Raw genomic sequence first — 55245 nt, 5'->3', positions numbered from 1 at the left:
CCCGGACAGCACCACCGTGATCTCCCCGCGAACGCCTTCCTCGGCCCACGAAGCCAGCTCCGAAAGACTCCCCCGCTTGACCTCTTCGTAGGTCTTCGTCAGCTCGCGACACACCGCGGCCCGGCGAGCGGCACCCAGCACCGAAACCGCGTCCGCCAGCAGCGACGCCAGCCGGTGCGGCGACTCGAAGAACACCGCCGTCCGCGGCTCGTCCCGAAGCGACGTGAGCCAGCGAGTCCGCTCGCCCGGCTTACGCGGCGCGAAACCCTCGAAACAAAACCGGTCGCACGGCAAACCGGACAAAGCGAGCGCCGTCGTCACCGCGGACGGGCCCGGCAGGCAGGTGACCGGGATATCCGCGGCGACGCACGCCGACACCAAGCGGAACCCCGGATCGGACACACTGGGCATACCGGCGTCCGTCACCAGCACCACCGACTCGCCCGCGCGTAACGATTCGAGCAACTTGGGCAGGCGGGCCGTCTCGACGTCTTCGTAGAAGCTCACCACCCGGCCGCGCGGGGTCACCTCCAGCGCCGACGCCAGCGAGCGGAACCTGCGGGTGTCTTCGGCCGCGATGACGTCGGCTTCCGCCAGCGCTTCGGCCAGGCGGGGCGAGGCGTCGCGGACGTCGCCGAGCGGGGTTGCGGCCAGGACCAGGCGACCGGGAAGCACCGAGGGACTCACCGGGCCAGCCTAGGCTGATCAGCGGATCCGGACGACGCACGCCCTGTCCCGCCCGTAGGATCGCCCCGTGACCGCCGTGCTGACCCGTCCCGACGACGAAAGCGTCCGGCCGGACCCGGTCGAGGCGCTCCGGCCGCCGACCGACCGCGAAGTGACCCTGCTCGGCCGCGGCATGCCGACCGACCGGCTGCGCGGCTGGGTCGTCACCCTCGTGCTGACCGTGATCGGCGGCATCGTCCGGCTGCAGAACCTCGGCGTGCCGACGGACAAGGGCAGCCCGGTCTTCGACGAGAAGCACTACGTGCCGCAGGCGTGGCAGATGCTGCGCAACGGCGGTTACGAGGACAACTACGGCTACGAGCTGGTCGTCCACCCGCCGCTGGCCAAGCAGCTGATCGCGATCGGCGAATGGCTGTTCGGCTACAACGGCTGGGGCTGGCGGATCATGCCCGCGCTGGCCGGCACCCTCATCGTCTTCCTGACCATCCGCGTCGCCCGCCGCCTGACCCGCTCGACGCTGCTCGGCGGCATCGCCGGCATCCTCGTGATCAGCGACGGCGTGCTGCACCTGCAGTCGCGGATGGGCATGCTCGACATCTTCATCGCGCTGTTCGTGCTCGCCGCGTTCGCCTGCCTGCTCGTCGACCGCGACCAGGTGCGCACCCGGCTCGCGACGGCGGTCCGCGAGGGCTGGGTCAACGAGTCCGTGTGGGGCCCCAAGCTGGGCTTCCGCTGGTGGCGGTTCGCGACCGGGCTGATGATCGGGCTCACCTTCGGCGTCAAGTGGTCGGCGCTGTACTACATCGTCGCGTTCGGGCTGCTGTGCGTGTTCTTCGACGTCGCGGCGCGCCGCGCGGCCGGCGTCGAGCGGCCCTGGCTGGGCACGATCCGCCGGGACGTGCTGCCCGCGCTGTGGGCGATCCTGCTCATCCCGTTCCTGATGTACCTGAGCGCGTACTGGGCGTGGTTCGCGAGCGAGACCGCGACCGACCGGCACTACACCGAGATCAAGGACATCGCGCCGGGCATCTGGTCGTGGGTGCCGGCGTCGCTGCGCTCGCTCGCCGACTACACGGGCAACGTCCTGCACTTCCACGAAACGCTGGTCACGCCCAAGGACAACCCGCACCCGTGGGAGTCGAAGCCGTGGACGTGGCCGATGGGGCTGCGCCCGATGCTCTACAGCTACGACGGCGACGTCACCGGCTGCGGCGAGTCCCGCTGCGTCAGCGCGACGATGCTGATCGGCACGCCGGCGATGTGGTGGCTGGCGATCCCGATGCTGGGCTGGTCGGTGTGGCGCTCGGTGTTCCGCGCGGACTGGCGCTACGCGGCGGTGCTGGTGGGCTACCTCGGCGGGTACGTCTTCTGGTTCACCAACATCGACCGCCAGATGTACTTCTTCTACGCGACGCCGTTGGCGGCGTTCCTGGTGCTCGGGTTGACGTTGTGCCTGGGCCAGATCCTGGGCAGCGCCCGGCGCGGGTTCGAAAGACGCGGGACCGGTCTGCTCGTGGTGTCGTTGTACGTGGGCCTGGTGGTGGCGAACTTCGCCTGGCTGTGGCCGATCCTGAACGGCGTCGCGATCACCACGGGCCAGTGGGACGCCGAACGCTGGCTGCCGTCCTGGCGGTAGCTCTGGCCGACCCCGCGCCGCGCCACCACCGGTCGTTCCTCGACGCGCTGGCGGAGTACCACCGCGAGGGTCTGCACACCGACCTGCGGCCGGAGCTGCTCGCCGAGCCGGCGGCGTTCGCGCGCTGGGTCGAGGAGATGCGCGAGGCCGGCCTCCGCGGGGAGGCACCCTTCGGACGCGACCGCGTTCCGCACCGAATCCTCTGGTGGGCCGACGGCGACGACTACCTCGGGCGGGTCCGGCTCAACCTGCGGCTCAACGACGAGCTGACCGAGTTCGGCGGCCATCTCGGCTACGACATCAGGCCGGCCGCACGAGGGCGCGGGCACGCCACCACGCTGCTGCGGGCGAGCCTGCTGGTCGCCCGCGAGGCCGGCCTCGACGACGTCCTGCTGACCTGCGCTCCCGAGAACCACGCGTCGCGGCGCGTGATCGAGCGCAACGGCGGCGTCCTCGCGGACACCAGCTCCGCCGGGCGGCTGCGGTACTGGTGCCGGCTCAGCCCGCGAAGTAGGCCCCCGGCGTGACCCCGACGGCTCGCCGGAACGCCGCGACGAACGCGCTCGCCGAGCTGTACCCCACCCGGTGGGCCACGGTCTCCATCGACGCTCCCTGGGCCAGCAGCGGCAGCGACGCCCGCAGCCGCACCTGCGTGCGCCACGTTCCGAACGGCATCCGGCACTCGCGGACGAAGATGCGCGCCAGTGTCCGTTCCGCCGCTCCGACGTCCCGCCCGAACTCCGCCAGGCTTCGCGGGTCCGCCGGGTTCGCCAGGACCGCCCGCTCGACGTCCCGCGCTCGCGGGTCGGCCGGGGACGGCACCACGATCGGGACCACGTCCAACGGCTCCAGCAGGTCGAACGCCACGGCCTCGGCGCGCAGCCGCGCCGCCGGGGCCACGCTGTCGCCGGTCAGGTACTCCAGGAGCTCGCGCAGCAACGGCCGGACCACGACCAGCCGCGGCGACGGCCACGACACCGGGGACAACGCGGGGTCGGCGTAGATGCCGCGCAGCGCCGCCCGGCCGAGCGCGCCCGTGCGGTGCTGGATGCCCGCGGGCATCCACAGCGCCCGCGTCGGCGGGAGGACCCAGCCCGCGTCGCCGGACTTGACCGCGACGACTCCGCTGGCCGACCAGACCAGCTGGTGCACCGGGTGCTCGTGCCACGGGAACCAGGTGCCGGCGGGCAGGTCGACCTCGCCGAGGAGCATGGCTTGGCTGTTTCGCGACATCATGTGTCAGGCTATCGGCTACCGGTCACCGACGGGGCGTCCTAGCGTCGGACGCATGCCGATGAACCTGATCCACCGCAAGATCTGCAGCTCGGAGAAGTGGGCGGCCACCGTCGAGGAACGCCTGGCGCCGTGGCTGAAGGACCGCGACCTGGGCGACGACGTGCTCGAGATCGGGCCCGGGTTCGGCGCCACCACGAAGGTGCTGCTCGACGCCGTCCCGAAGCTGACGGTGCTGGAGATCGACCCCGCGTCGACCGAGCTGCTGAGGGCGAAGTACGGCGACCGCGCCGAGGTCGTCGAGGGCAGCGGCGCGGAGATGCCCTTCGCCGACCGCCGGTTCTCGGCCGTCGTGTGCTTCACGATGCTGCACCACGTGCCGACCCGCGCACTGCAGGACGCGATCTTCGCGGAAGCCGCGCGGGTCCTGCGCCCGGGCGGCACGTACTGCGGCAGCGACGGCCAGCTCAACTTCCGTTTCCGGCTCCTGCACATCGGCGACACGATGAACGTCATCGACGCGACGACGTTCCCCGGCCGGCTCGAGAAGGCCGGGTTCGCGCAGGTCAGCGTGGACGTGCGGCCGAGGGAACTGCTGATCTTCTCGGCCGTGAAGCCGGGCTAGCGGCGCGGCAGCTGGCCCCCCGGCTGGCGCGGCACCACCCGCGTCACCGGGCCGTCGGCCGACTTCCCCGCCCTCGACAACCAACCCTCGACCTCACGCCGCACCGCGTTCAACGTCGGGCGGCGCCGGGGCTCCGGGTCCAGCGAAGCCGCCAGCAGGCGAGCGTGCGCGCTTCGCTGCGGCAGGCGGGACACCGGCTCGGCACGGGCCGCCGCCATCAACGCCGCCATCGGGGTCTCGCGGGTTCCGCGCGGGGGCTGGCCCGACAGCGCGTAGCTGATCGTCGCCGCCAGCTGCCACGCGTCCGACGCCGGGGACGCCGTCGCGCCCATCGCCTGCTCCGGGGCCACGAAGTCGGGCGTGCCGATCATCATGCCGGTCGCCGTCATCTTCGAGTCGCCCTGGCTGCGGGCGATGCCGAAGTCGATCAGGTGGGCCAGGCCGCTCCGGTCGAGGATGACGTTCGACGGCTTGATGTCGCGGTGCAGGACGCCCTTGTCGTGCGCCGCCGCCAACGCGCCGGCCATCGTCGCCCAGAGGCGGCCGGCCGCGACGTCGTCGAGCGGGCCCTGGCCGTCGACCAGCTCGGCCAGCGGACGGCCCTCGAGGTACTCCATCACCAGCGCGAGCCCGTCCGGCTCCTCGGCGAGGTCGTACACCTTGACGCAGTTCGGGTGGCTGACCACGGCCAGCGCCCGGGCCTCGCGCTGCATGCGCTCGGCGGTGTCGCGGTCCGGCGCGTGCGCGATCTTCAGCGCGACTGTGCGGTTGAGCTGGGTGTCGACGGCCTGCCAGACCGTGCCGAAGCCACCCGCGCCGAGCTGCTTGACGCGCCGGTAGCGGCTGCCGCCGGCGTTGCGCGAGCCGGGCGGCGGCGGGATCGGGCCCGGGGCCGCGGCGAGCGCGCCGGCCATCGGCGGGGGCTCGGGCGCGGCCGCCAGCGCCGTCTTCGGGTACGGCCGGTTGACCGGGGGTGGCGGAGGCGGCGGCGGGGTCGGGCGCGGCTGGACCTGCGACGGCGGCGGCCCCTGCGGCTCCTGGTCGCGGCGCGGCGGCACGTCCGGCCGGTTGATCACCGACCACGGCGGCGGGCCGACCATCGCGACCGGGATCAGGCCCAGCACGCTGAACGGCAGGAAACCCAGGAAGAAGTGCAGCGCGGTGTTGGCCTCCATGCCGACGCTGAACACGAGCATCGCGGCGAACGGGATCCAGAACAGCCGCGAAGGCCACTTCGGGCCGCGGCGGAAGGCCGTGCGGCCCTGCAGCATCACGAACAGCAGCGAACCGGCGCCGAGCACGACGAAGGCCACCAGGTAGACGAAGACCGGGAGGTCGTCGGGACCGGTGCTGCCGGCGGAAAAGACGTCGAAGACGGTCTGCCGCCCGCCCAGGTACTGCTTCTGGTTGTCCACCCAGCAGAAGCCGCTGGTCAACGTGGCCGTCTCCGCCTTGGACAGGCCGGACTTCTGGTTCGAGAACTCCGCCCGGAACACGCCGGACACGCCGTTGGACAGCAGCCACGGCAGGATGAGCGCGCTGACCAGCCCGATCGCCGCGAAGACGCCCAGCGTCGTCGCGTCGTAGCGGTTGCCGGTGCCTTTCCGGATGATCGCCACGGCCAGCGCGCCGATCGGCGGCAGCAGTGCGACGAGCGCGCCGGCCGCACTCGTGGCCCAGACCCAGTCGCCGGGGCAGAAGCCCGGGCCGAACAAGGAATGGGCTAGCGAGAGCAACGCGCTCGCGAGTCCGTTCACCGCCGGGCTCCCCTCACTGTCCGTATTCGCTTGGTACCGCCACACGGCGTTTTCCTGCGGTCCAGCTTAGGACGCAGCCGGCCGCCGTGAGGTTGCCGGGTCTTCAGCGTGCCCGGAATCCGGCGAGCCCGCCGCCCGCGCGTCATGATGGGGTCGGAGCGGACGTCCGACGCGAAGGAGCGGGAATGGGTGCGTACTCCGAGGCCTACCAGCGGAGCCTGACCGAGCCGGACGCGTTCTGGCTGGAAGCGGCCGGGAAAATCAGCTGGACGAAGGCGCCGGAACGGGCCCTGGACGACTCGAACCCACCCTTCTACCGGTGGTTCCCGGACGCCGAGCTGAACACCTCGTACAACGCGCTCGACCGGCACGTCGAGGCCGGCCGGGGCGGCCAGGCCGCACTGATCTGGGACTCTCCCGTGACCGGACGGCAACGCACCTACACCTACGAAGAGCTGCGGGACGCGGTCGCGCGGTTCGCCGGTGCGCTCAGCTCCCTGGGGGTCACGAAGGGTGACCGGGTCATCGTCTACCTGCCGATGGTGCCCGAAGCCGCGATCGCGATGCTGGCCTGCGCGCGGATCGGCGCGGTGCACTCGGTGGTCTTCGGCGGCTTCGCTCCGAAGGAGCTCGCGGCGCGGATCCAGGACGCGAAACCCAAGGTCATCCTGGCGGCATCCTGCGGCATCGAGCCGACGCGGGTGGTCGAGTACAAGCCGATCATCGACGGCGCCCTCGGCATGACCGAGCACCAGCCGGACCACGTCGTCGTGCTGCAGCGCGAGCAGGCCCCGGCCCGGCTGACCGGCCGTGACCTCGACTGGGACGAGCTGGCGGCCGGTGCGACCCCGGCGGACCCGGTGCCGGTCGCCGCCACCGACCCGCTCTACATCCTCTACACGTCCGGGACCACCGGGAAGCCGAAGGGCGTCGTGCGCGACACCGGCGGCCACGCGGTCGCGCTCGCCTACTCGATGGACGCGGTCTACGACGTCCACGCCGGCGACATCTGGTGGACGGCCTCCGACGTCGGCTGGGTCGTCGGGCACTCCTACATCGTGTACGCGCCGCTGCTGGCCGGCGCGACGACCGTGCTCTACGAAGGCAAGCCGGTCGGCACGCCGGACGCGGGCGCGTTCTGGCGGGTCATCGCCGAGCACGGCGTCCAGGCGCTGTTCACCGCGCCGACCGCGCTGCGGGCGATCAAGAAGGTCGACCCGGACGCCCGCGAGCTGGAGAAGTACGACCTCAAGGCGTTCAAGACGCTGTTCATGGCCGGCGAGCGGCTCGACCCGGAGACCTACCACTGGGCGCACGAGAAGCTCGGCACGCCGGTGATCGACCACTGGTGGCAGACCGAGACCGGCTGGCCGATCGCGGCCAACCCGCGTGGCCTGGAGCCCATGGAGGTCAAAGCCGGGTCCGCGACCAAGCCCGTCCCCGGCTGGGACGTCCGGATCCTCGACCAGGCCGGCGACGAGCTGCCGGCCGGCCGCGAAGGCGCCATCACGGTGAAGCTGCCGCTGCCGCCGGGCTCGCTGCCGACGCTGTGGGGCGACGACGAGCGTTACCACGAGGCCTACCTCTCCCGCTACGACGGCTACTACCTGACCGGCGACTCCGGCTACCTCGACGAAGACGGCTACCTGTTCGTCATGGGCCGCACCGACGACGTCATCAACGTCGCCGGGCACCGGCTTTCGACGGGTTCGATGGAGGCCGTGCTGGCCTCGCACCCGGCCGTCGCCGAGTGCGCCGTCATCGGCGTCGCCGACCAGCTCAAGGGCCAGCTGCCGCGCGGGTTCGTCGTGCTGAAGGCGGGTGCGGACATCCCCGAGGAACAGCTGCGCGACGAACTGGTGGCCATGGTCCGCCGGGACATCGGGCCGGTCGCCGCGTTCCGCGATGTGTCCATTGTGGACGCGCTGCCGAAGACGCGGTCCGGGAAGATCCTGCGCAAGACCATGCGCGCGATCGCCGACGGCCGCGACGAAGCCGTGCCCTCGACCATCGAGGACCCCGGCGTGCTCGACGCGATCCGGGCCGCCCTTCGTTAAGAGCTGTTCCAAATGCACCGGCTGGTCTGTACCTTTGGGAGGGAGTCCCCGACCGGAGGTGCCCTGATGCGCTTGTCCAGAGCCGTCTCGACCGCGGCGATCGTGAGTCTGACGGCAGTCGGCCTGCCCGCCGCCGCGGTGGCTGCCCCGGCCGCGCCGGAACGGAGCGTGACCGACGTCGTCCCCGCACCCGTCTCGGCGAAGGCCGATCCGCGGGGCGGCTTCAAGCTGACGCCGTTCACCGTCATCAGCGCCGACCGCGGCGCCGGCCAGGTCGCGGACTACCTGCGCGGCCTGCTGCGCCCGGCCACCGGGTACCCGCTGCCGGTCGTGCCGCGGCCGGGGGGCCTGCCCGCGATCTCGCTGCAGCTGGGCCACGACTCCCGGATCGGCACCGAGGGTTACGAACTCAAGGTCACCCACGACGGCGTCTCCTTGAAGGCCAACACCGCGGACGGGCTCTTCGACGGCGTCCAGTCGCTGCGGCAGCTGCTGCCGTCGGCGATCGACGCGAAGCGCGTCCAGCACCGGACGTGGACGGTCGCGGGCGGCACGATCCTCGACTACCCGCGCTTCGGCGAGCGCGGCGCGATGCTCGACGTCGCCCGGCACTTCTTCAAGCCGGACCAGGTCAAGCTGTACATCGACCAGATCGCCCAGTACAAGATCAACACCCTGCACCTGCACCTCGCCGACGACCAGGGCTGGCGCATCGAGATCAAGAGCTGGCCGAAGCTCGCGACGGTCGGCGGCAAGACGGCGGTCGACGGCGACCCGGGCGGCTACTACACGCAGGCGCAGTACAAGGACATCGTCGCGTACGCGGCGTCGCGGCACATCACGGTGATCCCGGAGATCGACATGCCGGGCCACACGAACGCCGCGCAGTCGACGTACGCGGAACTGAACTGCGACGGCAAGGCCGTCCCGGTCCGCACGGACACCGAGGTCGGCTACAGCTCGCTGTGCATCTCCTCGCCGACCACGTACAAGTTCGTCGACGACGTCGTGCGCGAGCTGGCGGCCATCACCCCGGGCCAGTACCTGCACATCGGCGGCGACGAGGCCCACGCGACGCCGCCCGCGGACTACCTGACGTTCCAGCGGAAGGTGCAGCCGATCGTCGCCAAGTACGGCAAGAAGGTCACCGGCTGGCACGAGATCGCCAAGTCGGACCTGCCGGTGTCGGCCGTCCCGCAGTACTGGGACTTCGGCGGCGACAACGAGTCCGTCGCGGCCGCCGCGGCCCGGGGCAACAAGATCCTGATGTCGCCGGCGAACTTCGCCTACCTGGACATGAAGTACACCGAGCAGACGCCGCTGGGCCAGGACTGGGCGGCGCTGGTCGAGGTCAAGGACGGGTACAACTGGGATCCCGCGTCGCTGGTGACCGGCGTCGGCGAGAAGTCGGTCGCGGGCGTCGAGGCGCCGCTGTGGACCGAGACGATCCGCACGAGCAACGACATCGAATACATGGCGTTCCCGCGGCTGCCCGGCATCGCGGAGATCGGCTGGTCCCCGAAGTCGACGCACAACTGGGACGCCTACCGCGCGCGGCTGGCCAAGCAGTCGCCGCGCTGGGTGACCCAGGGCATCGACTTCTACCGGAGCCCGCAGGTCGACTGGAAGTAAGCGGTCGTGAGTGAGAAACAGTGTTAGAACACTGTTTCTCACTCACGACAGTCTCGCACCGATGGCTCGTCTGGCCAGCGCGTACGCGTGGGTGCCGCCGTTGAGCACCGAGTCCGCGTTGGCCGCGCGGCCCAGCGCGTGCAGCTCGAACGCCAGCACTTCCGCGTCCGCGTCCACCTGGCCGAGCTCGACCGCTTCGACGGCCGTCTCGCGGATGAACTCGGCGAACGCGTTGCTCGCCGCCGCCACCGCGTCGTGCACCCGGCCCGGGCGCGCGTCGAACTCCGCGCCGGCGTTGAAGAAGAAGCATCCGCCCGGGAAGACGCGCTTTTCCGAGTAGTCCAGCCAGTTCTCGCAGACCGCACGCAGCCGCGGCAGGCCCGGCGGCACGTCCGAAGCGGGCGTCACGACGTGCGAGCGGAAGATCTCGAAGGCCGCCTCGACCGTCGCGAGCTGCAAGTCCTCCTTCGAGCCGAACAGCGCGAACACGCCGCTCTTGCTCAGCTCCAGCTCGGTGGCCAGCCGGCCGAGGGACAGCCCCTCCAGGCCGTCCACCGACGCGACGTCCACCGCCCGGCGCAGCACCAGGCGGCGGGTCGCGTCGCCGCGGGCGACCCGGCCGTCAACCGGCACGCCGCGCCCGCCAGCGGTCCACTGTGGACTGAATGCCCACGCTCCACTGCTCCGCCAGCCCCGGCGTGGCCAGCACGCGGTCGGCGAAGTCCAGCGCCGCCCCGACGCGCTCCGGCGGCAGCTGCCCGTAGTTCGCGAACGAGATGACGTACACCTCCGCGACGGTCGGCGCGTCCGCGCGCTCGACCAGCTCGACCGCGCCTGACGTCGGCACGACGCCGGGCCGCAGCACGCGCAGGTACCAGCCGCTGCGCAGGGAGTCGATCATCGCCGGGGTGATGTCCTTGCGGCCGGTCTTCATCGCGAGCTTGTAGCACGGCGACCGCGGCTGCGAGACCTGCACGAGCGCGTCACCCCAGGCCCAGACGTCGCCGATCCGCACGTCGTCCTCGGTGAGCCCGGACAGCGAGAGGTTCTCGCCGAAGTCGGCCGTCGCCACCTCGAAGCCGTCCTCGCGCCAGGCCGCGTAGTGCTCCGCCGGGTAGACGTAGACCGCCTTGTCGGGGCCGCCGTGCACGGTGAGGTCGGCCTGCCGGTCGCCGTCGAGGTTCAGCTCGGTCAGGTTCAGCTCCGGCGCCGTGACCCGCGCCTTCGTGATCCCGCTCAGCACCGGCGCCTCGCGCCGGTACCCCAGGACGCTCGGTTCCCCCACGTAAACGCTGTCGACGTTCATGCGGCCGAATATAGCACGACCGTTCGTATTGTTTACCGTCTCTAAGCTGGCGGCCATGGAACTGCTCGACCAGGCCCGCGCCCACGTCGACTCCGGCGCCTTCTTCACCGAACTCGCCCGGCTCGTCGCCTACCCCACGGTCAGCGACGCCCCCGAAGGCCAGGAAGCGATCCAGGCCTACCTCGACGAGGTCCTGACCCCGGCGTTGACCGGTCTCGGCTGCGACGTCTCCCAGCACCCCAACCCGGACCCGGTGGGCGGGCCGTTCCTGGTCGGCGTCCGCGTCGAGTCGCCCGAGCTGCCGACGCTGCTCTGCTACGGCCACGCCGACGTCGTCGGGGAAGCCGGCGAGTGGAGCGACGGCCGGGACCCGTGGACGCTGACCGCGGACGGCGACCGCTGGTACGGCCGCGGCACCGCCGACAACAAGGGCCAGCACCTGATCAACCTGACGGCGTTGCAGCTGCTCCTCGAAGCACGCGGCAAGCTCGGCTTCAACCTGAAGTTCCTCTTCGAGACCGGCGAGGAGATCGGCTCACCGGGTCTCGACGAGTTCGCGTCGCAGCAGAAGGATCTGCTCGAAGCCGACGTCCTCATCGCCTCCGACGGTCCGCGCCTCGACGCGGCCACGCCGACGCTGTTCCTCGGCGCGCGCGGCGGAATCCGGATCGACCTGGACGTCGACCTGCGCCCGGGCGGCGCCCACTCCGGCAACTGGGGCGGCATCCTGCGCAACCCGGCCACGACGCTGGCCGCGGCGATCGCGAGCCTCGTCGACGGCCACGGCCGCATCCAGGTGCCCGCGCTGCTGCCGCCGGAACTGCCGCAGTCCGTCCGCGAAGCACTGGCCGACGTCGTCGTCGACGCGCCGGACGAAGGCTGGGGCGATCAACGACTCGGCCCCGCCGAGCGGCTCTACGGCTGGAACACCCTGGAGGTGCTGGCGCTCGACGCCGGGAACGCCGACCGCCCGGTCAACGCCATCCCCGGCCGCGCCCGCGCGGTGCTGCAGCTGCGGTACGTCGCGGGCACCGACGTCGGCGACGTCACCGCGACGGTCCGGGAACACCTTGCCTCGCAAGGGTTCCCGATGATCAAGGTGGCCACCGAGGCGAGTTTTCGCGCCAGCCGCACGCCGGTCGACGACCCGTGGGTGGTCTGGGCGCGACAAGCCCTCGACGCCGTTGTCGAGAAGCCCGTCGCCCTCCTGCCCAGCTTCGGCGGCGGCCTGCCCAACCACGTCTTCACCGACGTCCTCGGGCTGGCGACACTGTGGCTGCCGCACTCCTACCCGGGCTGCCTGCAGCACGCGCCGGACGAGCACCTGCTCGCCCCGGTCGCCCGGGAAGGACTGGTGCTCGCCACGGCGTTGTTCGGTGCCTTCAGCTCAGCGCCGCCGACTCTTCGTCGGTGAGCAGCCGCGAGCGGATCAGGAAGCGCACGCCTTCGGGCGCCTCCAGGGAAAACCCGCTGCCGCGACCCGGCACGACGTCGATCGTCAGGTGCGTGTGCTTCCAGTACTCGAACTGCGGTCCGGACATCCAGACCGGCACGTCGGCGATGCCCTCGACCTCCAGCGAACCGAGTCGCACATCCGATGCGCCGGTCTTGAACTCCCCGTCCGGGTAACACATCGGGGCGCTGCCGTCGCAGCACCCGCCGGACTGGTGGAACATCACCGGCCCGTGGACCGACACCAACTGCCGCAGGAGATCCGCGGCCGCCGGCGTCAGGTCTACTCGCCGGGTCATCAGAAGAACCCGAGCGCCTGGTCCGAGTAGGAGACCAGCATGTTCTTCGTCTGCTGGTAGTGGTCCAGCATCATCTTGTGGTTCTCGCGGCCGATGCCGGACGCCTTGTAGCCGCCGAAGGCCGCGTGCGCCGGGTAGGCGTGGTAGTTGTTCACCCAGACGCGGCCCGCCTGGATGTCGCGGCCGGCGCGGTAGGCGGTGTTGCCGTCGCGGGACCAGACACCGGCGCCGAGGCCGTACAGCGTGTCGTTGGCGATCTTCATGGCGTCGTCGTAGTCGTCGAACTTCGCCACCGACAGCACCGGGCCGAAGATCTCCTCCTGGAAGATGCGCATCTTGTTGTCGCCCGCGAACACCGTCGGCTCGACGTAGTAGCCGCCGGACAGCTCGCCGCCGAGGTCGGTGCGCGCACCGCCGGTGAGGATCTCGGCGCCCTCCTGCTTGCCGATGTCGATGTAGGACAGGATCTTCTCGAGCTGGTCGTTGGAGGCCTGCGCGCCGATCATCGTGTCGGTGTCGAGCGGGTGGCCCTGCTTGATGCCGCGGACGCGCTCGATCGCGTCACCCAGGAACTTGTCGTAGATGCCGCTCTGGATCAGCGCCCGCGACGGGCACGTGCAGACCTCGCCGTTGTTCAGCGCGAAGAGCGCGAAGCCCTCCTGCGCCTTGTTGTAGAAGTCGTCGTTGCGCGCGGCCACGTCGTCGAAGAAGATGTTCGGGCTCTTGCCGCCCAGCTCGACGGTCACCGGGATGATGTTCTCGCTGGCGTACTGCAGGATCAGCCGTCCGGTGGTGGTCTCGCCGGTGAAGGCGACCTTGCGGACGCGGTTGCTCGACGCCAGCGGCTTGCCCGCCTCGACGCCGAAGCCGTTGACGATGTTGACCACGCCCGGCGGGATCAGGTCGCCGATGATCGAGAACAGCAGGTGGATCGACGCCGGCGTCTGCTCGGCCGGCTTGAGCACGATCGCGTTGCCCGCGGCCAGCGCCGGGGCTAGCTTCCAGACCGCCATCAGGATCGGGAAGTTCCACGGGATGATCTGCGCGACCACGCCGAGCGGCTCGTGGAAGTGGTAGGCGACGGTGTTCTCGTCGATCTGCGAGATGCCGCCCTCCTGGGCGCGCAGCGCGCCGGCGAAGTAGCGGAAGTGGTCGATGGCCAGCGGGATGTCGGCGGCGAGGGTCTCGCGGACCGCCTTGCCGTTCTCCCACGCCTCGGCGACCGCGATCGCCTCGAGGTTCTGCTCCATCCGGTCGGCGATCTTGAGCAGGATCCCGGCGCGTTCCTCGACCGACGTCCGGCCCCAGGCCGGCGCCGCGCCGTGGGCGGCGTCCAGCGCCTTCTCGACGTCTTCGGCGGTACCGCGCGCGATCTCGCAGAAGGTCTTCCCGGTGACGGGGGTCGGGTTTTCGAAGTACCGGCCGCTCGCGGGCGGTACGTACTCGCCGCCGATGTAGTGGTCGTAGCGCGACTCGTAGCTGACGACGCTGCCTTCGGTGTTCGGTGCGGCGTACTGGACCATCTTCCCTGCCTCGTTGCTCGGAGTGACGGTGTGCTGGTGGCGGCGAACGTAAGCGGGGCGACGTTGCACGCGCGTTGCACGGCCGCACGCCGGCTATCTACGCTGGTGAACGTGGCAGAGGCGCCCGAACCGGAGCTGCTGCGCGACCCCGAGTCGTACGCGCGGCTGCTGGAGCACGTCCGCGAGGCGGTGCTCCAGGGCGTTCCCGGGCCCCGGCCGCCACGCTCGGTCGTCTCCGACTCGTGGAACCGCTCGCTCGCGGCCCGCGTCGACCCGGACGAGGGCGAGGCCCCGTTCGTCTTCGACACCGAAGCCCTCGCTTCGCTGCGTGAAGCCCATCCGCTGGCACCGGTGCTGCCGGTGCTGCGGCAGATGCTGGTGAGCATCGCCGACGACGCCGAGCACGTGATGATCGTGACCGACGCCGACGGCCTGATCCTGTGGCGCGAGGGCGAGACGGCGCAACTCCTGCGCGGCGACCGCGTCGGCCTCACCGAAGGCACGCGCTGGAGCGAAGCGGCGATCGGCACGAACGCCATGGGGACGGCGCTCGCGACCGGCGAGCCGGTGCAGATCCACTCGGCCGAGCACCTGGTCCGGCGCTACCACACGTGGACGTGCGCGGCGGCGCCCGTGCGCGACCCCGAGACCGGCGTGCTGCTCGGCTCCATCGACGTCAGCGGGCCGCTGCGCACGGTCCACCCGGCGATGATCTCCCTGGTCACGGCCACGGCGCAGCTCGCCGAGGGCCAGCTGCGCGCCCACCTCGCGGTCCGCGACGAGCGCCTGCGGCGCGTCAACATGCCGCACCTGGAAGCCCTGCGCGGACGCCCCGGCGCCCTGCTCTCGGCGGGCGGCCGGGTGCTGGCCGCCCAGGCGTGCCTGCTGCCGTCCACAGTGGACGTCCGGCGCGGCGGCGGGACGGTCGCCCTCTCCGACGGCCGCCTCGCGACGGTGGAGCCCCTCGCCGAGGGCTACCTGCTCCGGCTTTCCTCCGGCGGTGCGGGGCAGCGCTCCCGCCTGCGCCTCGGCTACCTTTCCGACGGCGCGCATTCGACCACTGTGGACGGTCGCGAAGTACCGGTGACGTTGCGGCACGCGGAGATCCTGACCCTGCTGGCCCTGCACCCGAACGGCCTGTCCGCGGAACGGCTGGCGCTGCAGCTCTACGGCGAAACGGGCAACCCCGTGACGGTCCGCGCGGAGATCCACCGCCTGCGTTCCCAGCTGGGCGCGCAGGTGGTGCAGACGCGCCCGTACCGCCTGGCGGCCGACGTCGACGCCGACTTCGTGCGGGCGCGAACGTCGTTGCGCACCGGTTCCCCGGCCGACGTCCTGCGCGTCTTCCGCGGGCCGCTACTGCCGGAGTCGGAAGCGCCCGCGGTCCGCGAGGAGCGCGAGTCCCTCACGGCGCAGGTCCGCCAGGTGGCGTTGAACAGCGAAGACCCGGGCGTGCTGTGGTCGTTCTGGGAGACGGCGTGCGGGGTCGACGACCTCGCGGTGCTGGACGCCCTGCTGGAGACGCTCCCGGCGGCCGACCCGCGGCGGGCCGCCGTCTCGGCCCACCGCGCCCGGCTCGCCTGAGGCGTCAGGGCTCGAGGTCGGCCACGCCCCGGCCGGTCGCCATGTCGAACGGCACCGAAGCCTGGTCGTGGACGATCAGCCAGTCGTTCCCCCGCTTCCGCAGGACGAACGTGGCGCGGACCCACATGCCTTTCGTCGGCGTTCCGTCGCGCAGGGTGCCGCTGACCCGGCCGAAGCCGTGTCCGACGGCCAGGTCGGTGCTCACGATGAGCGTGAGGTCGCGCAGCTCGTAGTCCACCTCTTCGAAGAGGGTGAAGACCTTGGCCCAGTTCGTCAGCTTCGCGTCGATCCCGACGTGCTGCAGCGGCGGCTCGACGTCGTAGGACACGACGTCCTCGGCGTAGACCCGCCTGAGCGCGTCGAGGTCCTTGGCTCGCAGCCCTTCGACGATCGCGCCGATGTGCTGCCTGACTTCCGATTCGAGTGTCATGCCAGTACGACGGAGCGCCCCGCCGGATTGTGACGACCCGAAGTAGACAGCGTCTACAGAAGTTTGATAGACAGTGTCCACAGGGTGAACCACGGGTTACGGAGATCGGAATGAGCTACCACCGTTTCGTCGTCCTCGGCGACAGCTGCGCCGAAGGTCTCGACGACCCGTACCCGGACCAGCGCGCCTATCGGGGCTGGGCGGACTTCGTCGCCGCGCGCCTGGCGCAGGACGAGCCCAGCTTCCGGTACGCCAACCTGGCGGTCCGCGGACGGCGGCTCGACCAGATCGTCCCCGAGCAGGTCCCCGCCGCGACGCGCCTCGAACCCGACCTCATCGCGCTCTTCGGCGGCGGCAACGACGTCATGAGCCGCGGCTGGGACGCGCGGACCGTCGCCCGGCGGGTCGACGCCGCGATCCGCGCCTGCACCGAGATCTCGCCCACCGTCGTCACCTTCACCCTCAGCGACATCTCCCACCGGATGCCGCTCGGACGCCGGATGCGGCCGCGGATCGTCGCGCTCAACGAGGCCATCCGCGAAGCCGCCGTCAGCTACGGCGCGCAGCTCATCGACCTCTGGCCCGACCAGGCCGTCACCGACTCGCGGTACTTCGGCGCCGACCGGCTCCACCTCTCCACGCACGGCCACCGGCGGCTCGCCGCGTACGTCCTCGGCCTGCTCGGCGTCAGCCACGACCCCGCCTGGCTCGACCCGCTGCCCGGCGTCGCGGCGCCGGGGAGCTGGCGTGCCGACGCGCACTGGCTGCTGCGCGAGGTCCTGCCGGTCGCCGTGACGCGCACGCGCAACCGGATGATCGGCCGCCAGCCCGGCGACGGCTTCTTCCCGAAGCGCCCGGACCTGCTCCCCATGACCCGGGACGAGGCATGGGCACCCGGCAACGCCTGATCGACACCGCGTCCGAGCTGCTGGCCGGCGAAGGCGTCGACGCGGTGACGTTGCGCGGGATCGCCAAGGCGGCCGGCGTGTCGCACGGCGCCCCGCTGCGGCACTTCTCGGGCCGTGCCGAACTGCTGTCCGCCGTGGCGACGCGCGGGTACGCCGACCTGCTCGCCCGCCGGGAGACGCTGCCCGGGAACTCGCCGCGCGAGCGGCTGACGGCCGCCTGTCACAGCTACCTCGACTTCGCGCTGACCAACCCGGCGATGTTCGAGCTGATGTTCCGCCGAGACCTGGTCGACGCGGACGACCCGGCGCTCTCGGCGGCGGCGAGCGCGGTGTTCGACACCTTCGCCGTGCTGGTGGCGGCGGTGCCGACGCCGCTCGCGCGCTCGGGCGCCGACCTGCGGCTGGTCGCCGCCTCGCTGTGGGCCGCGCTGCACGGGCTCGCGCAGCTGTGGCTGTGGGGCGGGCTGGCCGGCGCGAGCTTCGCACCGTCGCCGGAGTCGGCGCTGGCCGTGACGCTCGACGCGTACCTGAACTGAGCGCCCGACATTGCCGCGGGCACGCCGCTACTGAGCGCCCGGCGAAGAGGGCGCACCAAAGCCCTCCCCCTTGCCTTGGGTTGGGACCCCCTCTCCACCGAGCCGGGCGAGGTTAGCGATGAGTGACCACGCAGCGGAAGCAACCGGCGACGCAGTGCTGGGTAAACCTTGGCGGTACTCCTCGGGGTCCGCCTACCGCGAAAGATCGACCAGGTAGCTTCGCAGCGTGCCGGGACTCCTTCGCGCGCGGCCGCGGCTCGCCGACGCCGTGCTCGCGGTCGTCGGCGCGGCCTACCAGCTCGTCGGCGCCACCGACCTCGGCGGGCACTTCGGCGACCACGCACGGCCCCTCGGCCTGCTCCTCGCCGCCGTGAGCGCGCTGCCGCTCGCGGCGCGCCGCCGGTTCCCGATCTCGGCCCTGGTCGCCTGCGTCGTCCTGATGGGACTGTTCTACGGCCTCGGTTTCCGGTCGCAGCTCGGCCAGCTCAGCGTGGTCGTGGCCGCGTACACGGTGTGGGCGCACTGCCGGTTCCGGGACGCGCTGGCCGTGACGCTGCTCGGCCTGGCCGCCTACGAGACGTCGATGCTGTCCGGCAGCCCGGTTTCCCCGGTCGGCGACTCGCTCCTGGCGCTGCTGCTCGCCGCCGGGGTCGCGGCGATCGGGCGCACCGCCTACGTGCGCAGCCACCGCTTGCGCGACGCCGAGCACGAGGCCGAGGAGGCCGTCGCCGAGGAGCGCGTCCGGATCGCGCACGAGCTGCACGACGTCGTCTCGCACCACCTTTCGGTGATCTCGGTGCAGGCCAACCTCGCGCGGTACGTCTTCGAATCGTCGCCGGACACCGCGCGCACGGCGCTGGACACGATCACCGGCACGACCACCGAAGCGCTCGACGAGCTGCGACGCCTCCTCAGCGTCCTTCGCCCGCCGCAGCACGCGCCGGCGGAGTACCGGCCGCAGCCCGGGCTCGCCGACCTGGACGCACTCGCCGCGCGGGTCCGCGAGGCCGGGATCCCGGTCGAGGTGAGCGTCACCGGCGAGCCGCGGACGTTGCCGCCGGGCCAGCAGCTGTGCGCGTACCGCGTCGCGCAGGAAGCGCTGACGAACGTGCTCAAGCACGCGGGTTCGGCCGCTTCGCTGGTCATCGAATACGGGACTTCGCAGCTGGTGCTCAGCGTGACGGACGCGGGCGGGCGCGAGGTGACGCCGAACCCGGCCGGGCACGGGCTGGTCGGCATGCGCGAGCGCGCCCGGATGTACGGTGGCGTGATCGAGATCGGTCCCCGGGAGCCGGCCGGGTTCGCCGTCGTGCTGACCCTGCCGTACCCGAGCCGCCCGTCGCCCGAACCGCAGGAGCCCGAGTGACCAGCGTGCTGGTGGTCGACGACCAGGACCTCGTCCGCGCCGGGTTCGCCGCGTTGCTCGCCGCGGTGCCGGGCATCGACGTCATCGGCGAAGCGCGCGACGGGCTCGAGGCCGTCTCGAAGGCGGCGGCACTGAGGCCGGACGTCGTCCTGATGGACATCCGGCTGCCCGAGCTGGACGGCGTGCGGGCGACCGAGCGGATCCTCGCGGCGCCGCCGCCGCGCCCCAGCGTGCTCATGCTGACGGTGTTCGACCTCGACGAGTACGTCTACGCGGCGTTGCGCGCGGGCGCGTCCGGCTTCCTGCTCAAGGACAGCCCGCCGGAGACGCTGGTCGCGGGCATCCACGCGGCCGCCCGCGGCGACATGCTGTCCGGCCCGGCCATCACCCGCCGGCTGGTGGAGGCGTTCACCGCCGCCCGGCCCGCCGCCGCGCCGGAACTGCCGGGGCTGACCGACCGCGAGCGCGAGGTGCTCAAGTTCGTCGGCACGGGCGCGACGAACGGCGACATCGCGGCCGAGCTGCGCGTCAGCGAGGCGACGGTGAAGACGCACCTCAACCGGCTGATGGCCAAGCTGGGCATTTCGAGCCGGGCGCAGGCGGTGGTCGTGGCGTACGAAACCGGGCTCGTGTCGCCGGGCGACACGCGCACCCGGTGCACGCGTCCGAACACCTGATCGAATACCCTCCCTCCATGACCGAGTCAGACCCGCAGCTCGAGCGCATCCGCAAGCTGCTGGCCAAGGCCGAGGACCCGGCGGTCACCGAGGCGGAGGCCGAGGCTTACAACACGAAGGCCGCCGAGCTGGTCGCGCGCTACGGGATCGACCAGGCGATGCTCGCCGCGTCCGGCGCGAACTCCGACGAGATCGGGACGCTGAAGATCCCGATGAACGACCCGTACAGCCGCGACAAGGCGAGCCTGCTGACCTCGGTCGCCTACCCGCTGCGCTGCCGGACGCTGCTGCACCGCTTCGGCCAGAAGGTCGACAGCGTCACCGTGTTCGGCTTCAAGTCCGACCTCGGCCGGGTCGAGCTGCTGTTCACCAGCCTGCTGCTGCAGGCGAGCACGCAGCTGACCCGCGTCCGGCCGGACGGTTTCTTCCCCGGCGAGTCGCTCGCCGCCTACCGGCGCACGTGGCTGCACGGGTTCGCCCGCGCGGTGCACGAACGGCTGACCCACGCCGAGCAGGAGGCGGTCCGCACGGCGGCGCCCGGCGAGCGGTCGGCCGAGCTGGTGGTCCGCGACCGCGCGCAGCTGGTGCAGCACGCGTTCGACTCCGAGTACGGCGGCTTGCGCTCCGCCGCACCCCGCCGGCTGTCCGGCAGCGGGTACCTCGACGGCCACGACGCCGGCACGCGGGCGAACCTCGACCCGTCGGCGTTGACCCGCCGCCAGAAGGCCCTGCGCTGACGTTCCCGGCTCTTCAGCGATCACCCTGATACCCCTTCGGCCGACCACCTGCTAACTTTTGTTGGCATGTGGACCACGGGCGACGACCTGCTGCGGCAGCTGGGCGCCCTCGGCAACCCGCACCGGCTGCGGATCGTCGCCGCCCTGCGCGCCGAACGCACCTACGTCAGCAAGCTCGCGCGCGAGCTGCGGATCAGCCGCGCGCTGCTGCAGGTCCACCTGCGCAAGCTCGAAGCCGCGGGCCTGGTCGAGGCGAGCTTCGAGGTCGGCGAAGACGGCAAGACGCTGCGGTTCTACGAGCTCACCCCGTTTTCCGTCGTGCTGACGCCGGAGACGATCGCGGCCGCCGTGCCGACGCTGACCACACCGGATTCCGTCCAGCGGGACGGCGAGGAGGGACGAACATGACTGTGCCGATCGTTGCCAATCCGACCACAGCGACGGCCGAATGGCTTCGCGGCAACGGTTACGTGCCGAGTGAGGGTCGGCCTACTTTTGGCCAGATCGGCAACTGGCACCAGTGGCAAGAGATCATCGGCGTGACCGGGGTCTTCGTCCTGATCACCGTCGTGCTGTCGATCGCGATCGTGCAGCTCGCCTCGACCTGGCGCGCCAAGGCCGCGCTCGCCCGCGAGCACGAATACCGTTCACTGGCCGAAAAAGCCGTGCGGTCCCAAGAGGAAACCGAACGGCAGCTCCGCGACGTCCAGGGCCGCCTGCGGTCCATCGAACACGTGCTCAAGGAGGTCGACTGACCTGAGGCCCTGGACCGCCGAGCGGCAACTCGGCGGCCCAGGAGGAAGAAGCACCCACTCGCCCGAGGGCGAGCTCTCATCGGACCACTCCTTCACGGAAGGACTTTAGTTCATGCTGCCTACAGGCACGCCTGTGGTCGAACGCGTCACGAACTGGTCGTTGCGCCACCGCACCGCCGCGATCCTCGGCTGGTTGGCGCTCGTCGCTTTCGCCTGGGCCGTCGGCACGTTCGTGCCCGGCACCGACGCGCGCTCGGCCCCCGCCGGCGACGCCGGGACCGGCCAAGCGGTCCTCGACCGCCAGTCCACCCGCGAACCGTTCTGGGAAAACGTCCTGGTACCAAGGGAATCCCCGGCGGTCGCCGACCTGGTGACGACGTTGAGGACGTCCGGCGCGGTCGCCGACATCCGCTCCCCGCTCGACGACCCGGCCCAGGTCTCCGCCGACGGCCGCTCCGGCCTGGTCACGTTCCGTCTGCTCGGCACGGGTGCGCAAGTCCGCGCGAGTCTCACGACGGCGACCGCCGCCGCCGACGCGGTGGCGGCCCGGCACCCGGACGCGCGCCTCGCCCAGGCCGGCGACCTCAGCGTGTCCGGCGCGGTCGACCAGAGCATCAAGGAAGACATCAAGCGGTCCGAAACCCGCTCGCTCCCGATCACCGTCCTGATCCTGCTCGTCGTGTTCGGCTCACTGGTCGCGGCCGCGGTCCCGGTACTGCTCGCGGGGACGACGGTGTTCGCCGCCTTCGGCTGTCTGTCCCTTGTGGACAACTGGGTTCCGGTCAACAGCGCCACTTCCGCGATGACGCTGCTCATCGGCATGGCGGTCGGCGTCGACTACTCGCTGTTCTTCCTGCGCCGGGCACGCGAAGAGCGCGCTCACGGCGTGGACGAGTCGATCCGGATCGCCGCGCGGACGTCGGGGCACGTGATCGTCGTGTCGGGGCTGACCGTCGTGCTGTGCGTGACCGGCCTGCTGTTCACCGGGCTCGACAACCTCCGCGGCCTGACCGTGAGCACGGTCCTCGTCGTCGGGCTGGCCGTCTTGGCGGCGGTGACGGTGCTGCCGGCGACGCTTTCGGCGCTCGGGCGCCACGTCGACCGCGGCCGGATCCCGTGGCTCGGCACCCGGAGCACGCGCTCGCGGTTCTGGGCGGCGGTCGCCGGGGTGGTCACCCGGCGGCCCGCGCTGTGGAGCGGGGTCACCGCCGCGTTGCTGATCGTGCTCGCGGTGCCCGCGTCCGGCATCCGGCTGCAGGACCCCGCGCCGACCGAGAGCCTGCCGCGCGGCATCCCGGTGATCGACGCCGCCGCGCGCGTCCAGGAAGCGTTTCCCGGCGTGACGATGCCCGCGCACGTCGTCCTCTGGAACGAGCGCGGCGGGCCGGTCGACACCCCCGAGGTCCGGCGAGCCATCGGCGAACTCACCGCGGGCACCCCGCGACCGGCCGTCGTCGTCCCGGTGGACCAGGCCCTCGTCGTCCGGATTCCGCTGGGCGGCAACGGAAACGACGCGGCGGCGAGCCGCACGCTCACGACGTTGCGGGAAACCCTGCTGCCCCGGACGATCGGCCGGCTCGACGGCATCGGGTACGCGGTGGCGGGCCGCACGGCGGAAGCGCACGACTTCACCGCGCAGGTGCTCGCGCGAGCGCCGTACGTCTTCGGGTTCATCCTGCTGCTCGCGTTCGTGCTGCTGCTCGTCGTGTTCCGGTCGGTCGCCGTGCCCGCGGTGTCGATCCTGCTCAACCTGCTCTCGGTCGGCGCCGCCTACGGCGTGCTCACGCTCGTGTTCCAAGACGGCTTTCTCGCACCACTACTGGGTTTCACGCCCTACGGCGGCGTGCTGGGCTGGCTGCCGATGTTCCTGTTCGTGCTGCTGTTCGGGCTGAGCACGGACTACCACGTGTTCATCCTCAGCCGGATCCGCGAACGACGGCTCGCGGGCGGTTCGGCGCGGGAAGCGATCGTCGAAGGCACCGCGCGCAGCTCCGGCGTCGTGACGAGCGCCGCGCTGATCATGACCGGGGTGTTCAGCATCTTCCTGAGCCTCGCGGCGATCGAGTACAAGATGCTCGGGCTCGGCATGGCGTTCGCGATCCTGCTCGACGCGACACTCGTGCGCGGCGTGCTGCTGCCCGCGGCGCTGGCGCTGTTCGGCGACCGGCTGTGGCGGCCCCATGCTGTAGCAAGTCTTAAAGGTCGGTCCAGAACTCTTCACTTGTCCTGACAGATCATGTTCGGCACGGTGGAGGACGTGACTGGATGGGTGCGCATCGCGGTGCTGGCTCTGCTGTGGGGATCGGGTTTCCTCTGGATCAAGCTGGCCCTGACCGGGCTGAGCCCGGTCCACCTCACGCTCGTCCGCTGCGCACTCGGGGCGCTGACGCTGCTGGCCATGGCCTTCGCGACCCGCCAGCGCCTGCCGCGCGACCGGCGGACGTGGGGACGGCTGGTCGTCGCCGCGTTCTTCTGCAACGCGCTGCCGTTCGCCCTCTTCGGGATCGGGGAACGCACGGTGGACTCCGGCGTGGCGGGCGTCATGAACGCGACGACACCGTTGTGGTCACTGCTGATCGGCGTCGTGCTCGGCACGGACCGCCGCCTCGGGCCGGCCCGGTTGCTCGGGCTGGCCCTGGGGTTCGCGGGCGTGCTGGTGATCTTCGCACCGTGGCAGCAGGCAGGCCTGCTGAGCGGCGGCGCGCTCGCCCTGCTCGGCGCGGGCCTGAGCTACGCGATCGCGTTCGCCTACATGGCCCGAAAACTGCCCCCCGACGGCGCACCGCTGGCGCTGTCGGCCGCCCAGCTGATGACGGCGACGGCGTTGACCGCGCTGGCCCTGCCGGTGTCCGGCGCGGCCCCGCACCTCAACCTGACCGCCGTCGTGGCGGTGACGATCCTCGGCGTCTTCGGGACGGGCATCACGTTCTACCTGAATTACCGGATCCTGACCGACGAAGGCCCCACGGCGGCCGCGACGGTCGGCTACCTGCTCCCGGTGGTGTCGGTGGCGCTCGGCGCGCTCGTCCTGGGGGAACCGCTGACGCCCCGCGTCGTGGGCGGGATGGTGATCGTGCTGGCCGCGGTCGGCTTGACCCGGTGGCCCGCTCAAGCGAAAGCAGCCGCCAGCTCCCCCGGCGGCCTGGCGGCCCCGAAGTAATCACCCGTGCCCAATTCCGCCCCCGCCTGGCCCCACCAGCTGGCCTGGTCCTCGGTGTGGATCCCGTCGACCACGAGCGTCGCGCCGACCTCCCGGACCAGCGGCACCAGCGCGCCCAGGAACGTCGACTCCGAACGCGCCTGCCACTCCGCGAGCCGGCGGTCCACGCGGACGATGTCGACCGGCAGGTCCTCCACCGCCCGCAGGTCGTCCGGCCCGAGCCCGAAGTCGTCGAGCATGACACGGACCCCGAGACCGGCCAGCGCCGTGACGTTCTCGGGGACGCCGGACACCGGCAGCGCGCGCACCGGGACGCCGAGCAGCAGCTGGTCCGGCGGCAAGCCGGTGTCCGCGAGCAGGCGGGTCACGCGCGTCCCCAGAGCGTCGTCGGCCACCTGGTGCCCGGTGAGCCCGGCGACCACCGGCAGCCGGGAATCCGCGCGCTGCCGCCACCACTCGCCCTGCCGGCCCGCCGCGCGCAGCAGCCAGTCCCCGAGCGGCAGCGCCAGCCCGGTCGACTCGGCCAGCTCCGCGCACCGCTCGTGCGCCAGCGGCCGCCCGTCCGGCCGCTCCCAGTGCAGGCGGGCCTCGAACCCGGCGACCGCGCCGTCGGCCAGCCGCGCCATCGGCCGGTAGCGGACGCCGAGCTCGCCGTTTTCCCAGGCGCCCGCCATGCCGACGGCCAGCGCCTGCGTCCGGCGGTCCTCGGCGTCGGCGTCCCGGTCGAACATCTTCCACTGGCCGCTGCGCCCCTCCTTGGCACGCCGCAGCGTCTGGTCGGCCGCGCGCAGCACCTCCGCGGGGTCGATGCCCTTGGCCGGCCGGTGGACCACGCCCGCGCTGGCCGACAGCGCGAGCCCGTGGCCGCCGCAGAAGAACGGCTCGGCGAGCTCGTCGTTGATCGCGCGCACGATGGCGTCGATGTCCGGCGTCGTCGCCGAATTCTCGACGAGGATGCCGAACTCGTCGGCGTGGAACCGGGCGACCATGGCCCGCTCGCGGGCCAAGACGGCCTTCAGCCGCTGGGCGAAGTGCACCAGCACCTGCTCGCCGACGCGGCGGCCGAGGCTGTTGCAGACCATGCCGAACGCGTCGAGGTCGACGTGGAAGAGGGTGACGCCGTACTCCGGGTCGGCGCGCCGCAGCGCCGCCTCCAGGTGGGTGCCGAAGTACTGGCGGTTCGGCAGGCCGGTCAGCACGTCGTGCAGCGCCTGACGGCTGAGTTCGCCTTGCAGCAACATGAGTTCGGTGCCGTCCTCGACCACGACGACGAAGTGGCCGGGCCGGCCGTCGGCGTCACGCAGCAGCGACGCGGTGAGCGAGATGCGGGCGACGTCGCCGTCCTTGCGCAGCAGCCGCTGGGACTGCCGGACCCGCTCCTTGGCGCCGTCGGCCAGCTCCGCCATCGCCTCGCGGAGGACCTCGGCGGTCTCCGGGTGGACGTGGTCCTCCAGCCGCGTCCCGGCCAGCTCGCCCGCCGGGTGCCCGAGCATCTCGGCCAGCGCGGCGTTCGCCCGCACGATCCGGCCGTCGAGGGCGACCAGCGCGACGCCGCTCGCGGACGACGTCACGACTTGGTCGAAGCGCGCTTCACTCTGCTTGAGGTTCCACTGCGCGTCGCGGACCGCCTTGAGCAGCGAGAGGTGCATGATCTCCTGCTGCTCGAGGACGCTGCGCTCGTACGCGAGCAGGAAGCCGCAGGAGAGCGCGCCCAGCGTCAGCACGATCCGCTCGGTGAAGCGGTCCGCCGGCCGCAGTTCGGGCAGGCCCGGCAGGCCCTTGCCGAGGACGTCGAGGGTGCACCGCAGCCCTGGCTCGCCGACATAGCCGAGCCCGACCAGCCGCGCGCCGATCCGCTCGGCGGGCGCGGTGTCCGCGGACGTGCCGCGCAGCGAGTCGATCAGGGTGTCGAGCATTCCGCGCAGTTCTTCGTCGAGCAGCTCACGGCTCAGCGAAACGACGGTCACGCCGCTGAGCAAGTACGCCCATTTGCGGGCGAGCACGGTCCGCGCGCGTTCCGGGTCGGCGCTCGCCGGCTGCTCCGGCAGTTCTTCGATCATCGGCATCCGAAGCGTCCGCTCAGCTCTTTCGGCCGATTCCGGCGTAGACGAGCATGTTCATCTCGGCCGCGGCGGCGATGTCCGCCGGCCCGGACGGCCGCCATTCGCCGCAGCCGACCAAACCGGGTTCGACGATTTCGAAACCGGCGAAGAGTGCTGAAACCTGGTCGTGCGTCCGCAGTGTCACCTGATCGGGGCTCCGGCTTTCTTTGATCACTTCGGTCGCTTCTCCGAGATTTTCGCCTTGGTGGTCGCCGGTGACGTGGGTGAGCGCGAGAAAACTCCCCGGCACCAGCGCCGAACTGTAGCGTGCGACGAGGTCGAGCGGATCCGATTCGTCCGGGACCCAGTGCAACATCAACAGCATGAGCAGCCCGACGGGCTTTTCGAGATCGAGCAGACCGCGCACCTGCGGCGATTCGAGGATCTTCTCCGGGTCCCGCATGTCGGCTTGCACGACCGCCGCGCGATCGTTTCCCGCCAGCAGGAGCTCGCTGTGCGCGACCGCCACCGGGTCGCGGTCGACGTACACCACGCGGCAGTCCGGATCCTGCTCCTGCGCGACCTCGTGCACGTTCGCCACCGTGGGGATACCGGAGCCGATGTCGAGGAACTGCCGGATCCCGTGGCCGGTCATGAACCGCACCGCGCGCCCGAGGAACGCGCGGTTCACTCGTGCCGCGTCGCGCAGCCCGGGCATCGCGCGCTCGATCTGCTCCCCCACCGCGCGATCGACGGCGAAGTTGTGGCCGCCGCCGAGCATGAAGTCGTAAGTGCGCGCCATGCTGGGCACGGAGATATCGACACCCCGGGGAACCCATTCCGGTGATCGAGTCACGGAAAACACCTTCTCAGCCGTGTCGGACCGGAAAGAGCTTAGCGATTCCCGATGGCTCGGTGATTGCGCCATCCGCGTGAGTGCACACCACCCGATCGGGCACTGTCCCGTTCGACCGGACGCGCCTACCGTAGGCCGTCTCCTTGGGTAATCCACACAATGGCGTAACGAGGAGTCCGTATGACCGTCCCGGTGGCCCCGGGCCGGTGGCCTTTTCTCGGGCACACTCCGGCACTGCTGCGGCAACGCTCCGCATTCACCGATTCCTTGCACGAACACGGGGAAATCGTCAAACTCCACCTCGGCCCGATGCCCGCCTACTTCGTCACCAGTCCACGACTGGCCCATGAAGTGCTGGTCACGGCGGGGCCGAAGTTCCGCAAGGGCGTCATGTTCGACAAGTTCAAGCCGTTCGTCGGAAATGGCTTGGTGCTTTCGAACGGCGACTTCCACCTCCACCAGCGAAGGCTGATGCAGCCGGCGTTCCACCGCGACCGCCTGGCCGCGTACGCCGGGACCATGCGGCGCGCGGCGGCGGAGCTGAGCGAATCGTGGCAGCCGGGCGAGGTGCGGCCGCTCGACGAAGACCTGCAGGAGCTCGCGGTGACGATCGTCGGCGAGGCCCTGTTCTCCACGGAAATCGGGAAAGCGGCGGTCGACGAAGCCCGCCGGTCCATTTACCTCATCATCCAGCAGGGAATGATTCGCGCGCTGTCTCCGAAGTTCGTCGAAAACCTGCCGATACCCGGCAACCGGCGGTTCGACGAAGCCATCGGGCGAATGCGGGAGATCGTCGTCGAGGTGATCCGCGACTGGCGCACCGAAAGCGTCGACCGCGGCGACCTGCTTTCGACGCTCCTGCTCGCCGGCATGACCGACGAGCAGGCCCGCGACGAGGTGCTCACCCTGCTCACCGCGGGCATCGAGACGACCGCGCTGGCGCTGTCCTGGACGTTCCACGAGCTCGGCCGGCACCCGGACGTCGAGGCGCGCGTGCACGCCGAGGTCGACGAGGTGCTGGACGGCCGCCCGGTCACCGTCGACGACATCGCCCGGCTGACCTACGTCCGGCAGGTCGTCGACGAAGTGCTGCGCTGCTACCCGCTCTGGATGCTGATGCGCCGGACGCTCGAGGAGGTCGACCTCGGCGGCACCCGGCTCCCGGCGGGCGCCGAGGTGATCGTCAGCCCGCACGCCCTGCACCACGACCCCGCGTCGTTCCCCGACCCGGACCGGTTCGACCCCGGCCGCTGGGCCCCCGAGCGGGCGGCGCTGCTGCCCAAGGGCGCGTTCATCCCGTTCGGCGCGGGCGGGCGGCAGTGCATCGGAAACCGCTTCGCCCAGAACGAAATCGTCATCACGGTGGCCACGGTGGCCGCGCGCTGGCGGCTGGTCCCGGTCCCGGGCCGGCCGGTGCGCGTGAAGTTCACCTCCGCCGCCTACCCGGACAACCTGCCGATGACGGTTGTCCCCCGTCGCTAGTTGGAGGTCTTTCCCTTGCTACGCCGATTTTGTGCTGTCCTCGTGCTGTTCGCGGCCACGCTGTTCGTGCCCGTTCCGGCCCAGGCCGCAGTGACCTGCGAGGACCTGTACGTCCCCGTCACGGTGGCGCTGCTGCCGCAGACGATGCACGGCCGCCTGTGCACCCCGGCCGGCGCGTCGACCGTGGTGGTCCTGATCCCCGGCGGCACGTACAACGCGTCCTATTGGGACATCGGCTACACGCCGGAGACGCGGTCGTTCCGCCTGGCGGAGAACCAGGCGGGGATCGCGACGCTCGCCCTCGACCGCCTCGGCACCGGGCGGAGCTCGAAGCCGTTGAGCACGTTGCTGAGCGCGTCCGTCCAGGCGACCGCGGCGCACGCGGTGGTCCAGGCGGTGCGCCCGAGGTTCGCGAAGGTGGTCATCGGCGGCCACTCGATCGGCTCGGCGATGGCGATGATCGAGGCGGGCCGCTACCGCGACGTCGACGGCGTGCTCGTCACCGGGATGACGCACCGGATGAACCTGGTCTCGGTGATCCCCACGCTGGCGCAGATGATCCCGGCCCCGCTGGACCCGGCCGTGCCGGGCCGTGACGCGGGCTACCTGACCACCGACCCGGGCACCCGCTACGCGGCCTTCCACACACCGGGCCCGTACGACGCCGCCGCGATCGGCTACGACGAGTCCACAAAGGACGTCTTCGCCGCGACCGAGGCGGTGGACAGCCTGACGCTGACGACCGTGGTCACCCCGGCGTCGCAGCAGATCACGGCCCCGGTCCTGCTGGTGGTCGGCGACGACCCGAACTTCTGCGGCACCTTGGGCAGCGACTGTTCGTCCCCGGCGGCGCTGCGGGCGTCCGAAGCGCCGTTCTTCGGCACTTCACAGCTGCAGGCGTACATCCTGAACGGCTACGGCCACGCGATCAACTACGCCCCGAACGCGCCGACGTACTTCGGCGTGGTGGGAAATTGGCTGAAAGCGCTGCCGTAACGACCACGGTCACGGACGCGACCCTCATTCGCGACGAGGGGAGCGTGCGACATGACCGAGTACGCGCACCAGCACCACGTCCTGGACGAATGCGTCCGCGGCGAGCACCGCGAAGAGTCATTGACCGCGCTGAGGCGCTACTTCGCCCAGCGCCGCTACACCGGCCGCTGGTTCGAGCGGTTCGCCGGGGCGGCGACGGCCCGTCGGTCGCCAACACGGTGACCGAAGCGGACGTCCTGGCGCTGAACTTCCTGAGCATCACCAGCCTGGCGAACGTGGCCATCGACACGACGATCACGTACGCGCTCCAGATCCGGGAGCTGCTGGAGCAGATCCCGGCGGACATCCTCATGCACTCGGCCCCGTGGTCGGTCTACGAACCGGGCGCACCGGCTGTGGGAGCTGTTCCGCCAGTGCGGCGGCAACCACCGCCCGGTGACGGCGTCCAAGCTGCTGGCCCGCAAGCGCCCCCGCCTGACCCCGGTGTACGACAGCCAGGTCAGAGCGATCCTCAAGCGCCCGCGAGCCCGTGGAACTGCCTGTGGAACTGGTTCCACACCGACCCGACCCGCGCCTCGGCGGTGGCGAAGCTGCGCAAGGAAGCGGGCGGGATCGAGGACATCAGCCCGCTGCGCTGCCTCGACGTGATCCTGTGGATGCGGGCCCGCCGCGGCTGACGCACGACAGTCACCCGCTGTCTTCAAATCAGTTGAAAAAGTCGCCCGCTTGCCAAATAGTGGTCACTTCCGTGACAGTGCGCGCACGATTCTCGGCAATAACAGCATGCAGGTACTACAAATGGACTATCGCATGACGTACTTCGTGTCGATGTACCTCCTCGTCAGTTGCTTCCGGCACACAGAATCTGCGAAGGTCGTAAAGCCAGGTCGGCAAGCAAGCCGATCACCGTTCGCCGGCGCCGACGAGCACGAGACCACCAGGGAGAAGAGCATGCGGGTCGTGGCGGTCATGAACTACAAGGGCGGCGTGGGCAAGACGACAGTCACGGCAAACCTCGGCGCGCTGGCTGCGAGCCGCGGTCTGCGAGTGCTCCTCATCGACCTCGACCCACAGACGAATTTGACCTTCTCGTTCTACGAGATCGACGAATGGCACCATCGCCTCAAGGACGAAAACCGCACGATCAGGCAATGGTACGAAGACGAATCACCCGGCCGGGACACGTCACTCGCCGACCTCGTCGTTACGCCGGAACGAGTGAACCGCGTTCTCGAGCACTCCGGCGGCCGCATCGACCTGATCTCCTCACACCTCGGACTCATCGACATCGACCTGCAGCTCGCTGCCAGGTTGGGCGGGGCCACCACGCTCGACGGATCGAAGCAGCGGTTCCTCGAGTTGCACAGTTGTCTGCGTGAGGCACTGCGGGACGATCACTTCGCCAAGTACGACCTGGTGCTCATCGACTGCGCCCCCAACTTCGGCATCGTCACCAAGACAGCGATCGTCGCGAGCGAGCAGGTTCTCGTGCCGGCCAAGGCGGACTACCTGTCCACGCTGGGCTTGGACTACTTGGTGGGCAACTGCCGGGAACTGGTCGAACAGTTCAACGACTTCGTCAATCACAAAGGTGGCTCGAAGGAGTACCGGCCGATCGATCCCGGCGTCCTCGGCGTGGTCTTCACCATGGTGCAGATCTATTCCCAGCAGGTAGTCGCCGGCCAGCAGGCCTACATCGACCAGGTGGGCCTCAATTCGCAAGTACCCGTCCTGAAAACCACGATCCGCAACAGTCCGCGCGACTTCGGAGACGCTGGTCAAGGCGGTGTGCCGGCGATGCTCCGGCCCGCCGTCCGAGACGACGTCGTTCGCGAGTTCGACGAACTGACCGACGAAGTGTTGAGTGCGCTAGAGCTGCCCGCCGGCGGTCACCGGTGAGCGATCTGAAGAGCTACGTCTCCTTGCAAGCCAGGTTGTTCGATTTTCTCGCGCAGCAAGAGGAATCCACCCTACAGGCCATCGCCGACGGAACCTTGCGACTGACTGTCACCGGCGCTGACGACGTGTCACGCGAAACACCGGTCGATCCGCTCGAATCGCCTTCAAGCGAACCAGTGCAAGCCGCTCGGGATCTTCCGAAGCTGGATTCCCGGAGCGATCGCCGCATCTACCTGAACGCGGCAAAGCCGACTGTGGCCGAGTTGAAAGCAACAGCCCGGAACTTGGGCATCAAGATCACCAGCGGTGTTCGCCTCCGAGACGACCTCATCGAATATCTGGCCGTGCATGCGGGCGACCGGGATGACGTGTCCCGGCCAGAGCACGAAATCCGACCGCGCGCGCCCCTCGCTGCAGTGGCGGACAAGCCGGACGTCAGCCGGCGATCCCCCACCCCGGAGACTCTCGTTCCGGACGACGACCGCAAGCCGGCTGTCGACGTCGCGGCCATCGCCTCGCACTTGCGCGAACTCGAAACCGAGAGCGACGGTGCGGCCTACCTCGACGCACAGCGCCTGGACAAGGCGGCTCTGCTCGCCGTCGCCGCCGAGTTGCAACTCACGCGCGTAACCCGCCTGAGCCAGCGAGAACTCAAGAAGCGGGTGCTATACCAAGCGATCGGCGCTCGACGCAAGTTCGCCGGGTTGCGCAAGTGGTGACGCGGGTGGCTGGCCAGTCAGTGGCGACCGCGAGCGATGACGCCGGCGGTCGCTCGATGTACTTGATAGACGGACGGCGCGTCATGGTCTCCGACCTGCTGGAAGCCGGCCTCATCCGGGCAGGCGCGAAGCTCCGGTTCAGGCGCAACCGGATCGGTGTGACCTATGAGGCAACAGTGACCGACCAGGGGCGGATCCGGCTGGAGCCCGACGGTGAGGAGTTCCGCTCCCCATCGCGAGCTGCTGTGGTGGCTGCCGGCATGCATGCGGTCGACGGTTGGCGCGCGTGGCTGGTCGTCGACCAGGACCGCTTGCTCGACTCCGTCCGTCAAGAGCTGCTCGACCGGACGATTTCACGGACCGCTGCCGCGGCGCGTTCGGAGGACGACCAAGACCCTCAGCGTGTCCACGAGCGCCTCAGGCAGGCGCGCGGTCACGCTGAGGAAGGCAACCCCGATCGCGTCACGGTTCGCGAACTCCTGAGGATCTGGGGAGCGACGGATCGCGGTGACCAAGTCAGCAAGATCGAGGCCGATCTCGCCAACCACGGACTGGTGACGTCACCGAGTTTTCGTGCCGTGACCCTCGACTCGACGGTTACGCTGACCACGCCGCGCGACGAGCCGGAAGAAGCAGTGACTGCAGCGCTCTCCGGAGACGACAACGGCCCTGCTGCCGAGGACGATGAGGCCGACAGCAGTCTGAATGTCCGCCTCACTGTGGGAAACATCTCTCCTCTTAGGGGCGTCGAGTCGGTAGGAACCCACAGTCCGCTCAAAGAAGCCATTACAAAAATGGTCATCAACGACTACTCGCAGCTGGCTGTCCTGAACGGCCCTCGCAACGTGCGTGGTGCGGTGACCTGGCGCTCGATCGCTCAGGCGATGCACCAAAGGTGCGATGCCAGCGTGGCCGATGCGATCGACACCCATGTCGAGGTCGTCACGTACGACCGCGACCTTTTCGAAGTGCTCCCCACGCTGCAGCAACGCGAGTTCGTGTTCGTGACCAACGTAAGCAAGGAAGTGAAAGGCATCGTCACGACGGCGGACGTGGCCCGCCGCTACGGCGAGATGGCCACACCGTTCTTTCAGCTGGGCGAGCTGGACCAAACGCTGCGCTGGATCTTGAGCCGCGCGGTGGACCTTCCGACCGTCCAGCCGCTGTGCAGCAGGACTATCAAGAACTTCAACGAACTCGGCTTCGGTGATTACCAGCGCATCCTCGGCAACCGGGAGGTCTGGGGAAAGCTCGACTGGCCCCTGGATCGTCAAGTCTTCATCGACCGGCTCGATGCCATTCGCCAGCTCCGCAACAGCATCATGCATTTCCATCCCGATCCGGTCTCCGACGACGCCATCGCAACCTTGCGGAACTTCAACAGCCTGCTGCACCAGTACCGCGATCCGGCGTGACACGCGGGAAGCGGCCGATCCCGCGTGTCACGGCCGAAGCTCACCAGGTGACCGGCAGTTCGTGCACCCCGTAGATGTTCATGTCGGTCCGCAGCTTCACCTCCGCGGCGGGCACGGCGAGCCGAAGCGTCGGGAACCGCCGCAGCAGGCCCTCGAACCCGGCCCGCATCTCGATCCTCGCCAGCTGCTGCCCCAGGCACTGGTGCACGCCGTGGCCGAACGACAGCAGCCCCCGCGCGTTGCGGCGGATGTCCAAGACGTCCGGGTTCTCGAACCGCTGCGGGTCGCGGTTGGCCGCCAGCAGCGACACGACCACCGTCGACCCCTTGAGGATCGTTTCGCCTCCCAGCGAAAGGTCCTCCGTCGCGTACCGGAAGAAGATGTCGGCGACGGACAGGTACCGCAACAGCTCCTCCACCGCGCCCGGCATCAACGCCGGATCGGCGCTCAGCGAAGCCAGCTCCGAAGGGTGCTCCAGCAGCGCGAAAGTGCCCAGCGACAGCATGTTCGCCGTCGTCTCGTGTCCCGCGATCAGCAACAGGAACGCGGCGCCGGTCAGCTCCTCGATCGTCAGGTCCTCGTGGGAGGCCAGGTCGGACAGGATGTCCTCGCCCGGCGAAGAGCGCTTGTGGGTGACCAGCTCGGACAGGTACGTGTTCAGCGCGATGTACGCGCCCATCTTCTCTTCGAGCGTCTGGTCCCGGATCATGAACTGCGCCGAGTTGGCCTGGAAGCTCTCGCGGTCTTCATAGGCGACGCCGAGCAGTTCGCAGATCACCAGCGACGGCACCGGCAGCGCGAACTCCTTCACCAGGTCGATCGGCGGCGCCAGGCGCGCCACGTGGTCCAGCTGCCGCTCGACGATCTCGGCGATGTGCTCTTCGAGCTGCTTCATCCGCTTCACGGTGAAGGCGCCGGTGAGCCGCTTGCGCAGCCGGCCGTGGTCCGGCGGGTCCATCGCGATGAACATGCCCGGCAGCTGCGGGGACGGCTCGGTCGCGACGGGCATGCCGGGCGTCTCGTACGGCACGTGGACGACGTCGAGGTCCAGCCGCGAGCTGAACCGCGTGTCGGCCATCATCTCGCGCACCGCTTCGTAGCCGGTGACGAGCCAGCCCTCGTGCCCGTCGGGGAACACCATCGGGCTGACCGGGCGGGTGTCGCGCAGGCGGGTGACCTCGCGGGGCGGGTCGAAGGGCCCCGCGTCGCGCTCCATCGGAAGTCCCTGAGGGATGTCGCTCATCGGAGGTCCTTTCGTGGTGGGTGTGCCGACCACGATCGCCGCCCGGCCTGACATGGCGCTGACACGGCCCGGACACCCGGGCGCCCGTGGCATGATCGGCCTGGTGCAGATCGGGATACTGGGGTCATTCGAAGTTCGCGCGGACGACGGCACCGCGGCCGACGTGCCGGGCGCCCGGCTGCGCGGACTGCTGATCGCGCTCGCGCTCGACCCGGGCCGGGTGGTCCCGAAGGCGACGCTCGTCGACTGGATCTGGGGCGAGAACCCGCCCGCCGACGCGGCGAACGCGTTGCAGCGCTTGGTTTCCCGGCTGCGGAAGGTCCTCCCGGACGGCGCCGCCGTCGAAGGCCGGCCCGCCGGCTACCGGCTGACCGTCGACCCCGACGCCGTCGACGCCGTGCGGTTCGAACGCCTCGTCACCCAGGCCGGCGACGATGTCCGGCAGCTGCGTGCGGCGCTGGCGTTGTGGCGGGGCGCGGCCATGCAGGACGTCGGCCTGACCGAGAGCGCCGCGTTCGACGCCGCGGTCACGCGGCTCGAAGGACTCCGGCTGGCCGCCCTCGAGGACCGTTTCGACGCGGAGACCGAGTTCGGCCAGAGCGTCGTCACCGAGCTCACCGACCTGGTGGCCGCGCACCCGGCCCGGGAGCGGCTCGTCGGCGCGCTGATGCGCGGCCTGGTCGCGACCGGCCGGGACACCGAGGCCCTGCGAGTCTACGAGCGCACGCGCGAGACGCTGGCCGACGAGCTGGGCGTCGACCCGTCGCCGGAGCTGGCCGCGCTGCACGTCGCGCTGCTGCGCGGCGAGCTGACCCGGCGCGAAGAGCCGCGCAAGACGAACCTGCGCGCCGAGCTGACCAGTTACGTCGGCAAGGACGACGACGTCGCCGCCGTCCGCGGGCTCGTCACCGAACACCGGCTCACCACGCTGGTCGGGCCGGGCGGCTCGGGCAAGACCCGGCTGGCCACCGAGACGGCGCGCACGCTGCTCGACGACTTTCCGGACGGCGCCTGGCTGGTGGAGCTCGCGCCGACCGAGGGCGACGTGGCCCAAGCGACGCTCGCCGCGCTCAAGCTGCGCGACGCCCTGCTCGGTGACGCGCCGGAGGCCGAACCCACCGACCGGGTGATCGCCGCGCTGCGGGACCGCGACCTGGTGCTGGTCCTGGACAACTGCGAGCACGTCATCGAGTCCGCGGCGGCCTTCGCCCACCGGGTGCTCGGCGAGTGCCGCCGGCTGCGCATTCTCGCGACGAGCCGCGAACCCCTCGGCATCACCGGTGAGGCGCTGTGGCCGGTGGCCCCGCTCGTCCTGCCCGCCGAGGGCGCCGACCCCGCGAAGATCGAGGAAGCCCCGGCGGTCCGGCTGCTGCGAGACCGGGCCGGCGCGGTGCGCAAGGACTTCGTGGCCGACGCCCCGACGCTCGCCCGCGTCTGCCGGGCGCTGGACGGGATGCCGCTGGCCATCGAGCTCGCCGCGGCGAGGCTGCGCACGATGTCCCTCGACCAGCTCGCCAACCGCCTCGACGACCGGTTCCGCCTGCTGACCGGCGGCAGCCGCACCGCGCTGCCGCGGCACCGGACGCTGCGCGCGGTGATCGACTGGAGCTGGGAGCTGCTGTCCGACGACGAACGCGTCGTCCTCTGCCGGCTTTCGGTGTTCTCCGGTGGCGCGAGCCTGGAAGCGGCCGAACGGGTCTGCGGGACCGACGCGGCCGAGGAGCTGCTGACCGCGCTGGCCGAAAAGTCGCTGGTCGTCAGCGCGGGCGACCGGGCGCCGCGGTACCGGATGCTCGGCACGATCAAGGAGTACGCCGAGCAGCGGCTCGCCGAGGCCGGGGACACGGACTCGGCGCGCCGGGCGCACCTCGCGTACTTCACCGAGCTCGCCGAAACCGCGGAGCCGCACCTCCGCCGTGCCGACCAGCTCACCTGGCTCGCCACCCTCGACGCCGAACACGACAACATCGTCGCCGCGATGCGGGGAGCCCTCGCGGCCGGCGAGACACCCGAGGCGATGCGGCTCGCGGCGGCCGCCGGCTGGTACTGGTGGCTCGCCGGGCACAAGACCGAGGGCAACGAGCTGCTCATGGCGGCCACCGCCCTGCCCGGCGAGGTGCCCGACGAAATCCGCGCCACGGTGTACGCGTTCGTCACCGGGTTCCTGACGTCCGGCCGGGAAAGCGACCAGTTCGAGGCGGCGGACTGGATCCGCCAGGTCCACGAGCTCAGCGGCCGCGTTCAGCACCCGCACCCGGCGGTGTCGCTGGTCGCCGCGCTGGAACGGATGCTGCGGACGCCGGAAGACTTCCTGCCCGCGTGGGAACCGCTGCTCGCCGACGAAGACCCGTGGGTCCGCGGCCTCGCCCGGCTGCAGCTCGGCAAGATGCGGATCCAGCTCGGCGAGGACGAGCAGGAGGCCGACGCTTTCCTCGAGACGGCGCTGACCGAGTTCCGGGCGCTCGGCGAACGGTGGGGGACGTCGTTCGCCCTGACCGAGCTGGCCGACCGGATCGCCATGCGCGGCGAGTTCGCCGGCGCGTGCGAGCACTACGAACAGGCGATCGTCGTCGTCACCGAGGTCGGCGCCATCGAGGATGTCGTGCGGATGCGATCGCGGCAGGCCCAGCTGTACTGGCTGTCGGGGGACGAGGGCGCCGGCGCGGCGGCGATGGCCGAGGCGCAGCGGCTCGCGGAACGGGTCGCCTGGCCGGAGGCGTTGACCGAGCTGGCCCTGGCGAAAGCGGACATCGCCCGCTGGAGCGGCGACGCCGTCCAAGCACGCCGGCAGCTCGACGTCGCGACGGCGACGCTGGGCACGGCCGCCGAGCGGGCGAACATCCAGGTCACGACCCACGATCTGCTCGGCTACCTCGCCGAAGACCTCGGTGAGGCCCGCGACCACCGCGTCGCGGCCTTGCGGGCGGCATCGGAGACGGGGGCCGCACCCATGATCGCGCAGGTGCTCGTCGGCATCGCGGACTTGGCTCTGCGCAAGGAAGAGTACGAACAGGCGGCGCGGCTGCTCGCGGCGAGCGCCGCCGTGCGCGGTGTGGTGGACCGCTCGCAGCCGGACATCGCGCGGATCGAGCAGGCCACGCGGAATCGCCTCGGTGACACGAAGTTCACCGAGGCGACTCAGCAGGGGAAACGGGCGAGCTGGCGCGAGCTGGCCGAAGTCACGCTCGCTTCTTGAACGTGGACCGCGCCCAGAAGTACCCGACGAGCGCGATCCCGAGGCACCAGGCGACCGCGGCGAGCGCGTAGCCGGTCGAGGGCGTGCCGTTGAGCAGCCCGCGGACGGTTTCGATGATCGGCGTGAAGGGCTGGTACTCCGCGAACTCCCGCAGTCCCGGCCCCATCTTGTCCGCCGGGGCGATCGCGCTGCTGAAGAACGGCAGCATGACCAGCGGCACGGACGCCAGGCCCGCCGTCTCCGGCGACTTGGCGAACAGTCCCAATGCGACAGTGAGCCAGCCGGCCGCGAAGGCGAGCAGCAGGACCACGCCGACGACACCTAGCCAGTCGAGGAAGCTCGCGTTCGGACGGAACCCCAGCGCGAACGCCACGCCGACGAGAGCCGCGATGGCGACGACGTTCGTCAGGACGCTGGCGACGACGTGCCCGGTGAGCACCGCGCCGCGCGAGACGTCCATGACCTTGAACCGGTTGATGATGCCCTTGGTCATGTCGGAGTTCACCGACGTCGCGGTGGCGCCGAGGCCGTAGCAGATGGCGAGCAGCATCAGGCCGGGTGTCGCGTAGTCGACGTAGTTCACGCCGACGTCGAAGGCGTCGCCCAGCATGTAGACGAACATCAACATGATCACGATCGGCATCAGGACCGCGTTGAACACCGACGTCGGGTTCCGGGCGATGTGCTTGAAGTTGCGGCGCAACATGACGGTCTGGGCGCTCATTTCGCGGGAACCTCCGTGGTGTGGCCCGTCAGGGCGAGGAAGACGTCGTCGAGATCAGGGGTGTGGACGGAAAACTCTTCGGCGTTGATGGCGTACTCGTCGAGCCGGTCGAGCAGGGTGCGCAGCGACTTCGTGCCGCCGTCGCCGGGAACCCGCAGGGTGAGCGACTCGTCGTCCCGGGTAGACCCGGCGATGACCCGCGCGGCCGCGTCGAGCTCGGCGACGTTCGTGAACCGGAGCCGGACGTGCGTCCCGGGGATCTGCCGCTTCAGCTCATCGGGCGTGCCCTGGGCGACGAGGCGCCCGCGGTCGAGCACGGCGATCCGGTCGGCGAGCTGGTCGGCCTCGTCGAGGTACTGGGTGGTGAGGAAGATGGTGACGCCGTCGGCCACGAGGTCCTTGACGATGGACCACATGGTCCGCCGGCTGCGCGGGTCCAGGCCGGTGGTGGGTTCGTCGAGGAAAATGATCCGCGGGTCCCCGACGAGGGTCATGGCGAGGTCGAGCTTCCGGCGCATGCCCCCGGAGTAGGTAGAGGTGGGTTTCTGCGCGGACTCCGTGAGTTCGAAGCGCTCGAGCAGGTCCGCGACAACGCGCTTGCCGTTCTTGACGGGGCTGAGATCGACCATGAGCTGCAGGTTTTCCTGCCCGGTGAGCAACTCGTCAACGGCGGCGAACTGCCCGGTGACCCCGATGACTTTCCGAACGGCCTTGGCATCCGAGCCGACATCGTGCCCGGCAACGCGCACGCTGCCGCCATCGGCCTGCGCAAGAGTGGTGAGGATGTTGACGGTGGTGGTCTTCCCGGCCCCGTTGGGACCGAGCAGCGAGAAAACGGACCCGGCGGCAACCTCCAGATCGATGCCATCGAGCACGACTTTGTCTTGGTAGGCCTTCCGGAGGCCGGTAGCGGTGATCGCTGAGGTGGTCATGGGAAGGACTGTGCCGCCCAGCCCTGACACCGACCTGACCCCGAACTGACACGGGATCTACGCGACGGAACCACAGATGGGGGGCTCGGACCCCGATCACCCAACCCAGCCACGGCTGGGGGTTCGGGGGCGTGCCCCCGAGCGGGGTGTGGGGGTTGCACCCCCACAGGACACGCGAAACAGAAAAGGCCCGCGCTCTCCGCGAGCACGAGCCTGCCATCTGTGGAGCTGAGGGGAATCGAACCCCTGACCTTCTCGATGCGAACGAGACGCGCTACCAACTGCGCTACAGCCCCTTGTTCTTGCTCGTAGAGCTTAGCAGTGCCCTACGAGCACCTCTCCGAGGGGGTCACTCTCCGACAGCCCGCCGATAAGGCCCGGTCCCCGGCTCGTCGAGCTCCTCGAACGCCGGGTCCTCGTCGTCCAGATCGACGACCACCGCGCTGCGGCGGACACGCGACGTCGGCGACGGACGGCGCTCGACCACCTCGCGGCGGACCGGCTCGACGACGTCCACGTCCTCGGTGTCCTCAACCGGCTCGTCGTCGTCCGCGGAAGGCGACGAAGCCGCGGGACGCGGGACCGACCGCCGGGGCGCGCGGGTGCTGTTGAACCGGGCGAGCCGGCGCTGCCGGATCTCCTCCTCGATCCGCACCTGGCGGCGCAGGTAGACGAGGTAGCCGACCAGCACGACGTCGGCCAGCGCGTGGCCCCACCAGACCAGGGGCATGACGAACCCGGCGATCGCGGCCGTGATGACCGCCACCGCGAGCAGGATGACGACGATGCGCTGCCGGAAGCTGTACTTCGCGCGCGCCGCCATCTCCGCCGCTTCCGGGTCGAAGCCGCCCCGGCCAGGGCGGTAACCCGCGCGCTCGGCTCGTTCGGCCCGCTCGGCGCGGGTCGGTTGCGGGAGCGGCTCGGGCTCCGGCTCCTCGTAGTCGTCCTCGAGTTCGAGGTCGGCTTCCAGCTCCGCGAGGTCGTCCTCGACCGACGGCCGGGACTTGACGGTCTCCTCGGACATGGCGAATTCCTCCCGGTCTTCGTTGCGTCCACTGCGTACGACCCTGGCCGCCAACGCGGAGTCGGCCGTATGGGCCACTTGCTGCCGCCGACGCGCGACCATGGGCACGAGAACGACGAGCCATGCCGCGGCGAGCGCGACGATGATCACGGAGCTGGGCATCTCCCGTCACCTCCCCCGATCCTTCCACCTGAAATCACGCTAGTCACAGGAGTAACAGATCGGACGGAGGCTCGCCGGATTGGATCACGAAAATGCCTCACCGGATTAGGTGAATCTCACAGCATGTGGTAACGCGCTCACGGACCCAGGTGGGTAATGACCCTCAGGCGTAGTCGGCGCGTCCCGCCGCGACCAGCCGCGACACCAGCCCGGCCCCGGTCTCCTCGCGCGTGACGGCGAAGCAGTAGTGGTCCCGCCAGGCGCCCGCGACGTCGAGGTAGCGCTCGAACAGGCCTTCCTGCCGGTAGCCCGCCTTGGTGAGAACCCGCAGGCTGGCGCCGTTTTCCGGGCGCACGGTGGCCTCCAGCCGGTGCAGCCCGGCCGGGCCGAAGGCGTGGTCGGTGACCAGGGCGACGGCGGCCGTCGCGACCCCGCCGCGGACCACGTCGGACGACACCCAGTAGCCGATCCAGGCGGACCGCAGCGACGCCCGGATGACGTTACCGACGGTGATCTGCCCCGCGAGACGGCCGTCCAGGGTGATCGTGAACGGCAGGCACTGGCCACGCCGCGCGAGCGAGCGCAACGCCGCCCACTGCGACGGCCACGACCAGAAAGCGTTGCGTTCGGGCCACGGCCCGACGCCGGTCGGCTCCCACATCTCGAGGTGCGCCCGGTCCCGGAGCCGGATCCGGCTCCACTCGCCGGCATCGCGCAGCCGCACCGGCCGGATCGCGACCTCCCCGGCGGGCACCCGCAGCGGGCCGAGCCGGGCCGGCCAGCCCGGGTGCCGGCTTTCGACCGGGTAGGACACCCCCGACACGGCGTTCATCAGGCCCGTTGCGCCAGGAAGGTGACCTGGACCTGCTCGCCCGCGGGGACGTCGGTCAGCTCCTCCGGCACGTTGATCAGGCAGTTCGCCTCGGCCAGCGACGCGAGCAGGTGCGCCCCCGACTGCCCGAGCGGCTGGACGAGGTACTCGCCGTTGGCCTCGTCGCGCAGGAGCTGGCCGCGGAGGTAGCCGCGCCGGCCCTCGGTCGACGTGATCGGCGACAGCAGCCGCGCCCCGACGATCCGCCGGTGCGGGTTGCGCGTCCCGCGTGCCGCCCGGATCAGCGGCCTGACCAGCACCTCGAACACGACCAGCGCACTCATCGGGTTGCCGGGGATGAGGAACGTCGGCACCGAGTCGGGGCCGAGCCTGCCGAACCCCTGCACCGAGCCCGGGTGCATCGCGACCCGGGTCATGTCGATCCGGCCCAGGTCCGAGAGCGCCGCGTGGACCTCGTCACCGGTGGCGCCCCCGGCGCCACCCGCGACCACGACGATCTCCGACATCAGCAGCCGGCCCTCGACGATCTCCCGCAGCCGCTTCGGCTCGCTCGGCACGATGCCGACCCGGCTGACCTCGGCGCCCGCGTCCCGGGCGGCAGCGGCGAGCGCGTACGAGTTGACGTCGTAGACCTGCCCGACCGACGGCGTCCGGTCGATGTCGACCAGCTCGTCGCCGACCGAGACGATCGACACGCGCGGCCGCGGGTAGACGAGGACCTTGGCCCGGCCGACCGCGGCCAGCAGGCCGACCTGCGCCGAACCGATCGTGTCGCCGCGGCGCACCGCGACGTCACCGATCTGGACGTCCTCGCCGGTCCGGCGCACGTACCCCGCCGACGGCACCGACCGGTGCACGGTGACCCGGGCCTGGTGCCCGTCGGTGTAGCCGAGCGGCACGACCGCGTCGGCCAGCGTCGGCAGGGGCGCACCGGTGTCGACGCGCACGGCCTGGCCGGGCTGCAGGCGCCGCGGCTGGCGCGAGCCCGCCGCGATCTCGCCGACGACCGGCAGCTGCACCGGCTCCTGCCCGGCGGTGCGCACGTCGACGCTGCGCACCGCGTAGCCGTCGATCGCGGCCTGGTCGAACCCGGGCAGCGCGTGCTCGGCGACGACCTCCTCGGCGCAGAGCAGCCCCTGTGCCTCGGAGATCGCCACGCGCACCGGCTGGGGCCGGACGGCGGCTTCCAAGGTCATCGAGATCTGCGCGTCGACCGAGCGCAGCTCGGTCTCGTCCCCGGCCACTTCCGGCCGTGCCGCGTCGAGGGATTCCGTCATGGGCGATCTGTCCCGATCCGTTCCGTCAGCCACGCCCGTAAAGATGGACCGTACTCGGGCGTTTCAAGCGCGAAATCGACCGCGGCGCGCAGGAAACCACCCGGATTCCCCAGGTCGTGGCGTCCACCACGGTGCACGACGACGTGCACCGGGTGTCCCTCGGAGATCAGCAGCGCGACCGCGTCGGTCAGCTGCAGCTCGCCGCCGCTGCCCGGGGTGATCCGCTTGAGCGCGTCGAAGATCGCCCGATCGAGCAGGTAGCGCCCGGCCGCGGCGTAGGTCGACGGCGCCTCCTCCGGTTTCGGCTTCTCGACCATCCCGTGCACGCGCTTGACGTCTTCGTCGTCGGTGTCCGAGACGTCGAAGACGCCGTACGGCGAGATCTCGGCCTTCGGGATGTCGAACGCGCACAGCACGCTGCCGCCGTACTGGGCCCGGACCGCGCCCATCCGCTCGAGCACGCCGGTCGGGAGCACGAGGTCGTCCGGCAGGAGCACGGCGACGGCCTCGTCGTCCGGGTTCAGGTTCGGCTCGGCCTGGGCGACGGCGTGACCGAGGCCGAGCGCCTGCTCCTGGATGGCGGTCTCGACGGCGAGCAGCCCGGACCCGCGGCGCACCTTTTCGAGCAGCTCGGTCTTGCCCTTGGCCTCGAGGTTCTTCTCCAGCTCGGGCTGCTCTTCGAAGTACCGGACGACGGCGTCCTTGCCCGGTGAAGTGACGATGACCAGGCGCTCCGCTCCCGCGGCGGCGGCTTCGGCCGCGACCAGCTCGATCCCCGGCGTGTCCACCACCGGCAGCAGCTCCTTGGGCACGGCTTTCGTCGCCGGCAGGAAGCGCGTCCCGAGGCCGGCGGCCGGCACGATGGCGGTTCTGAACGTCTGGGTGGTTGCGGCGCCCGTCATGGGCGCAGAGCCTAACGTGAGGTCATGCACGCGCTGGGCAATGAGCACCTGAGCAAGGCGGAGTGGCGTGACCGGCTGACGCGCGCGCGAGCGGACCAGACCGCCGAATCGCACGCCCGGGACGCGTCAGCACTGGTCAGCGCGGTGTCGAACGTCACATCCGGCACGGTGTGCGCGTACCTCCCGTTCGGCACCGAGCCGGGCACGACGGCGCTCGTCTACGCGCTCGCGGCCGGCGGCGCGCGGGTGCTGCTGCCGGTCATCCTGTCCCGGACGGACCCGCTCGACTGGGCGGAGTACACGGGCGAGGCCGATCTCGTGCCCAGCCGGTTCCGCGGCATCCGCGAGCCCGGCGGGAAACGCCTGGGTACCGAGGCTGTCGGGGCCGCGGAGCTGATCCTGGTGCCCGCGCTGGCCGTGGATCGCCGGGGTGTCCGGCTCGGGCGCGGCGCCGGTCACTACGATCGCTCGCTGGTGTTCGCCGCGGCCGGCGTGCCCCTGCTGGCCGTCGTCCGGGACGAAGAGCTGGTCGAACGGCTGCCCGGGGAACCCCACGACGTGCGCATGAGCGGGGCGCTGACGCCGGGTCGAGGCGTGCTCGACCTGCCGATGTGAGCAACGTGGAATTGCTTTCGGGGAATGTTTTCCAGCACAATCGGGTTGGCACTCTGGTCGGATGAGTGCCAGCAAAGGAGCCCTCAGTGCCTACGTACCAGTACGCCTGCAAAGAATGCGACCACCGGTTCGAAGCCGTGCAGTCGTTCTCGGACCCCAGCCTGACCGTGTGCCCGCAGTGCTCCGGCACCCTGCGCAAGGTGTTCAGCTCGGTCGGCGTCGTCTTCAAGGGCAGCGGTTTCTACCGCACCGACTCGCGTGACTCGGGCAAGTCGAGCACGACCGCGACCCCGGCGAAGACGGAGACCAAGACGGAGTCGAAGTCGGAGACCAAGTCCGACACGAGCTCGGCATCTTCCTCCTCGGGTACGACAAAAACCACCGCCGCCGCCTCCTGACCGGCGAGGTTGTCCACAACACCCCGGTTGTCCACAGATGCCGGACGTGGCCCTTCCGGCGGCCCGTCCGGCTTCCCTAACGTCGATCTCGTGCGGCACACCGCCGCACTCGATCCGATCGAGGGGGCACCGTGGACGTGGCGGCGAAGTTCCGCACACCTGATCTGACCCGGCTGCAGGGCCGGCGGGCCCGGCTCATCCGCCGCTGGCTCGCCGCCGGCCTGCTGCTGGCCGGGGTACTGCTGCTCGCGCACCCCGGTTCCGCGCGGGGCGCACCGACGACTCCGACCGTCGTCGCGGCGCACGATCTTCCTTCCGGCGCGGCTCTGCGCGCTCCCGACGTGCGGCTGGCCGACCTCCCCGACTCCACTCGCCCAGCGGGTGCGTTGAGCACCCTGGACGACGTCGACGGCCACCTGCTGGCGGGCGCCGTCCGCGCCGGCGAACCCTTGACCGACGTCCGGCTGGCGACGGCCATCCCCGGCTCGGGTGATCCCGCGACGGCGACGGTGCCGGTGCGCCTGGCCGATGCCGGCGTCGCCGAGTTGCTGGAGCCCGGGCGACGCGTCGACGTCGTCGCGGCGCCGGAGCCGGGCGTGCCCGCGTCCGTGCTGGCGAGCGGGGCGACGGTGGTGGCGGTCGGGCAGCGGGAGGCGTCCACGGCGAAGGGTCCCCTGGTGCTGCTTCGGCTCCCGGAAGCGATCGCGACGAGGGTGGCGGCGATTTCATTGGAGCGTCCGGTAACGGTTACTCTCCGCTAGCCCACCCCCCATCGTTCCCGTTCGTGAGGAGAGCAAGTGTTCAAGGGTTTCAAGGACTTCCTGATGCGCGGCAACGTCGTCGACCTGGCCGTCGCGGTGGTCATCGGCTCGGCGTTCACGGCGATCGTCACGGCGTTCACCAACGGCCTCATCAAGCCGCTGATCAGCACGATCGGCGGCACGGACGCCGCGAACGGCCTCGGCTACCAGATCTTCGAAAACAACAAGGCCACGTTCCTGAACTTCGGTGACGTGATCAACGCGGCGATCAACTTCGTGCTGGTCGCGGCGGTGGTCTACTTCGTGATCGTGCTGCCGGTGAAGCACGTCCAGGAGCGGCGCAAGCGCGGCCAGGAGCCGGGCCCGTCCGAGCCGACCGACGTCGAGCTGCTGATCGAGATCCGCGACCTGCTGCGAGCCCAGGCCCAGCGCGACAACGGCCGCGACTGAGCGGGCTCAGCGATCGTGGTGCGGCGGCCGGTTCTCCCGGTACCAGTCGTCCGGGAGCCCGGTGCGCCGGTCGGGATCGCGCTCATCGGAGGTCGTCTCGGGCAGGACGTCCCCGAAGATCTCATCGACCCGACGGCGCCGCTCACTGGCGGCCTGGGGATCGCGCTGCTGACCGGACATGCCCCCAGTCTCCCACGACGCGTTGATTGACAACTCCAGAGTGAACTTCACCCCCGGCGGCGCCGCACTTCGTCCCGCCAGCCGCGGATCTGGTCCTCGCTGTGGAGGAACCCGGGGCCCGGCCAGTCCGGGAGGTCGATGCCCGCGAGCAGATCGAGCGCCCACCGCTGGTCTTCGTCCAGGTCGATCTCGTGCCGGAAGTCGTCGCTGAGCCACCGGCCGGCCCAGCGGTCGGCCGCGTCGCGGCTGATCCGGCCCGACAGGATGTCGGCGAAACAAGCCTCGATCTCGGCGAGGTCCGGCCCGGTCAAGCGCCGTCGCTGCGCCGGTGTCAGTACCAGCTCGGCCGCGGCGAGGTTCTCCTCCAGATGCGCGATCCTGCCGGTCCCCGGAATCGGCAGGATCACCGGCGAGCGCGCCAGCAGCCAAGCCAGCGAGACCTGAGCGGCGGTGGCGCCCAGCTCCACCGCGATGGCGCCGATCGCGGCTCCGCCGATCGGAGCGATGGGCCGCCACGGCAAGAACGCGATTCCTGCTTCGGCGCAAGCCCGCAGCACCGGCTCGTGCTCCCGGTCGAGCACGTTGTAGCGGTTCTGCACACTCGCGACGTCGACGATCTCCCGAGCGCGTACCAGCTCGTCGACCGTCACCTCGGACAGGCCGAGAAGCCCGACCTTCCCGGCTGTCTGCAGCTCCCGGAGGGTGCCGAGCTGGTCGGCCAACGGCGTCTCCGGGTCGATCCGGTGCAGCTGCAGTAGTTCGATCCGCTCCACCCGCAGCCGGCGCAGAGCCTGCTCGACCTGGTCACGCAGGATCTCGGGCCGGGCGTCGAGCCGCCACTCACCGCCGGGCCCGGTGCGCGCGACACCCACCTTGGTGGTGATCACCAGACCGGCCGGATACGGGTACAGCGCTGAAGCGAGCAGTTCCTCGTTGGCTCCGCCGCCGTAGAGGTGAGCGGTGTCGATCAGCGTGACGCCCAGCTCGACGGCTCGCCGGACGACCGCGATCGCCTCTTCTCGCGCGGGGCCGGCTTCGGTCGGCAGGTGCATCGCCCCGAAGCCGAGCCGACGCACCTCGAGCTGCCCACCGATGCGGAAATCCATGATCGGGGCAACTTTATCGGCGGTGCCCCGATCACGCGAAGGAAATCAGACCTCTTCGAGGCCCGAGAGCTCGTCGATCACGTGCGGCACGAGCGAGGTCAGCGTCGCCATCCCGTCGCGGACCGCGGACCGCGACCCGGCGAGATTGACCACCAGCGTGCTCCCCGACACCCCGGCGAGCCCCCGCGAGATCCCGGCGTCCACGGCTCCGGCCGCCAGCCCGGACGCACGGATGGCCTCGCTGATGCCCGGGATCGGGCGGTCGAGCACACCGGCGGTCGCGTCCGGCGTGCGGTCACGCGGCAGAACACCGGTGCCGCCGACCGTGATCACCAGGTCGGCGCCGCCGATCACGGCGGTGTTGAGCGCGTTGCGGATCCCCGCGGTCTCGGCCTCGACGACCACGACACCGTCGACGATGAAGCCCGCTTCTTCGAGCAGCTCGGTCACCAGCGGTCCCGTGGTGTCCTCGTGCTCGCCGTGCGCCACGCGATCGTCCACGATGACCACGAGGGCCCGGCCCAGCCGTTGTGCACTCCGTTCCATGGCGCCCACCGTAGTCGGTTTCGCCTTCCCGGCGCCGGGAGGTGCCGGGTGAGTTCTGACGATTCCGTGACGTGCCCGCGCGCGGCCGGGCGCGCCGGTCCGCGGCCCCCTAGCGTGGCCGGGGTGCGCGTACTGGTCACCGGCGGAGCCGGGTTCATCGGATCTCACATCGCCGATCTCCTGGCGGACGGGGGCGACGAGGTCGTGGTGCTCGACAACCTCCTCCCCACGGCCCACGGCTCCCGCACGCCACCGGCGTACACCGGCAGGCACCGGTTCCTGCGCGGCGACGTCACCGACACGGAGATCGTCGCCGAGCTGCTGGACGGCGTCGACGCGGTCTGCCACCAGGCGGCGGTGGTCGGGCACGGCGTCGACCCGTCGGACGCGCCGTCCTACGCCCTGCACAACGACTACGGCACGGCGGTGTTGCTGGCCGGGATGCACGCGGCCGGGGTGCGGAAGCTGGTGCTGGCGTCGTCGATGGTCGTCTACGGCGAAGGCCGGTACGCGTGCCCGGACCACGGTGTGGTTCCGCCGTCACCGCGCCGCGCGTCCGATGTGGACGCCGGCCGGTTCGAGCCGCGGTGCCCGGCCTGCGGCACCGAGCTGAGCTGGCGGCTGGTGCCCGAGGACGCGCCGCTGAACCCCCGCAGCACGTACGCGGCGACGAAGCTCGCGCAGGAACACCTGGCCGGAGCGTGGGCGCGGCAGACGGGCGGCAGCGTGTGGGCGATGCGCTACCACAACGTCTACGGCCCGAGGATGCCGCAGAACACCCCGTACGCGGGCGTGGCGTCGCTGTTCCGCTCGGCCCTGGAGCGCGGCGAAGCCCCGCTGGTACTGGAGGACGGCCGCCAGCAGCGCGACTTCGTGCACGTCCACGACGTCGCCAGGGCAAACGTCCTGGCTCTTCGGACAGCCGGCCCGGAGGGTGACATCACCCCGGTCAACGTCTGCTCCGGCACCCCGCACACGGTCGGCGAGCTGGCCGGGGAACTGGCACGCGCCTGCGCCGGCCCCGAGCCGAAGGTGGCGGGCGGCGCCCGCCCCGCGGACGTCCGTCACGTGGTCGCCGACCCGGCCCGCGCCCGCGAGTTGCTGGGCTTCACAGCGGAAATCGGCTTCGAAGAAGGAATCACCGACTTCGCGACGGCGGAACTCCGCGCCCCGGTTGCCACTGATACAGGCCGGTGAAGCGTCGCCGCTTCCAGGGCTAGATCTAGGACATCGCGAGCGGCAACCGGACCTCGAACCGGCACCCGGGCCCGTGGTTGTGGACGCCGATCTTCCCCCGGTGGGCCTCGACGAGCCCCTTGGCGATCGCCAGCCCGAGCCCACCACCGCTGGTCGTCCCGCCACGCTCGGGCGTCCGGGCCTGCGTCCCGCGGAACGCGACGTCGAAGACCCGGCTGATCTCGTCGTCCGGAATACCCCCGCAGGAGTCGTCGACGGCCAGGAGCGCCTCGTCGCCGTCGACGCCGATCTGGACCGCGACCGTCCCGTCCGGCGGGGTGTGGCGGATCGCGTTGGACACCAGGTTCCGCACGATCCGCGCCAGTTCCGGGTCGCTCCCGGTCACCACCGGCCAGGTCGACGCGTTGGCGAGCACCCGCACGCGCTTGCGCTCGGCGACCGGCGACTGGGCGGCGACGGCGTCGCTGACGACGTCCCGCAGCGGCACCGCGGACATCGTGAGCTCGAGGGCGCCGGCGGTGATGCGCGAGAGCTCGAACAGGTCGCCGACCATCGCGGACAGCCGCCGGGTCTCGCCACCGATCCGCTGGGCGTAGTCGGCGACCTCGTCGCGTTCGGACACGACGCCGTCGGCCAGTGCCTCGGCCATCGCCTGGATGCCGGCCAATGGGCTGCGGAGGTCGTGACTGATCCACGCGACCAGCTCACGCCGCGACGCCTCGGCCGCGCGCTCGCGGTTGCGCGCTTCCCTCTCCCACACGCTGCGGCGCGCGATGGCCCGGCCGAGGATGATCGCCGCCGGGACGGTGACCACGGCGACGAGCAGGCAGACCAGCAGCATCGTGGTCAGCGCCGGGGTGAACATGAACCCGCTGACGCCCAGCACGCCGACCAGGGTGGCGAGCACCGGGATCAGCACCAGCACGGTGAGCGTGGTGGCCAGCGAACCGCGGCGCACCACGTAGAGCACGACCCCGCCGAGGGCCGCGATCGGCAACGAGAAGAGCAGTGCCAGCGGCAGGATGTGCCAGAGATGCGTCAGCGTCTCGCCGAAGGACTCACCGGGTTCGATCACGGCTGCTCCCGGTCGTAGCGGTAGCCGACACCCCACACCGTCGCCACCCGGGTCGGCTTGGCCGGGTCGCGTTCGATCTTCTCGCGCAACCGTCGCACGTGGACGGTCACCGTCGACTGGTCGCCGAAGTCCCAGCCCCACACCTTCTCGAGCAGATCCCCGCGCGAATACGCGACGCCGGGATGGGCGAGGAAGAAGGCCAGCAGATCGAACTCCCGCGAGGTCAGCGGCAGCTCGCGGCCGGCGAGCGTCGCCGTGCGCGCGGTCATCTGCAGACGCAGGTTGCCGTCGGCCAGCTCGGCGGCGGCCGGTTCCGGACGCGGCATCCGGGCGCGGCGCAGCACCGAGGCGACGCGAAGGGCGAGTTCCTTGGGGCTGAAGGGTTTCGTGACGTAGTCGTCGGCGCCGAGCTGGAGCCCGGCGATCCGGTTCTCCTCCTCGCCGAGGGCGGTGAGCATGACGATCGGCACCTGGCTGACCTGGCGCAGCCGCTTGCACACCTCGAGCCCGTTGATCCCCGGCATCATGACGTCGAGGACGACCAGGTCCGGCTCGTGGGCGGCGAACTCGGCGAGCCCTTGAGCGCCGTCGCCGGCCTGGTCGACGGTGAACCCGGCGACCTCGAGGTAGCGGCGCACGACGTCGCGGACCGTCTCGTCGTCGTCGACCACGAGCACGCGGCCGGCCTGATCGTCCATCATGTCTCCCTCACCAGCCGGTCAGCAGCAGGTGGTTGACCGCCAGCGCCGTCGCGGCCTGGGCGGCGAGCCACCACCGGCGCCCCGGCCGCGGCAGCAGGGCCGTCAGCGGCAGCAACCACACCCCGAACGGTAGCCAGATTCGTTCGGTCTCGGCTTTCGACAGGCCCGAGACGTCGGCGAACACGATGGTGAGCAGGGCGGCGACGCCGAGGAGCAGCACCGGGTCGGAAAGCAGGGCACGACCCGGGCGGGGCAAGAAGGCGTCCGCGAGACCCCGGCGCAGGGCGGCCACCACCGCGGGGCCGAGCGCGACGGACACCGCCGCCAGGTCGGCCCAGACCCAGTACGAGTAGGGCCGGACCAGCGCGACGCCCTGGTAGTAGCGCTCGACGACCAGGTGGTAGCCGTCGAGCCACCAGAAGCCCGCCCACGCGAAGGCGCCGACGACGGCCAGCGCCGCCGCGATGGCCAGGGCGGCCGCCCGCCACTGCCGGCCGAGGACGGCCACGGCCAGCGCGAGCAGGCCGAGCAGCACCAGGCCGTACGAAAGGAAGATCCCGAAGCCGAGCAGCAGCCCGGCCGCCAGCCCGGTGGGGACGGCGTACCGGCGGCCGCGGGAGAACCCCCTGGCGGACAAGGCGAGCAGCGCCAGCCCGGTGGCGGTCGTCCCGGCGAACAAGCCGTCCGCCGACACGCCGATCCAGACCGCGCCGGGCGTCAGGACGGCGAAGGGCAGCACCGCGCGAGCCGCTTCGGCGCGGCCGAGCAGGGCGACGGTGGCGGGTACAGAGACCGCGACCAGGCTGCCGACGAGCACGACGGCCGTCGCGGCCCACGCGCCGCCGTGCAGGCCGAGCCGGTCCAGCCAGACGAAGACGAGCGTCGCGCCCGGTGGGTGGCCGGACACGTGCGTCGTCCACGAGTCCGGCTGGAAGTCGAGGATGCGGGAGGAGAACTCGCGCAGCATCCGCGGGATGTCGGTGATGCCGGGGACCTCGTGGAGGTACTCCTGCGGAATGGTCAGGTGACCGGCGAACCCGCGGGACCAGCCGTCGACCATGGCCAGCGAGAAGATCCAGGCGAGCGAGGCCAGGTAGCCGGCGACGAGCGCCCGGCGCCACGGCAGGCGGGCGGCCAGCACGGGGCCGTGGAGCACCACCGCGACGGCGATGAGCACGGCGAACACCGAGCCCGGGCCGACGTGCGGGAGCCAGTCGGCGAACAGCGGCGGCGACGACACGAAGATGACGACGCCGGAATGGGGCCGGTTGTAGTAGATGCCGGCCGCCGTGGCCGCGGCCACGAGCACCACGGCCACCGCGACGGCCAGAAGATCGGCGCGGCGCCCGGCGACCGGGAACTCGGGTTCGCGGACAGGCGGCTCGGCGAGCCGGGCTGCCGGGTTCGGCTCGCTCATCACCGACCACCATAAGTCCGCGAGCCGGACTCCGCGGGCCGGTGGAGGTAGCCGTAACGACCCGGTAAGAACCTCGTCACTCGTCATGATTCAGTAAGGAGCGCAAGGGTTCTCCGCGGTCCACCCCGGACTTACGGTCGGCGCCGTGACTGACTCAGGAGTGGACGTCGTCCTCCCATGCCTCGATGAAGCGGGCGCCCTGCCGGGGGTCCTGGCCGGGCTGCCGCCGGGTTACCGCGCGATCGTGGTCGACAACGGTTCGGCCGACGGCTCGCCCGAAGTGGCGGCCTCGCTCGGCGCGAAGGTCATCCACGAACCGCGCCGCGGCTACGGCGCGGCCGTGCACGCGGGACTGGAGGCCGCCACGGCGGACATCGTGTGCTTCGCCGACGCCGACGGGTCCCTGGACCTCAGCGACCTGCCGCGGCTGGTGACCGCGGTCGGGGACGGCGCCGATCTGGCCGTCGGACGGCGGGTGCCGACTGGGCCCGGGGTGTGGCCGTGGCACGCCCGAGCCGGGAACGTCGTGCTGGCGCAGCTGCTGCGTCGCCGGGGGCTGCCGGTGCGGGACATCGCCCCGCTGCGCGCGGCGGACCGGCGGGCCTTGCTCGGCCTCGGTATCACGGACCGGGCGTTCGGTTACCCGCTCGAACTGCTGATCAAGGCCCAGCGGGCCGGGTGGCGGGTGCGCGAGTTCGACGTCCGCTACGGCGAGCGCGCCAAGGGGACGAAGTCGAAGGTGTCCGGCTCGGTGCGGGGCACGCTGCGCGCGGTCCGCGACTTCGGGCGGGTGCTGGCGCGATGACCGCTCGGTTCGTGCTGCTGGTCGTGGCCAAGGCGCCGGTGCCGGGGCTCGCCAAGACCCGACTCTGCCCGCCGGCGACACCCGCCCAGGCCGCGCAGATCGCCGCGGCCGCGCTGCTCGACACGCTCGACGCCGTGTGCGCTGTCCCGGGCGCGGCGCCGGTCGTCGCGATGACCGGCGATCTCGGCGCCGCCGCCCTGGCCACCGAAATCGGGCTGGCGCTGCGCGGGGTCACCACGATCCCGCAGCGAGGCTGGGACTTCGGGGCCCGCCTGGCGAACGCCCACGCGGACGCCGCCGCGGTGCACACGGGTCTGCCGATCCTGCAGATCGGCATGGACACCCCACAGGTCACCCCGGATTCGCTCACCGCGGCGGCCGCCCCGGTCGTGCACGGCGGGCACGACTCGGTGCTCGGCCCGGCCGAGGACGGCGGCTGGTGGGCGCTGGGCCTCGCCGACCCGCGGCACGCGCAGGTCCTCGCCGGCGTCCCGATGTCGCGCGACGACACCGGCGAACGCACGCTGAGCGCGCTCACCGCGTGCGGACTGCGGCCGCGGCGAGCCGCCCGCCTGTCCGATGTGGACACGATGGTGGACGCTCGCGCGGTGGCGGCGGCGTGCCCGGACGGCCGGTTCGCCCGCGCCGTCGCGGCGGTCCGAGGGCGGGCGGTCGCATGAAGACGGCACTCATCGGCAACGAGTTCGACCGCGGACTGCTCGGCCACCACTGCTGGCTCGAGCTGGCCGACGGCGAACGGGTCGAGCTGCCCGTCGAGCGGTGGGGAGCGCCGTCCGACGGCGACGAGGTCCTGCTCGACGCCTGCGCCGGACCGACCCTCGACATCGGCTGCGGTCCGGGGCGGCTCACCGCGGCCCTGGCCGCCCGCGGAGTCGTCGCGCTGGGCGTGGACAGCTCGCGCACGGCCGTCCGGTTGACGCGCCGTCGCGGCGGAAGTGCGTTGCACCGCAACGTCTTCGACCACGTTCCCGGCGAGGGACGATGGCAGCACGCGCTGCTCGCCGACGGCAACATCGGCATCGGCGGCGATCCGGTCGTCCTGCTGCGGCGCGCGGCGCAACTGATCGCCGTCGACGGCGACGTCCTCGTCGAGCTGGAACCGCCCGGGCACGGGCTCCGGCACGAGCGCGTCCGGCTGCGGCCCGGGCACGCCGACGTCGCGTGGTTCACCTGGGCGTGGGTCGGCGTGGACGCGATCGCCGAAGTCGCCGTGCGCGCCGGGTTGCGCGTCGACTGGACCACGCAGCACGGCCACCGCTGGTTCGCGAGGCTGGAGCGATCGTGAAACTGCCCATCCCGAAGGAAGAACAGTTCAAGGCGGCGGCGCACGACGAGCGCGCGACGTCGAAGATCGGCCTGGCGCTGGCAGTCACGTTCACGACGTGCTTCGTCACCGGCCTGATCAGCCACCTGATCCAGCACCCGCCGGAGTGGTTCTTCTGGCCCAGCCGCCCGGTCGGGCTCTACCGCGTCACGCAGGGGCTGCACGTGATCTCCGGCGTGGCGTCGATCCCGCTGCTGCTGGCGAAGCTGTGGAGCGTCTACCCGAAGCTGTTCGGCCGGCCGCTCGTCCGCTCGCTGCCGCACGCGCTGGAGCGCCTGTCGATCCTGGTGCTCTCGGGTGCGGCGTTCTTCGAGCTGACGACGGGGCTGCTGAACGTCGCGCAGAACTACCCGTGGGGCTTCTACTTCCCGCAGGTGCACTACGCGGTCGCGTGGCTGGCGATCGGGTCGATCCTGGTGCACGTCGCGGTGAAGCTGCCGGTCATCCGGCGGGCGCTGAGCCGCGGGACGCCCGATGAGGAGCCGCCGGCCGCCGGGCTGTCCCGGCGCGGGTTCCTGCGCACGACCGGGCTGGCGACGGGCGTCGCCGTCGTCGCCACCGCCGGCGCGACGGTTCCGTTCCTGCGCG

56 protein-coding genes and 1 tRNA gene (2 of these 57 running past the window's edge) are annotated in these 55245 nt (G+C 71.1%); 33 read left to right on the top strand and 24 right to left on the bottom strand.

The window, feature by feature from the left end; translation table 11 throughout:
• Positions 1 to 675 carry the 5' portion of a 16S rRNA (cytidine(1402)-2'-O)-methyltransferase gene (gene rsmI, locus AA23TX_RS01935; protein ID WP_155544193.1) on the bottom strand. The gene continues 165 nt to the left of window position 1, outside the view, so only the first 675 of its 840 coding nucleotides appear in the window; it begins with the start codon at positions 673 to 675; the stop codon falls past the left edge of the window.
• Positions 676 to 754: 79 nt separating this feature from the next.
• On the opposite strand from rsmI, the gene AA23TX_RS01930 reads away from it, so the two are divergent.
• Together AA23TX_RS01930 and AA23TX_RS01925 are read left to right on the top strand one after the other, a co-directional pair.
• Positions 755 to 2323 (top strand): dolichyl-phosphate-mannose--protein mannosyltransferase, encoded by a 1569-nt coding sequence (locus AA23TX_RS01930; RefSeq protein ID WP_155540878.1) that lies wholly within the window; start codon positions 755 to 757, stop codon positions 2321 to 2323.
• Positions 2287 to 2850 (top strand): GNAT family N-acetyltransferase, encoded by a 564-nt coding sequence (locus AA23TX_RS01925; protein ID WP_155540877.1) that lies wholly within the window; start codon positions 2287 to 2289, stop codon positions 2848 to 2850. The genes AA23TX_RS01930 and AA23TX_RS01925 overlap by 37 nt, the downstream gene beginning before the upstream one ends.
• Here AA23TX_RS01925 and AA23TX_RS01920 read toward each other — a convergent pair.
• Complete coding sequence (locus AA23TX_RS01920) at positions 2822 to 3535, bottom strand: AraC family transcriptional regulator (protein WP_155544192.1); 714 nt, start codon at positions 3533 to 3535, stop codon at positions 2822 to 2824. The two genes, AA23TX_RS01925 and AA23TX_RS01920, sit on opposite strands and share 29 nt — an antisense overlap.
• Positions 3536 to 3611: 76 nt before the next feature.
• Between AA23TX_RS01920 and AA23TX_RS01915 the strand changes: the two genes are divergently transcribed.
• Positions 3612 to 4181, top strand: coding sequence for a class I SAM-dependent methyltransferase (locus AA23TX_RS01915; protein WP_155540876.1), 570 nt, complete (start codon positions 3612 to 3614; stop codon positions 4179 to 4181).
• Here AA23TX_RS01915 and AA23TX_RS01910 read toward each other — a convergent pair.
• Positions 4178 to 5938, bottom strand: coding sequence for a serine/threonine-protein kinase (locus tag AA23TX_RS01910; RefSeq protein ID WP_155540875.1), 1761 nt, complete (start codon positions 5936 to 5938; stop codon positions 4178 to 4180). The two genes, AA23TX_RS01915 and AA23TX_RS01910, sit on opposite strands and share 4 nt — an antisense overlap.
• 185 nt (positions 5939 to 6123) lie before the next feature.
• On the opposite strand from AA23TX_RS01910, the gene AA23TX_RS01905 reads away from it, so the two are divergent.
• Entirely contained in the window at positions 6124 to 7995 is a 1872-nt protein-coding gene (locus AA23TX_RS01905; protein WP_155540874.1) for a propionyl-CoA synthetase, read from the top strand.
• 66 nt (positions 7996 to 8061) lie between these two features.
• On the top strand, positions 8062 to 9627 hold the full coding sequence (locus AA23TX_RS01900) for a beta-N-acetylhexosaminidase (RefSeq protein WP_155540873.1): 1566 nt from the start codon (positions 8062 to 8064) through the stop codon (positions 9625 to 9627).
• A 42-nt stretch (positions 9628 to 9669) separates the two neighbouring features.
• On the opposite strand, the gene AA23TX_RS01895 is transcribed toward AA23TX_RS01900, so the two are convergent.
• Together AA23TX_RS01895 and AA23TX_RS01890 are read right to left on the bottom strand one after the other, a co-directional pair.
• Positions 9670 to 10260, bottom strand: a complete 591-nt coding sequence (locus AA23TX_RS01895) for a TetR/AcrR family transcriptional regulator (protein WP_155540872.1) — start codon at positions 10258 to 10260, stop codon at positions 9670 to 9672.
• A complete protein-coding gene (locus AA23TX_RS01890; RefSeq protein WP_155540871.1) occupies positions 10250 to 10933 on the bottom strand; it encodes an MOSC domain-containing protein in 684 nt (227 codons plus the stop codon). The genes AA23TX_RS01895 and AA23TX_RS01890 overlap by 11 nt, the downstream gene beginning before the upstream one ends.
• A gap of 55 nt (positions 10934 to 10988) precedes the next feature.
• On the opposite strand from AA23TX_RS01890, the gene AA23TX_RS01885 reads away from it, so the two are divergent.
• Entirely contained in the window at positions 10989 to 12347 is a 1359-nt protein-coding gene (locus AA23TX_RS01885) for a M20 family metallopeptidase (protein ID WP_155540870.1), read from the top strand.
• Here the strand turns inward: AA23TX_RS01885 and AA23TX_RS01880 are convergent.
• Together AA23TX_RS01880 and exaC are read right to left on the bottom strand one after the other, a co-directional pair.
• Positions 12316 to 12684 carry a DUF779 domain-containing protein gene (locus tag AA23TX_RS01880; RefSeq protein ID WP_155540869.1) on the bottom strand — a complete coding sequence of 123 codons (369 nt, stop codon included), beginning with the start codon at positions 12682 to 12684 and terminating at the stop codon, positions 12316 to 12318. The genes AA23TX_RS01885 and AA23TX_RS01880 overlap by 32 nt on opposite strands.
• Complete coding sequence (exaC, locus tag AA23TX_RS01875) at positions 12684 to 14207, bottom strand: acetaldehyde dehydrogenase ExaC (protein ID WP_155540868.1); 1524 nt, start codon at positions 14205 to 14207, stop codon at positions 12684 to 12686. Before exaC ends, AA23TX_RS01880 begins: the two co-directional genes overlap by 1 nt.
• 111 nt (positions 14208 to 14318) lie before the next feature.
• Between exaC and AA23TX_RS01870 the strand changes: the two genes are divergently transcribed.
• Positions 14319 to 15791, top strand: coding sequence for a helix-turn-helix domain-containing protein (locus AA23TX_RS01870; RefSeq protein WP_439328742.1), 1473 nt, complete (start codon positions 14319 to 14321; stop codon positions 15789 to 15791).
• A gap of 4 nt (positions 15792 to 15795) precedes the next feature.
• On the opposite strand, the gene AA23TX_RS01865 is transcribed toward AA23TX_RS01870, so the two are convergent.
• On the bottom strand, positions 15796 to 16221 hold the full coding sequence (locus AA23TX_RS01865) for a YybH family protein (protein ID WP_155540866.1): 426 nt from the start codon (positions 16219 to 16221) through the stop codon (positions 15796 to 15798).
• A gap of 110 nt (positions 16222 to 16331) precedes the next feature.
• Between AA23TX_RS01865 and AA23TX_RS01860 the strand changes: the two genes are divergently transcribed.
• From AA23TX_RS01860 to AA23TX_RS01820, 9 genes are all read left to right on the top strand, one after another.
• Positions 16332 to 17129 carry an SGNH/GDSL hydrolase family protein gene (locus AA23TX_RS01860; protein ID WP_155540865.1) on the top strand — a complete coding sequence of 266 codons (798 nt, stop codon included), beginning with the start codon at positions 16332 to 16334 and terminating at the stop codon, positions 17127 to 17129.
• Positions 17108 to 17665, top strand: coding sequence for a TetR/AcrR family transcriptional regulator (locus tag AA23TX_RS01855; RefSeq protein ID WP_155540864.1), 558 nt, complete (start codon positions 17108 to 17110; stop codon positions 17663 to 17665). The genes AA23TX_RS01860 and AA23TX_RS01855 overlap by 22 nt, the downstream gene beginning before the upstream one ends.
• Positions 17666 to 17891: 226 nt before the next feature.
• Positions 17892 to 19031 carry a sensor histidine kinase gene (locus AA23TX_RS01850; RefSeq protein ID WP_230862304.1) on the top strand — a complete coding sequence of 380 codons (1140 nt, stop codon included), beginning with the start codon at positions 17892 to 17894 and terminating at the stop codon, positions 19029 to 19031.
• Complete coding sequence (locus AA23TX_RS01845) at positions 19028 to 19708, top strand: response regulator (protein ID WP_155540863.1); 681 nt, start codon at positions 19028 to 19030, stop codon at positions 19706 to 19708. The genes AA23TX_RS01850 and AA23TX_RS01845 overlap by 4 nt, the downstream gene beginning before the upstream one ends.
• A gap of 17 nt (positions 19709 to 19725) precedes the next feature.
• Positions 19726 to 20445 carry a DUF2786 domain-containing protein gene (locus AA23TX_RS01840; protein WP_155540862.1) on the top strand — a complete coding sequence of 240 codons (720 nt, stop codon included), beginning with the start codon at positions 19726 to 19728 and terminating at the stop codon, positions 20443 to 20445.
• Between the two features lie 66 nt (positions 20446 to 20511).
• The gene (locus AA23TX_RS01835) at positions 20512 to 20853 is read left to right on the top strand and encodes an ArsR/SmtB family transcription factor (protein WP_155540861.1); all 342 of its coding nucleotides are present in this window, start codon (positions 20512 to 20514) and stop codon (positions 20851 to 20853) included.
• A complete protein-coding gene (locus AA23TX_RS01830; protein WP_230862303.1) occupies positions 20850 to 21200 on the top strand; it encodes a hypothetical protein in 351 nt (116 codons plus the stop codon). Before AA23TX_RS01835 ends, AA23TX_RS01830 begins: the two co-directional genes overlap by 4 nt.
• A gap of 112 nt (positions 21201 to 21312) precedes the next feature.
• Positions 21313 to 23430: an MMPL family transporter gene (locus tag AA23TX_RS01825; protein ID WP_196425147.1), complete on the top strand. Its 2118-nt coding sequence runs from the start codon at positions 21313 to 21315 to the stop codon at positions 23428 to 23430.
• Positions 23431 to 23457: 27 nt separating this feature from the next.
• Positions 23458 to 24360 carry a DMT family transporter gene (locus tag AA23TX_RS01820; protein WP_230862302.1) on the top strand — a complete coding sequence of 301 codons (903 nt, stop codon included), beginning with the start codon at positions 23458 to 23460 and terminating at the stop codon, positions 24358 to 24360.
• Here AA23TX_RS01820 and AA23TX_RS01815 read toward each other — a convergent pair.
• Together AA23TX_RS01815 and AA23TX_RS01810 are read right to left on the bottom strand one after the other, a co-directional pair.
• Positions 24309 to 26426: a putative bifunctional diguanylate cyclase/phosphodiesterase gene (locus AA23TX_RS01815; RefSeq protein ID WP_155540859.1), complete on the bottom strand. Its 2118-nt coding sequence runs from the start codon at positions 26424 to 26426 to the stop codon at positions 24309 to 24311. The two genes, AA23TX_RS01820 and AA23TX_RS01815, sit on opposite strands and share 52 nt — an antisense overlap.
• Before the next feature lie 13 nt (positions 26427 to 26439).
• Positions 26440 to 27258: an SAM-dependent methyltransferase gene (locus AA23TX_RS01810; protein WP_439328763.1), complete on the bottom strand. Its 819-nt coding sequence runs from the start codon at positions 27256 to 27258 to the stop codon at positions 26440 to 26442.
• A gap of 180 nt (positions 27259 to 27438) precedes the next feature.
• Here AA23TX_RS01810 and AA23TX_RS01805 point away from each other — a divergent pair, with 180 nt between their 5' ends.
• The 7 genes from AA23TX_RS01805 to AA23TX_RS01775 all read left to right on the top strand — a co-directional run bounded on the left by AA23TX_RS01805 (position 27439) and on the right by AA23TX_RS01775 (position 33769).
• Positions 27439 to 28740, top strand: coding sequence for a cytochrome P450 (locus tag AA23TX_RS01805; RefSeq protein WP_155540857.1), 1302 nt, complete (start codon positions 27439 to 27441; stop codon positions 28738 to 28740).
• A gap of 123 nt (positions 28741 to 28863) precedes the next feature.
• On the top strand, positions 28864 to 29736 hold the full coding sequence (locus AA23TX_RS01800) for an alpha/beta fold hydrolase (RefSeq protein ID WP_230862592.1): 873 nt from the start codon (positions 28864 to 28866) through the stop codon (positions 29734 to 29736).
• Between the two features lie 51 nt (positions 29737 to 29787).
• Positions 29788 to 29958: a hypothetical protein gene (locus tag AA23TX_RS01795; RefSeq protein WP_155540856.1), complete on the top strand. Its 171-nt coding sequence runs from the start codon at positions 29788 to 29790 to the stop codon at positions 29956 to 29958.
• Positions 29955 to 30413 (top strand): DUF6308 family protein, encoded by a 459-nt coding sequence (locus AA23TX_RS01790; RefSeq protein ID WP_155540855.1) that lies wholly within the window; start codon positions 29955 to 29957, stop codon positions 30411 to 30413. The genes AA23TX_RS01795 and AA23TX_RS01790 overlap by 4 nt, the downstream gene beginning before the upstream one ends.
• Positions 30414 to 30546: 133 nt before the next feature.
• The gene (locus AA23TX_RS01785; protein WP_230862301.1) at positions 30547 to 31635 is read left to right on the top strand and encodes a ParA family protein; all 1089 of its coding nucleotides are present in this window, start codon (positions 30547 to 30549) and stop codon (positions 31633 to 31635) included.
• Positions 31632 to 32354, top strand: a complete 723-nt coding sequence (locus tag AA23TX_RS01780; RefSeq protein WP_155540854.1) for a hypothetical protein — start codon at positions 31632 to 31634, stop codon at positions 32352 to 32354. Before AA23TX_RS01785 ends, AA23TX_RS01780 begins: the two co-directional genes overlap by 4 nt.
• A 56-nt stretch (positions 32355 to 32410) precedes the next feature.
• On the top strand, positions 32411 to 33769 hold the full coding sequence (locus AA23TX_RS01775) for a CBS domain-containing anti-phage protein (RefSeq protein ID WP_155544186.1): 1359 nt from the start codon (positions 32411 to 32413) through the stop codon (positions 33767 to 33769).
• Between the two features lie 40 nt (positions 33770 to 33809).
• Here the strand turns inward: AA23TX_RS01775 and AA23TX_RS01770 are convergent, their stop codons facing one another.
• Positions 33810 to 35012 (bottom strand): cytochrome P450, encoded by a 1203-nt coding sequence (locus AA23TX_RS01770; protein WP_155540853.1) that lies wholly within the window; start codon positions 35010 to 35012, stop codon positions 33810 to 33812.
• A gap of 103 nt (positions 35013 to 35115) precedes the next feature.
• Between AA23TX_RS01770 and AA23TX_RS01765 the strand changes: the two genes are divergently transcribed.
• Positions 35116 to 38208 carry an AfsR/SARP family transcriptional regulator gene (locus tag AA23TX_RS01765; protein ID WP_155544185.1) on the top strand — a complete coding sequence of 1031 codons (3093 nt, stop codon included), beginning with the start codon at positions 35116 to 35118 and terminating at the stop codon, positions 38206 to 38208.
• On the opposite strand, the gene AA23TX_RS01760 is transcribed toward AA23TX_RS01765, so the two are convergent.
• The 7 genes from AA23TX_RS01760 to AA23TX_RS01730 all read right to left on the bottom strand — a co-directional run bounded on the left by AA23TX_RS01760 (position 38192) and on the right by AA23TX_RS01730 (position 44061).
• Positions 38192 to 38932, bottom strand: a complete 741-nt coding sequence (locus AA23TX_RS01760) for an ABC transporter permease (protein ID WP_155540852.1) — start codon at positions 38930 to 38932, stop codon at positions 38192 to 38194. The two genes, AA23TX_RS01765 and AA23TX_RS01760, sit on opposite strands and share 17 nt — an antisense overlap.
• Positions 38929 to 39864, bottom strand: a complete 936-nt coding sequence (locus AA23TX_RS01755; RefSeq protein WP_155540851.1) for an ATP-binding cassette domain-containing protein — start codon at positions 39862 to 39864, stop codon at positions 38929 to 38931. Before AA23TX_RS01755 ends, AA23TX_RS01760 begins: the two co-directional genes overlap by 4 nt.
• A 223-nt stretch (positions 39865 to 40087) precedes the next feature.
• Positions 40088 to 40160 (bottom strand) — tRNA-Ala (locus AA23TX_RS01750).
• Between the two features lie 53 nt (positions 40161 to 40213).
• Positions 40214 to 41050, bottom strand: coding sequence for a divisome protein SepX/GlpR (gene sepX, locus AA23TX_RS01745; protein ID WP_155540850.1), 837 nt, complete (start codon positions 41048 to 41050; stop codon positions 40214 to 40216).
• Positions 41051 to 41213: 163 nt separating this feature from the next.
• Positions 41214 to 41882 (bottom strand): GNAT family N-acetyltransferase, encoded by a 669-nt coding sequence (locus AA23TX_RS01740; protein WP_155540849.1) that lies wholly within the window; start codon positions 41880 to 41882, stop codon positions 41214 to 41216.
• Complete coding sequence (glp, locus tag AA23TX_RS01735) at positions 41882 to 43159, bottom strand: molybdotransferase-like divisome protein Glp (protein WP_155540848.1); 1278 nt, start codon at positions 43157 to 43159, stop codon at positions 41882 to 41884. The genes AA23TX_RS01740 and glp overlap by 1 nt, the downstream gene beginning before the upstream one ends.
• Positions 43156 to 44061 (bottom strand): UTP--glucose-1-phosphate uridylyltransferase, encoded by a 906-nt coding sequence (locus AA23TX_RS01730; RefSeq protein ID WP_155540847.1) that lies wholly within the window; start codon positions 44059 to 44061, stop codon positions 43156 to 43158. The genes glp and AA23TX_RS01730 overlap by 4 nt, the downstream gene beginning before the upstream one ends.
• A 24-nt stretch (positions 44062 to 44085) precedes the next feature.
• Between AA23TX_RS01730 and AA23TX_RS01725 the strand changes: the two genes are divergently transcribed.
• The 4 genes from AA23TX_RS01725 (at position 44086) to mscL (ending at position 46285) form a co-directional block, all read left to right on the top strand.
• The gene (locus AA23TX_RS01725; RefSeq protein ID WP_155540846.1) at positions 44086 to 44676 is read left to right on the top strand and encodes a 5-formyltetrahydrofolate cyclo-ligase; all 591 of its coding nucleotides are present in this window, start codon (positions 44086 to 44088) and stop codon (positions 44674 to 44676) included.
• 86 nt (positions 44677 to 44762) lie between these two features.
• Positions 44763 to 45074, top strand: coding sequence for an FmdB family zinc ribbon protein (locus AA23TX_RS01720; protein WP_155540845.1), 312 nt, complete (start codon positions 44763 to 44765; stop codon positions 45072 to 45074).
• 131 nt (positions 45075 to 45205) lie between these two features.
• The gene (locus AA23TX_RS01715; protein WP_155540844.1) at positions 45206 to 45835 is read left to right on the top strand and encodes an SAF domain-containing protein; all 630 of its coding nucleotides are present in this window, start codon (positions 45206 to 45208) and stop codon (positions 45833 to 45835) included.
• Positions 45836 to 45871: 36 nt separating this feature from the next.
• Positions 45872 to 46285 (top strand): large conductance mechanosensitive channel protein MscL, encoded by a 414-nt coding sequence (gene mscL / locus AA23TX_RS01710; protein WP_155540843.1) that lies wholly within the window; start codon positions 45872 to 45874, stop codon positions 46283 to 46285.
• 6 nt (positions 46286 to 46291) lie between these two features.
• On the opposite strand, the gene AA23TX_RS01705 is transcribed toward mscL, so the two are convergent.
• Genes AA23TX_RS01705 through AA23TX_RS01695 form a run of 3 tightly spaced genes read right to left on the bottom strand, consistent with a single transcriptional unit; the run spans position 46292 to position 48117 of the window.
• On the bottom strand, positions 46292 to 46465 hold the full coding sequence (locus AA23TX_RS01705) for a hypothetical protein (RefSeq protein WP_155540842.1): 174 nt from the start codon (positions 46463 to 46465) through the stop codon (positions 46292 to 46294).
• Between the two features lie 47 nt (positions 46466 to 46512).
• Positions 46513 to 47571 (bottom strand): aldo/keto reductase, encoded by a 1059-nt coding sequence (locus AA23TX_RS01700; protein WP_439328741.1) that lies wholly within the window; start codon positions 47569 to 47571, stop codon positions 46513 to 46515.
• Positions 47572 to 47616: 45 nt separating this feature from the next.
• Positions 47617 to 48117, bottom strand: a complete 501-nt coding sequence (locus tag AA23TX_RS01695; RefSeq protein WP_013230045.1) for a MogA/MoaB family molybdenum cofactor biosynthesis protein — start codon at positions 48115 to 48117, stop codon at positions 47617 to 47619.
• A 123-nt stretch (positions 48118 to 48240) separates the two neighbouring features.
• Between AA23TX_RS01695 and AA23TX_RS01690 the strand changes: the two genes are divergently transcribed.
• The gene (locus tag AA23TX_RS01690) at positions 48241 to 49314 is read left to right on the top strand and encodes an NAD-dependent epimerase/dehydratase family protein (RefSeq protein WP_196425145.1); all 1074 of its coding nucleotides are present in this window, start codon (positions 48241 to 48243) and stop codon (positions 49312 to 49314) included.
• 25 nt (positions 49315 to 49339) lie between these two features.
• Here AA23TX_RS01690 and AA23TX_RS01685 read toward each other — a convergent pair whose 3' ends face one another.
• Genes AA23TX_RS01685 through AA23TX_RS01675 form a run of 3 tightly spaced genes read right to left on the bottom strand, consistent with a single transcriptional unit; the run spans position 49340 to position 52507 of the window.
• Entirely contained in the window at positions 49340 to 50389 is a 1050-nt protein-coding gene (locus AA23TX_RS01685; RefSeq protein WP_155540841.1) for a sensor histidine kinase, read from the bottom strand.
• Positions 50386 to 51087, bottom strand: coding sequence for a response regulator transcription factor (locus AA23TX_RS01680; protein ID WP_155540840.1), 702 nt, complete (start codon positions 51085 to 51087; stop codon positions 50386 to 50388). The genes AA23TX_RS01685 and AA23TX_RS01680 overlap by 4 nt, the downstream gene beginning before the upstream one ends.
• A gap of 10 nt (positions 51088 to 51097) precedes the next feature.
• Positions 51098 to 52507, bottom strand: a complete 1410-nt coding sequence (locus tag AA23TX_RS01675; protein ID WP_155540839.1) for a hypothetical protein — start codon at positions 52505 to 52507, stop codon at positions 51098 to 51100.
• 160 nt (positions 52508 to 52667) lie between these two features.
• Here AA23TX_RS01675 and AA23TX_RS01670 point away from each other — a divergent pair, with 160 nt between their 5' ends.
• The 4 genes in view from AA23TX_RS01670 to AA23TX_RS01655 are tightly spaced (each overlapping or abutting the next) and all read left to right on the top strand, a layout consistent with a single transcriptional unit that may run on beyond the window.
• Positions 52668 to 53312 carry a glycosyltransferase family 2 protein gene (locus tag AA23TX_RS01670; protein ID WP_155544183.1) on the top strand — a complete coding sequence of 215 codons (645 nt, stop codon included), beginning with the start codon at positions 52668 to 52670 and terminating at the stop codon, positions 53310 to 53312.
• Positions 53309 to 53992: a TIGR04282 family arsenosugar biosynthesis glycosyltransferase gene (locus tag AA23TX_RS01665; RefSeq protein WP_155540838.1), complete on the top strand. Its 684-nt coding sequence runs from the start codon at positions 53309 to 53311 to the stop codon at positions 53990 to 53992. The genes AA23TX_RS01670 and AA23TX_RS01665 overlap by 4 nt, the downstream gene beginning before the upstream one ends.
• A complete protein-coding gene (locus tag AA23TX_RS01660) occupies positions 53989 to 54618 on the top strand; it encodes a class I SAM-dependent methyltransferase (protein WP_155540837.1) in 630 nt (209 codons plus the stop codon). Before AA23TX_RS01665 ends, AA23TX_RS01660 begins: the two co-directional genes overlap by 4 nt.
• On the top strand, positions 54615 to 55245 hold the 5' portion of the coding sequence (locus AA23TX_RS01655; RefSeq protein WP_155540836.1) for a molybdopterin-dependent oxidoreductase. It continues 488 nt past the right edge of the window; the window shows 631 of its 1119 coding nt (coding positions 1–631); it begins with the start codon at positions 54615 to 54617; its stop codon lies beyond the right edge, outside the window. Before AA23TX_RS01660 ends, AA23TX_RS01655 begins: the two co-directional genes overlap by 4 nt.

The sequence above is a fragment of the Amycolatopsis camponoti genome (assembly GCF_902497555.1).
In the GTDB taxonomy this organism is placed as follows: domain Bacteria; phylum Actinomycetota; class Actinomycetes; order Mycobacteriales; family Pseudonocardiaceae; genus Amycolatopsis; species Amycolatopsis camponoti.
Note: the sequence above shows the minus strand (reverse complement) of the source record. Positions and strands in the feature narration are given on the sequence as shown.

Bases quoted from the DNA above. Each gene is read 5' to 3' on its own strand.
- AA23TX_RS01920 (WP_155544192.1), bottom strand. From the start codon at position 3,535: ATGCTCCTCGGCGAGGTCGACCTGCCCGCCGGCACCTGGTTCCCGTGG.
- AA23TX_RS01915 (WP_155540876.1), top strand. From the start codon at position 3,612: ATGCCGATGAACCTGATCCACCGCAAGATCTGCAGCTCGGAGAAGTGG.
- AA23TX_RS01905 (WP_155540874.1), top strand. From the start codon at position 6,124: ATGGGTGCGTACTCCGAGGCCTACCAGCGGAGCCTGACCGAGCCGGAC.
- AA23TX_RS01900 (WP_155540873.1), top strand. From the start codon at position 8,062: ATGCGCTTGTCCAGAGCCGTCTCGACCGCGGCGATCGTGAGTCTGACG.
- AA23TX_RS01890 (WP_155540871.1), bottom strand. From the start codon at position 10,933: ATGAACGTCGACAGCGTTTACGTGGGGGAACCGAGCGTCCTGGGGTAC.
- AA23TX_RS01885 (WP_155540870.1), top strand. From the start codon at position 10,989: ATGGAACTGCTCGACCAGGCCCGCGCCCACGTCGACTCCGGCGCCTTC.
- AA23TX_RS01880 (WP_155540869.1), bottom strand. From the start codon at position 12,684: ATGACCCGGCGAGTAGACCTGACGCCGGCGGCCGCGGATCTCCTGCGG.
- exaC (WP_155540868.1), bottom strand. From the start codon at position 14,207: ATGGTCCAGTACGCCGCACCGAACACCGAAGGCAGCGTCGTCAGCTAC.
- AA23TX_RS01865 (WP_155540866.1), bottom strand. From the start codon at position 16,221: ATGACACTCGAATCGGAAGTCAGGCAGCACATCGGCGCGATCGTCGAA.
- AA23TX_RS01860 (WP_155540865.1), top strand. From the start codon at position 16,332: ATGAGCTACCACCGTTTCGTCGTCCTCGGCGACAGCTGCGCCGAAGGT.
- AA23TX_RS01855 (WP_155540864.1), top strand. From the start codon at position 17,108: ATGGGCACCCGGCAACGCCTGATCGACACCGCGTCCGAGCTGCTGGCC.
- AA23TX_RS01840 (WP_155540862.1), top strand. From the start codon at position 19,726: ATGACCGAGTCAGACCCGCAGCTCGAGCGCATCCGCAAGCTGCTGGCC.
- AA23TX_RS01835 (WP_155540861.1), top strand. From the start codon at position 20,512: ATGTGGACCACGGGCGACGACCTGCTGCGGCAGCTGGGCGCCCTCGGC.
- AA23TX_RS01830 (WP_230862303.1), top strand. From the start codon at position 20,850: ATGACTGTGCCGATCGTTGCCAATCCGACCACAGCGACGGCCGAATGG.
- AA23TX_RS01825 (WP_196425147.1), top strand. From the start codon at position 21,313: ATGCTGCCTACAGGCACGCCTGTGGTCGAACGCGTCACGAACTGGTCG.
- AA23TX_RS01815 (WP_155540859.1), bottom strand. From the start codon at position 26,426: ATGCCGATGATCGAAGAACTGCCGGAGCAGCCGGCGAGCGCCGACCCG.
- AA23TX_RS01805 (WP_155540857.1), top strand. From the start codon at position 27,439: ATGACCGTCCCGGTGGCCCCGGGCCGGTGGCCTTTTCTCGGGCACACT.
- AA23TX_RS01795 (WP_155540856.1), top strand. From the start codon at position 29,788: ATGACCGAGTACGCGCACCAGCACCACGTCCTGGACGAATGCGTCCGC.
- AA23TX_RS01785 (WP_230862301.1), top strand. From the start codon at position 30,547: ATGACGTACTTCGTGTCGATGTACCTCCTCGTCAGTTGCTTCCGGCAC.
- AA23TX_RS01775 (WP_155544186.1), top strand. From the start codon at position 32,411: ATGTACTTGATAGACGGACGGCGCGTCATGGTCTCCGACCTGCTGGAA.
- AA23TX_RS01770 (WP_155540853.1), bottom strand. From the start codon at position 35,012: ATGAGCGACATCCCTCAGGGACTTCCGATGGAGCGCGACGCGGGGCCC.
- AA23TX_RS01760 (WP_155540852.1), bottom strand. From the start codon at position 38,932: ATGAGCGCCCAGACCGTCATGTTGCGCCGCAACTTCAAGCACATCGCC.
- AA23TX_RS01755 (WP_155540851.1), bottom strand. From the start codon at position 39,864: ATGACCACCTCAGCGATCACCGCTACCGGCCTCCGGAAGGCCTACCAA.
- sepX (WP_155540850.1), bottom strand. From the start codon at position 41,050: ATGCCCAGCTCCGTGATCATCGTCGCGCTCGCCGCGGCATGGCTCGTC.
- AA23TX_RS01740 (WP_155540849.1), bottom strand. From the start codon at position 41,882: ATGAACGCCGTGTCGGGGGTGTCCTACCCGGTCGAAAGCCGGCACCCG.
- glp (WP_155540848.1), bottom strand. From the start codon at position 43,159: ATGACGGAATCCCTCGACGCGGCACGGCCGGAAGTGGCCGGGGACGAG.
- AA23TX_RS01730 (WP_155540847.1), bottom strand. From the start codon at position 44,061: ATGACGGGCGCCGCAACCACCCAGACGTTCAGAACCGCCATCGTGCCG.
- AA23TX_RS01725 (WP_155540846.1), top strand. From the start codon at position 44,086: ATGCACGCGCTGGGCAATGAGCACCTGAGCAAGGCGGAGTGGCGTGAC.
- AA23TX_RS01705 (WP_155540842.1), bottom strand. From the start codon at position 46,465: ATGTCCGGTCAGCAGCGCGATCCCCAGGCCGCCAGTGAGCGGCGCCGT.
- AA23TX_RS01700 (WP_439328741.1), bottom strand. From the start codon at position 47,571: ATGGATTTCCGCATCGGTGGGCAGCTCGAGGTGCGTCGGCTCGGCTTC.
- AA23TX_RS01695 (WP_013230045.1), bottom strand. From the start codon at position 48,117: ATGGAACGGAGTGCACAACGGCTGGGCCGGGCCCTCGTGGTCATCGTG.
- AA23TX_RS01680 (WP_155540840.1), bottom strand. From the start codon at position 51,087: ATGGACGATCAGGCCGGCCGCGTGCTCGTGGTCGACGACGACGAGACG.
- AA23TX_RS01675 (WP_155540839.1), bottom strand. From the start codon at position 52,507: ATGAGCGAGCCGAACCCGGCAGCCCGGCTCGCCGAGCCGCCTGTCCGC.
- AA23TX_RS01665 (WP_155540838.1), top strand. From the start codon at position 53,309: ATGACCGCTCGGTTCGTGCTGCTGGTCGTGGCCAAGGCGCCGGTGCCG.
- AA23TX_RS01660 (WP_155540837.1), top strand. From the start codon at position 53,989: ATGAAGACGGCACTCATCGGCAACGAGTTCGACCGCGGACTGCTCGGC.